This is a genomic window from Mycobacterium sp. NAZ190054, assembly GCF_001545925.1.
Lineage (GTDB): Bacteria > Actinomycetota > Actinomycetes > Mycobacteriales > Mycobacteriaceae > Mycobacterium.
The window spans coordinates 1-43,289 of record NZ_LMVQ01000079.1 but is presented as its reverse complement, the minus strand read 5'-3'; the positions used below and the strand labels follow the sequence as shown (position 1 = coordinate 43,289).

General features: G+C 66.3%; 42 protein-coding genes and 2 pseudogenes. 23 read left to right on the top strand and 21 right to left on the bottom strand.

The features are described from left to right. Nucleotides 1-127: 127 nt before the first annotated feature. The 11 genes and pseudogenes from ASJ79_RS07505 to ASJ79_RS07455 all read right to left on the bottom strand — a co-directional run. Nucleotides 128-1,135 (bottom strand): annotated as a pseudogene (locus tag ASJ79_RS07505) (wax ester/triacylglycerol synthase family O-acyltransferase); the annotation flags it as partial. Nucleotides 1,136-1,442: 307 nt separating this feature from the next. Beyond that, nucleotides 1,443-2,183, bottom strand: coding sequence for an SDR family oxidoreductase (locus tag ASJ79_RS07500; protein ID WP_231750765.1), 741 nt, complete (start codon nucleotides 2,181-2,183; stop codon nucleotides 1,443-1,445). 11 nt (nucleotides 2,184-2,194) lie between these two features. Next, a complete protein-coding gene (locus ASJ79_RS07495) occupies nucleotides 2,195-3,043 on the bottom strand; it encodes a fumarylacetoacetate hydrolase family protein (RefSeq protein WP_231750766.1) in 849 nt (282 codons plus the stop codon). 15 nt (nucleotides 3,044-3,058) lie between these two features. Next, nucleotides 3,059-4,558 carry an aldehyde dehydrogenase (NADP(+)) gene (locus ASJ79_RS07490; RefSeq protein WP_067954089.1) on the bottom strand — a complete coding sequence of 500 codons (1,500 nt, stop codon included), beginning with the start codon at nucleotides 4,556-4,558 and terminating at the stop codon, nucleotides 3,059-3,061. Then, nucleotides 4,555-5,562 carry an aldo/keto reductase gene (locus tag ASJ79_RS07485; protein ID WP_197420118.1) on the bottom strand — a complete coding sequence of 336 codons (1,008 nt, stop codon included), beginning with the start codon at nucleotides 5,560-5,562 and terminating at the stop codon, nucleotides 4,555-4,557. Before ASJ79_RS07485 ends, ASJ79_RS07490 begins: the two co-directional genes overlap by 4 nt. 9 nt (nucleotides 5,563-5,571) lie before the next feature. After that, nucleotides 5,572-6,387 carry a phytanoyl-CoA dioxygenase family protein gene (locus ASJ79_RS07480; RefSeq protein ID WP_067954088.1) on the bottom strand — a complete coding sequence of 272 codons (816 nt, stop codon included), beginning with the start codon at nucleotides 6,385-6,387 and terminating at the stop codon, nucleotides 5,572-5,574. Nucleotides 6,388-6,423: 36 nt separating this feature from the next. Continuing rightward, complete coding sequence (locus ASJ79_RS07475; protein ID WP_067954087.1) at nucleotides 6,424-7,110, bottom strand: FadR/GntR family transcriptional regulator; 687 nt, start codon at nucleotides 7,108-7,110, stop codon at nucleotides 6,424-6,426. A 22-nt stretch (nucleotides 7,111-7,132) separates the two neighbouring features. Then, on the bottom strand, nucleotides 7,133-8,071 hold the full coding sequence (locus ASJ79_RS07470) for an ABC transporter substrate-binding protein (RefSeq protein WP_197420117.1): 939 nt from the start codon (nucleotides 8,069-8,071) through the stop codon (nucleotides 7,133-7,135). Nucleotides 8,072-8,201: 130 nt separating this feature from the next. After that, nucleotides 8,202-9,224, bottom strand: coding sequence for an ABC transporter permease (locus tag ASJ79_RS07465; RefSeq protein ID WP_197420116.1), 1,023 nt, complete (start codon nucleotides 9,222-9,224; stop codon nucleotides 8,202-8,204). After that, a complete protein-coding gene (locus ASJ79_RS07460; protein WP_197420115.1) occupies nucleotides 9,221-10,729 on the bottom strand; it encodes a sugar ABC transporter ATP-binding protein in 1,509 nt (502 codons plus the stop codon). The genes ASJ79_RS07465 and ASJ79_RS07460 overlap by 4 nt, the downstream gene beginning before the upstream one ends. Before the next feature lie 29 nt (nucleotides 10,730-10,758). Further along, nucleotides 10,759-12,063 carry an L-fuconate dehydratase gene (locus ASJ79_RS07455; protein ID WP_197420114.1) on the bottom strand — a complete coding sequence of 435 codons (1,305 nt, stop codon included), beginning with the start codon at nucleotides 12,061-12,063 and terminating at the stop codon, nucleotides 10,759-10,761. A gap of 282 nt (nucleotides 12,064-12,345) precedes the next feature. Between ASJ79_RS07455 and ASJ79_RS07450 the strand changes: the two genes are divergently transcribed. From ASJ79_RS07450 to ASJ79_RS07440, 3 genes are read left to right on the top strand one after another with little or no spacing between them, the layout of a single operon-like run. Continuing rightward, nucleotides 12,346-13,254, top strand: coding sequence for a fumarylacetoacetate hydrolase family protein (locus tag ASJ79_RS07450; RefSeq protein WP_067954082.1), 909 nt, complete (start codon nucleotides 12,346-12,348; stop codon nucleotides 13,252-13,254). A 2-nt stretch (nucleotides 13,255-13,256) separates the two neighbouring features. Next, nucleotides 13,257-14,108 (top strand): amidohydrolase, encoded by an 852-nt coding sequence (locus ASJ79_RS07445; protein WP_067954081.1) that lies wholly within the window; start codon nucleotides 13,257-13,259, stop codon nucleotides 14,106-14,108. Then, the gene (locus ASJ79_RS07440; protein WP_067954080.1) at nucleotides 14,105-16,006 is read left to right on the top strand and encodes an aldehyde ferredoxin oxidoreductase family protein; all 1,902 of its coding nucleotides are present in this window, start codon (nucleotides 14,105-14,107) and stop codon (nucleotides 16,004-16,006) included. The genes ASJ79_RS07445 and ASJ79_RS07440 overlap by 4 nt, the downstream gene beginning before the upstream one ends. A 253-nt stretch (nucleotides 16,007-16,259) precedes the next feature. On the opposite strand, the gene ASJ79_RS07435 is transcribed toward ASJ79_RS07440, so the two are convergent. The 5 genes from ASJ79_RS07435 to ASJ79_RS07415 form a co-directional block, all read right to left on the bottom strand. Further along, nucleotides 16,260-16,976 (bottom strand): hypothetical protein, encoded by a 717-nt coding sequence (locus ASJ79_RS07435; RefSeq protein WP_231750764.1) that lies wholly within the window; start codon nucleotides 16,974-16,976, stop codon nucleotides 16,260-16,262. Nucleotides 16,977-17,085: 109 nt separating this feature from the next. Then, nucleotides 17,086-17,868, bottom strand: a complete 783-nt coding sequence (locus ASJ79_RS07430) for a hypothetical protein (protein ID WP_156448321.1) — start codon at nucleotides 17,866-17,868, stop codon at nucleotides 17,086-17,088. Nucleotides 17,869-17,916: 48 nt separating this feature from the next. After that, entirely contained in the window at nucleotides 17,917-18,624 is a 708-nt protein-coding gene (locus ASJ79_RS07425) for a hypothetical protein (RefSeq protein WP_231750763.1), read from the bottom strand. A gap of 53 nt (nucleotides 18,625-18,677) precedes the next feature. Further along, a complete protein-coding gene (locus tag ASJ79_RS07420; RefSeq protein ID WP_067954076.1) occupies nucleotides 18,678-20,138 on the bottom strand; it encodes an MFS transporter in 1,461 nt (486 codons plus the stop codon). Nucleotide 20,139: 1 nt separating this feature from the next. Next, nucleotides 20,140-21,048 (bottom strand): DMT family transporter, encoded by a 909-nt coding sequence (locus tag ASJ79_RS07415; RefSeq protein ID WP_067954075.1) that lies wholly within the window; start codon nucleotides 21,046-21,048, stop codon nucleotides 20,140-20,142. 104 nt (nucleotides 21,049-21,152) lie between these two features. Here ASJ79_RS07415 and ASJ79_RS07410 point away from each other — a divergent pair, with 104 nt between their 5' ends. From ASJ79_RS07410 to ASJ79_RS07330, 17 genes are all read left to right on the top strand, one after another. Continuing rightward, a complete protein-coding gene (locus ASJ79_RS07410; protein WP_067954074.1) occupies nucleotides 21,153-21,815 on the top strand; it encodes a GntR family transcriptional regulator in 663 nt (220 codons plus the stop codon). A gap of 262 nt (nucleotides 21,816-22,077) precedes the next feature. Next, the gene (locus tag ASJ79_RS07405) at nucleotides 22,078-23,082 is read left to right on the top strand and encodes a D-glycerate dehydrogenase (RefSeq protein WP_067954073.1); all 1,005 of its coding nucleotides are present in this window, start codon (nucleotides 22,078-22,080) and stop codon (nucleotides 23,080-23,082) included. Between the two features lie 28 nt (nucleotides 23,083-23,110). Next, complete coding sequence (locus tag ASJ79_RS07400; protein WP_197420113.1) at nucleotides 23,111-24,166, top strand: ABC transporter substrate-binding protein; 1,056 nt, start codon at nucleotides 23,111-23,113, stop codon at nucleotides 24,164-24,166. Continuing rightward, complete coding sequence (locus ASJ79_RS07395; RefSeq protein ID WP_067954071.1) at nucleotides 24,132-24,998, top strand: ABC transporter permease; 867 nt, start codon at nucleotides 24,132-24,134, stop codon at nucleotides 24,996-24,998. The genes ASJ79_RS07400 and ASJ79_RS07395 overlap by 35 nt, the downstream gene beginning before the upstream one ends. Beyond that, entirely contained in the window at nucleotides 24,995-25,795 is an 801-nt protein-coding gene (locus ASJ79_RS07390; protein WP_067954070.1) for an ABC transporter permease, read from the top strand. Before ASJ79_RS07395 ends, ASJ79_RS07390 begins: the two co-directional genes overlap by 4 nt. Nucleotides 25,796-25,825: 30 nt before the next feature. Then, nucleotides 25,826-26,560 (top strand): ABC transporter ATP-binding protein, encoded by a 735-nt coding sequence (locus tag ASJ79_RS07385; RefSeq protein ID WP_067954069.1) that lies wholly within the window; start codon nucleotides 25,826-25,828, stop codon nucleotides 26,558-26,560. Continuing rightward, nucleotides 26,557-27,558 carry an amidohydrolase family protein gene (locus tag ASJ79_RS07380; RefSeq protein ID WP_156448320.1) on the top strand — a complete coding sequence of 334 codons (1,002 nt, stop codon included), beginning with the start codon at nucleotides 26,557-26,559 and terminating at the stop codon, nucleotides 27,556-27,558. Before ASJ79_RS07385 ends, ASJ79_RS07380 begins: the two co-directional genes overlap by 4 nt. A gap of 24 nt (nucleotides 27,559-27,582) precedes the next feature. Further along, on the top strand, nucleotides 27,583-28,236 hold the full coding sequence (locus ASJ79_RS07375; RefSeq protein ID WP_156448319.1) for a hypothetical protein: 654 nt from the start codon (nucleotides 27,583-27,585) through the stop codon (nucleotides 28,234-28,236). Further along, nucleotides 28,233-29,234, top strand: a complete 1,002-nt coding sequence (locus tag ASJ79_RS07370; RefSeq protein WP_067954066.1) for a Gfo/Idh/MocA family protein — start codon at nucleotides 28,233-28,235, stop codon at nucleotides 29,232-29,234. Before ASJ79_RS07375 ends, ASJ79_RS07370 begins: the two co-directional genes overlap by 4 nt. Before the next feature lie 53 nt (nucleotides 29,235-29,287). Next, nucleotides 29,288-29,935, top strand: coding sequence for a cysteine hydrolase family protein (locus ASJ79_RS07365; protein WP_156448318.1), 648 nt, complete (start codon nucleotides 29,288-29,290; stop codon nucleotides 29,933-29,935). A gap of 254 nt (nucleotides 29,936-30,189) precedes the next feature. After that, entirely contained in the window at nucleotides 30,190-31,221 is a 1,032-nt protein-coding gene (locus tag ASJ79_RS07360) for an ABC transporter substrate-binding protein (protein WP_067954064.1), read from the top strand. A gap of 2 nt (nucleotides 31,222-31,223) precedes the next feature. Continuing rightward, nucleotides 31,224-32,057, top strand: coding sequence for an ABC transporter permease (locus ASJ79_RS07355; protein ID WP_067954063.1), 834 nt, complete (start codon nucleotides 31,224-31,226; stop codon nucleotides 32,055-32,057). Then, complete coding sequence (locus ASJ79_RS07350) at nucleotides 32,054-32,842, top strand: ABC transporter permease (RefSeq protein WP_067954062.1); 789 nt, start codon at nucleotides 32,054-32,056, stop codon at nucleotides 32,840-32,842. Before ASJ79_RS07355 ends, ASJ79_RS07350 begins: the two co-directional genes overlap by 4 nt. 25 nt (nucleotides 32,843-32,867) lie before the next feature. Further along, complete coding sequence (locus tag ASJ79_RS07345) at nucleotides 32,868-33,626, top strand: ABC transporter ATP-binding protein (protein WP_067954061.1); 759 nt, start codon at nucleotides 32,868-32,870, stop codon at nucleotides 33,624-33,626. Nucleotides 33,627-33,668: 42 nt separating this feature from the next. After that, nucleotides 33,669-34,361, top strand: a complete 693-nt coding sequence (locus ASJ79_RS07340) for a hypothetical protein (protein WP_067954060.1) — start codon at nucleotides 33,669-33,671, stop codon at nucleotides 34,359-34,361. After that, on the top strand, nucleotides 34,358-35,362 hold the full coding sequence (locus ASJ79_RS07335; protein ID WP_067954059.1) for an amidohydrolase family protein: 1,005 nt from the start codon (nucleotides 34,358-34,360) through the stop codon (nucleotides 35,360-35,362). The genes ASJ79_RS07340 and ASJ79_RS07335 overlap by 4 nt, the downstream gene beginning before the upstream one ends. Then, entirely contained in the window at nucleotides 35,350-36,342 is a 993-nt protein-coding gene (locus tag ASJ79_RS07330) for an amidohydrolase family protein (protein WP_082753699.1), read from the top strand. The genes ASJ79_RS07335 and ASJ79_RS07330 overlap by 13 nt, the downstream gene beginning before the upstream one ends. On the opposite strand, the gene ASJ79_RS07325 is transcribed toward ASJ79_RS07330, so the two are convergent. From ASJ79_RS07325 to ASJ79_RS07305, 5 genes are read right to left on the bottom strand one after another with little or no spacing between them, the layout of a single operon-like run. Next, entirely contained in the window at nucleotides 36,339-37,397 is a 1,059-nt protein-coding gene (locus tag ASJ79_RS07325; RefSeq protein WP_197420112.1) for a low specificity L-threonine aldolase, read from the bottom strand. The two genes, ASJ79_RS07330 and ASJ79_RS07325, sit on opposite strands and share 4 nt — an antisense overlap. 1 nt (nucleotide 37,398) lies before the next feature. After that, nucleotides 37,399-39,750: an AAA family ATPase gene (locus ASJ79_RS07320; RefSeq protein WP_067954095.1), complete on the bottom strand. Its 2,352-nt coding sequence runs from the start codon at nucleotides 39,748-39,750 to the stop codon at nucleotides 37,399-37,401. Continuing rightward, nucleotides 39,747-40,430, bottom strand: a complete 684-nt coding sequence (locus ASJ79_RS07315) for a TVP38/TMEM64 family protein (RefSeq protein ID WP_067954057.1) — start codon at nucleotides 40,428-40,430, stop codon at nucleotides 39,747-39,749. Before ASJ79_RS07315 ends, ASJ79_RS07320 begins: the two co-directional genes overlap by 4 nt. 28 nt (nucleotides 40,431-40,458) lie before the next feature. Continuing rightward, nucleotides 40,459-41,220: an SDR family NAD(P)-dependent oxidoreductase gene (locus tag ASJ79_RS07310; RefSeq protein WP_067954056.1), complete on the bottom strand. Its 762-nt coding sequence runs from the start codon at nucleotides 41,218-41,220 to the stop codon at nucleotides 40,459-40,461. A gap of 11 nt (nucleotides 41,221-41,231) precedes the next feature. Continuing rightward, nucleotides 41,232-42,248 carry an acetamidase/formamidase family protein gene (locus ASJ79_RS07305; protein ID WP_067954094.1) on the bottom strand — a complete coding sequence of 339 codons (1,017 nt, stop codon included), beginning with the start codon at nucleotides 42,246-42,248 and terminating at the stop codon, nucleotides 41,232-41,234. Between the two features lie 49 nt (nucleotides 42,249-42,297). Here ASJ79_RS07305 and ASJ79_RS07300 point away from each other — a divergent pair, with 49 nt between their 5' ends. The 3 genes and pseudogenes from ASJ79_RS07300 to ASJ79_RS34965 form a co-directional block, all read left to right on the top strand. Further along, nucleotides 42,298-42,729 (top strand): nitroreductase family deazaflavin-dependent oxidoreductase, encoded by a 432-nt coding sequence (locus ASJ79_RS07300; RefSeq protein ID WP_067954093.1) that lies wholly within the window; start codon nucleotides 42,298-42,300, stop codon nucleotides 42,727-42,729. A gap of 37 nt (nucleotides 42,730-42,766) precedes the next feature. Continuing rightward, nucleotides 42,767-43,183 (top strand): pyridoxamine 5'-phosphate oxidase family protein, encoded by a 417-nt coding sequence (locus tag ASJ79_RS07295; protein WP_197420111.1) that lies wholly within the window; start codon nucleotides 42,767-42,769, stop codon nucleotides 43,181-43,183. A 20-nt stretch (nucleotides 43,184-43,203) separates the two neighbouring features. Then, nucleotides 43,204-43,289 (top strand): annotated as a pseudogene (locus ASJ79_RS34965) (TetR family transcriptional regulator); the annotation flags it as partial.

Sequence of the window (43,289 nt, the reverse complement as noted above, 5' to 3'; positions counted from 1 at the left end):
CACCACCAACCTGGCCGTTTCTTCTCGAAACTCAGGTGAGAACTTCTGATATTTCTTCGCCAACCCAGTTCATCCTTTCCAGACCGACCCTATTTGGTCCGCAGTCCGGAGAACAGAGGGCACGCCACTTGGCGCGGGCGTTCGAGGTGGCGATCGCCTGCAGGCGGTCCACCGGGTCGTCGAGGTCGGTGTGCAGGTTGCAGAACATGCCGGACAGCTGGTTGCGGCCCGGGCGGCCGGACCTGCCGTGCACCGACGCCGGGACGAAGGCGATCAGCGGCTTGTCGGGGAGCTCCCCGCGGTCGGCCAGGAAGCCGCGCAGCGCGGCCGAGCACAACGCCATCACGACGTCGTTGACCTTGACCTCGAACCGGTTCTTCACCTTCTTGACGTCGTTGAGGTTCAGCTGGACGAGCGCGATGCTGCGCTCGGAGGTGAGCTGCGCGTTGAAGCGCGTGGTCGGTGCCGAGAACGGCGCTGCCATGGCGGTGCCGGTGACCGCGCGGTTCACCGTCTTGGCCACCATCGCCGCCGTCTCCGGTATCGCCCGGGTCAGCTGCCACGGACGGGTGGCGAACCGCACCAGCCCGTCGACGGTGATGCCCAGCGGCGACGCAGTTCCGGGGCCCTCGACGGGGTCGGGCGGAGGCGCGTCGGGTTCGGTGTCGAGCAGCTGGTCGAGCAGGTTGGCCGCCGAGACGCCGTCGACCGCGGCGTGGTGCACCTTGACCATCAGCGCGAGGCTGTCCTGCTTGGCGCCGCCCTCGATGACCCACATCTCCCACAGCGGTTTGCTGCGGTCCAGCGGGACCGAGGCGATGTGGCCGCAGACATCGGCGAGTTCCTCGCGTTTGCCGGGTGCGGGCAGGGCGATCCGGTGCAGGTGCCGTCTCAGGTCAAAGTCCTTGTCCTCCACCCACACCGGATGGTCCAGGTTGAGCTGGCTGTCGGCGAGCTTGGCGCGGAACTCCGGGACCGCGGGGATGCGCTCGGCCAGCTCGTCGCGGAAGCGCTCGAAGGTGTAGCCACCCGGGACCGTCGAGGTGTCCAGCTCGACGACCGAGCACACATGGAGCGGCACCGTGGACGATTCGCTGTACAAAAGGCCCGCGTCGAGCCCACTGAGCCGTTCCATCCCGACGAGGTACCCCGGGTGTGATCTGGATCAAACCGGGGTTTTCGAGTGTCCGCGACATGCCCGCGAGATTGCAGTGAGGGCCGTTGAGCGCAGACCGGCCGCGACCGCCAACTCAATCTCGCGTCAGTCCGAGAGTCGCGGTCTTCGGGATGCTGCCGGTAATGCCGCACCAGCCAGTACAGCCCTGCGCCGCCGGGCACGTAGTAGTCCCCCATGGCGACGACCTCTTCGCTGCCGTGCCGTAGCCGGAGACGACCGCTCGGGTCGCTCGCCGCGATTCCGCGTGAGCAGCCTGGCGTCATTCTCAGCGGGCCATCGGTAGCCGGATTCCGGCCATGCCTCCGTCGACGTCCAGCGCGCTTCCTGTGGTCGAGGCCGCTGAAGGGCCTGCGAGATATGCGACCGCGTTCGCGACCTCAGCGGCAGTGACCAACCGTCCCGTCGGTTGCCGCGCCTCAAGGTTGGCACGTTCGGATTCCGGGTTGTCAGCGGTGTCGAGAAGCCTTTGCACCCACGGTGTGTCGACCGTGCCGGGGTTGACACAGTTAACCCGGATCCCTTCGCGCACATGGTCGGCTGCCATTGCTCGGGTCAGTGCGAGCACCGCCCCCTTGGTGGCGCTGTAGAGTGCCCGTCGTGGCAGTCCTGCAGTGGCGGCGATCGACGAAACATTCACAATTGCGGGATGTTTCGACCGCCGCAAGTACGGCAGGGCAGCCCGGCTGACGCGGACGATTCCGAGCACATTGATGTCGTATACCCGGATCCATTCGTTGTCGTCGTTGTCTGCCACCGTGCCTTGGGCACCGATGCCGGCATTGTTGACCACGATATCTACGCCACCGAGTCGGTTCACCACCTCAGCAACTGCCGTGCGCACAGACCTGTCGTCGCTGACGTCACAGCGAATTGCGATCACGTTCGCGGCCACCGTCTCGGCGCGGTCCAGTACTGCGACGGTGGCGCCGAGATCGTGGAGCCGATCGGCGACAGCAGAGCCGATACCGGAGGCCCCACCGGTCACCACCGCCACCAGCCCGTCCAAGTCGCCCGTGCTCATCTGCCCACCGTCGCCAACTGCTGAGCCTGCTCGCCGAGACCCTCGATTCCTATCCTCATCACATCGCCGTCAACGAGATACGGGAATCGACCCGACAGCGCTACCCCTTGTGGCGTACCGGTGTTGACGACATCTCCGGGCTCGAGCACCAGGTACTGCGACAGATGACACACGATTTCGGCGATCGAAAAAATCATGTCCGAGGTGTTGGAATCTTGCCGCGACTGACCGTTGACCGACGACCACAGCCGCAGCGACTGAGGATCGGCCACTTCGTCGGCGGGCACCAGGTAGGGGCCGAGCGGGTTGAATGTCTCACAGCACTTTCCCTTGGACCACTGTCCGCCCGAGTCGACGATCTGGTAGTCACGCTCGGAGACGTCATTGGAGACGGTGTAGCCGGCTATGTACTCGGCCGCGTCAGCCGGGGACTTCAGATACCGAGCCCTCTTACCGATCACGACCGCGAGTTCGACCTCCCAGTCGACGCGGGTGGCGCCCGGCGGAATGAGCACCTTATCGTGCGGCCCCACAATGGTATTGGGGTGTTTGAAGAACACGATCGGTACCGATGGCGGTGTGTCGCCAGTTTCCGCGGCGTGCGCAGCGTAATTCTGTCCGATGCATACCACCGCCGTCGGCCGCGCGATCGGGGCACCCACGCGTAGCTTGTCTGGTGCGATGGCCGGTTGCAGTCCTCCACGTGCAAGCGCCTTCCTGACCTTGGCGATGCCGTGGGAGGCGAGGAAAGCGCCATCGATGTCCGCGGTGAGTGGCGACAGGTCATAGATGGTGCCGTCGTGCTCGACAGCGGGCCGTTCTGCGCCCCGTTCACCCAATCGCATCAATCGCACGCGGTCCTACCTGGCCGCTTGGACGACACCGTCGACACGACGCGGGATACCGTCGAAGTCATCGCGTAGCTCGTCGGGTAGTAGCCATTCCGGCGCCGATTGCCAGGTCACAGGGCGCAGGAATCGACGGATGGCGGTGGCGCCGACCGAGGTGTGTTGGGTGTTGGTCGATGGCCATGGTCCTCCGTGATTCTGTGCCCAACCGACGTGTACACCGGTGGGGAAACCGGCGTACAGGAGCCGACCAACCTTCGGTGCCAGCGTCTGGGTGAGCGCCGAGACCACCTCTCGCTCATCAGGCTCGGCGTGGATGGTGCCCGTCAGCGAGCCAGGCAGCGCCCCGAGTACGTCGAGTTCCTCGCCGGCCTGGTAGCGCACCACGATGGTCGTCGGCCCAAAGCATTCCTCGACCTCCGCAACCACGAGGTCGTCGGCGGCGACCTCCAACAGTCGCGGAGACACCGAGTATCCGACATTGCTCGGCATGCCGCCCTCACCGATCACCCGCATGCCCTGGCCGGGCTTGGTTTCACCGTAGGACTGATAGATATTGCGATTCAACAGAATTTGTGCGCCGGTTCCGGCCAGAGTCCGCACCGCATCGGCCACGAGACGGTCACCGGCAGCGTCAGCGGGGATCAGCACCAGCCCGGGCTTGGTGCACAACTGCCCACCAGATCCGGTGACCGAGGCGATCAGTTGCTGCGCCAGCTCACCGCCACGGGCAGCGGCCGCCGCGGCGGTGATGACCACCGGGTTGAGGCTGGCGAGCTCACCGTAGAACGGAATGGGTTGCGGCCGCGCGGAAATAGCGTCCATCAGGGCGCGCCCACCACCTAATGAGCCGGTGAACGTGACGGCTGTGATCGCTGGATCGGACACCAGATCCACGCCCGCCTTCCGTCCGAACACCAGTGCGGTCACCGCCTCGGGTGCCCCCACTGCCGCGACAGCCTCTTGAAGCGCCGCATGGGTGGCCAATGACAGCAGCGGATGTGATTCGTGCGCTTTGATGACCACCGGGCAGCCGGCAGCAAGCGCGGACACGGTATCTCCGCCGGGCACCGAGAATGCCAGTGGGAAGTTACCGGCACCGAATACGGCCACCGGACCGATAGGCACCAGCATGCGCCGCAGGTCCGGGGCGGGCCCCATCGGTGAGTCGCCGGCGTGGTCGATGGTGGCTTCCAGATATGAGCCTTCGGCAACAAGGTCGGCGAAGAACCGCGCCTGATAGACGGTTCGGTTCAACTCACCGGCCAGGCGTTGCTCGGTCAGCGCCGTTTCGCGGATTCCGATGTCGATGATCTCGGCCCGGCGGTCCTCCAGTGCGACGGCGACGGCTCTCAACAACGCTGTGCGCAGTGCCCTCCCGCCCTCGGTGAACTCCGATGCTGCCTGGGCAGCGGCGGCACAGGCGGCTGCGACCTGCTCCGTGGTGGCTTCGGCAGCCTCGGTGGTAGCGGTTTCATCCGTGGCCGGGTTGACGGTCTGCACGGCGGTCACGATCGGACTTCTTTCTGTCGGCGGATCAAGCCTTCGTCGGTCAGTGCGTCCCACAGCGCAGCGGGTATCGGGTGGCGATACAGGCGGATGTTGGTGCGGATCTCGTCGGCACTGCGCGCGCCTACGAGCACGCCAGCCGTCGACGGGTGGAGGTGGGGAAACTGCATCGCGGCAGAGGCCAACTCGACTCCGTGGCCTCGGCAGATCTCCTGAATCCTGCGCGCACGGGTCAGCACCTCGGGCGTCGCCGGAACGTAGTTATAGGTGGCGTTGTCGGTGGGTGCGGCCAGCACACCGGAGTTGAACACTCCGCCGCCGATCACCCCGATGCCGTGCTCGTCACAGAGCGGGAACAGTTCGTCGGCGGCCTGTTGGTCCAGCAGCGTGTACCGGCCGGCGACCAGGAAATAGTCGAAATCTGCTTCCCTGGCGAACGCCGACAGCATTGCAGTCTGGTTCATTCCGACACCGATTGCCCGTACCACCCCCTCGTCACGCAGCCGACGCAGAGCTGGAAAGGCGCCGTGTAGCGCAGCGTCGAAGTGGTCATCGGGATCATGGATATAGAGCAGGTCGATGCGGTCCATTCCAAGTCGCTGCAGGCTTTCCTCCAGCGAACGCAGCACTCCGTCGTGGCTATAGTCGAACACCGGGTTGACGTCGCCGTCCACCTTGTAGAAGTGCTCACCGCCGAACAGTTGTTCCGGCGACGGCGGGGCACCGTGCCTGATGAGGCGACCCACCTTCGTCGATACCACGAACTCGTCGCGGGGATATTGAGCCAGCGCCTCACCGAGCCGTCGCTCGGACTCGCCGTAGCCGTAGAGGGGGGCGGTGTCGAACGTCCGGATTCCGAGATCCCAGGCCGTGTTGATGGTTTCGGTGGCCTGTTGATCGCTGACGGTGGAGAAGAGGTTGCCCAGCGGTGCGGTGCCGAGACCGAGGGGAATACGGTCTGCGGCACCGGTGCCGGACAGCGGTTCGAGCGCGGGGCGGTAGGGCACGGACTTCTCCTAAGCGTGGACGTCGAACAGGTAGCGCTGGGCGGGCGAAAGCCGTTCGTAGAGAGCGGGAGTCAGGTAGTCCTGCTGGACGAACTGCTGGATCAGGTCGCGGCGGGTGTAGGTGAGATGCAGCATGCGACGACGGTCTCCGGAGATGTTGTCCGTGCCGCCATGCCACAGGCTGGCGTTGGTGACAGCCATTCCACCGGCCGGACAGGTCAGGTGGATCTCTCCCGGGTACGGCGCCAGCGGATCCTCGGGGAACTTGGTCTGATCGCCGTAGTCGCCGCGCTGCTTCTCCCCGGCGGCCTCGTCGAGGTTCAGCTTCGGCGTGTTGTTGTGCGGCCATTTGTGCGAGCCGGGCACGATGCGGGTGGGTCCGTTGTCGAGCCGCAGTTCGTCGAGGCAGATCAGTGCATTGACCAGGCGCCAGTCCTCGACGTCGGCCTTCGGGACGTCGCTGTGCAGCGGTTGGTTGCCGCCGCCGGAGTGCGGGTCGCGAATGTTCGCGCCGTGCAGCTTGAAGTCGTCGAACAGGTACAGCGCCGCGGCGAGCACGGGCTGTAGTACCAGCACAGGGTCGAAGACCTCAGACTTGTTGAAGAGGTTGGACAGCCGGGTGGCGCCGGGCTCGGGGTCCATCACCACGCCCGAGCCGGCTTCTTCTGCGGTGATGCGGTCGAACTCTTCGCACATGGCCGCGCACTGCTCCGGGGTGAGAGCGTTGGGGACGACGAAGAACCCGTTCGTGTCCAGCTGTTCCCGGAGGTCGTCGTCGAGCGTGGGATCGACTCCGAGTTCGATGAGCGCTTGTTTGGAATCCACTGTTGTCGGTCCTTTCGGTGTGGAGGTGTCGTGTCGCTAGGTGTTCTTGTCGGTGAATATCGCGCGCAATCCCCGTTGCACGCTGCAAATGTGGGCCAAGGCTGCTGCCTCTGCGAGGGGCCCGTCATGTTCCCGGAGCGCGATGTAGATGTCGCGGTGCTGCGCTCGGGTGAGGTCTTCGACCTCTTTGTAAACCGTCAGGCGTTCCCGCCTGGCGCGGATGGTGGGTTCTGCCAGACCTCGCAGGATGGCGGTGAGCCAGGCGTTGCCGGCGCCTTCGACGATTCGGTTGTGGAACTCGACGTCGAGCTTGATGAACGTCTGCGGATCATGGGTGTCGTCCATCACCTTCAAGAGGTCAGCGATGTCGTCGAGTTCTTCGTCTGTGATGCGGTCAGCTGCCAGCCGGGTCGCGCCCGGTTCGAGCAGCCGCCGCACCTCCACCACGTCGAGCACGGTCTCGTTGCGGGCCAGTTCGGCCGCCAAGGTGATGCCGTGCAGCAGCTCGTCAGGTTCGAGGCTGGTGACGTAGGTGCCGTCTCCGCGTTTGACCGACAGCATGCGGGCGTGGGTGAGTGCTTTGACAGCTTCGCGCGTTGAGCCTCGGGAGATGCCCAGCTGCGCCGCCAGTTGCTGCTCGGGTGGTAGCCGGGCTCCGGGCGGTAGTTCGCCGTTGACAATCAGCGCGCGTAGCCGCTCGATCGCGGTGTCGGTCAGGCCCATTGGTGCACTCCCCGCCATGTGACTAGTTGACGACCGGAGGGTTGACCAGCTGCTGAATCTCCGGGTCGTTGAGGTTCTCCTGGGTCACCAGTGTCGCGCCCGTGTCGATCATCTCGTCAACGGCCTCACCGTCAGCCATCTTGTTCAGCGCCATCACGCTCTCGTAACCGATCTTGAACGGATCTTGGACGACGAGCGCCGAGACGGTTCCGGCCTGGAGCGCGGACACCTCGTCGGGGGCGTTGTCGAAACCGACGACCACCACATCGGCGTTACGCGCTTCGATGGCCTGGACGGCACCCACCACACCCGGCTCGTTGAGGCCGAATACGGCGTCGAGGTCAGGATTGGCGGTGAGGATGTCGTTCATGATGCCGAGGGCCTTGTTGACGTCGCCGTCGGTGTACTGGGTGGCCACGATCTGGATTCCTGGGTACTTTGCGGCGATCTGGTCCTCGAAGCCTTTCAGCCTGGCCTGCGACGTGGCGGAGGTGGCAAGGAAGGGCAGCAGCGCAACCTTGCCCTGGCCGTTGAGTTGCTCGCCGATGTAGTCGGCTGCCAGTCCCGCGGCGGCTTCGTTGTCGGTGGCGATCAGAGGTATGGACTGCGGATCGATACCGGCATCGGCGCTGACAATAGGGATGTCGTTGGCCTCGGCCTGTTCGACGATGGTCTGCAGCGCTTGAGTGTCGTTGGCGGCGAATGCGATACCCGAAACCTTACGGTTCACGAAGTCCTGCAAGATGTTCATCTGGCCGGTGATGTCACTTTGGGTGGCCGTGCCGCGCCAGATCAGCTCAGCGCCAAGTTCGTCGGCGGCCTTCTGCGCGCCGGCGTGCAGTGTACCCCAGTAGAAGTAGCCGGTGGAGCCTGGCACCACGGCGAACTGCCGTTGCACCGACTCCCCACCTTCGCCGCGGTTACATGCGGTCATGCCGGCGGCCATCACCACGGCCGCCACGGAGGCGATGATATGCCTGCGGGTCAGGGCGCTGAAGCGAATTTTCATGTCGGTCTCTTTCTGTTGCGTCGTTGCAGGAGAGGAAGTTGAGCGGGTCTGGCGAGTGGGACTACAAAAGTTGGAGATACAGCTAGTGATGGGCACCGACTTTGCGGGCGCGGCTCTGGCGGAGCTGGTCGTAGAGCACAGCTAGGATGACGACTACGCCGACGATGACGCTTTGCCAAAAGGTCGATATATCAAGGAGATTGGAACCGTTGCTGATCAATTGCAGGATGGTCGCACCGATGATGGCACCGAGAATCTTGCCCTCACCGCCGAACAGGCTGGCGCCGCCGATGACGGCCGCCGCGATGGCCAGCAGGTTGTAGTTCGCACCCGCGGCGGGCTGACCGCTGACCACGCGAGACGCTTCGAGGACGCCTGCCAGACCGGCCAACAGGCCGGAGATGACGAACAGCGTGATGAGCACCATGCCGACGTTGATGCCGGATAGCCGTGCGGTCCGGGCGTTACCGCCGATGGCGTAGGCGGCACGCCCAAGGGTGGTGTGGGCGAGCACCGTGTGGCCGGCTATCGCGACGAAGACCATGACGATGACGGGCACCGGGATACCCAGTACCTCACCGGTGCCCAGCCACCCGAATCCGGCCGGAAGTCCATACACTGCTTGCCCGTTGGTGATCAACAATGCTGCGCCGGCGCAGACGCTGAGCGTGCCGAGGGTGGTGATGAAGGCGGGTAGCCCGAGCTTGCTGACCAGCAGACCGTTGATCAGACCGACTACACCGCCAACGGCGATACCGATGAGCAGCCCCAGGGGTATGCCGACACCGAATGCGACGATCGCCTTGGCCGAGACCACCCCGGACAGCGCGACGATCGAGCTGACCGACAGGTCTATACCCGCGGCCACGATCACCATAGTGGCGCCGACGGCGAGAATGGCCAGGCTCGACATCTGGACCAGGTTGCCCTTGATGTTGGAGGTGGTCAGGAAGTGTGGAGTCAGGATGAACAGACCGATACACATGACGATCACGATGGTGAACGGCGCGAGCTGGTTGGCCAGCGGCCCAAGGACTCTACGAAGGGGTGACCCGGATTTGTCGACGCCGGTATCAGCTTCGCGCTGCGCCTCTATGGTACTCACTGATGCTCCTTCATTACGAGGTCGGCGGTGGTCAGTGGGGGCAGTTGCTCGGAGCGTTTCTGCCCGGTGGCGTCGTACATCACGGCTTCGGAGGTGATGCCGTCGCGCGGGTGTTCCCCGGTGATCTGGCCACCGCGCATGACGATTACACGGTCGCTCATGCCGAGTACCTCGGGAAGGTAGGACGACACCAGGATCACCGCCTTGCCTGCGGCGGTCAGGGTGTTGATGAGTTGGTAGACCTCGGTTTTGGCGCCGACGTCGATACCGCGGGTGGGTTCGTCGAGGATGAGAACATCCACACCGGCGGCCATCCATCGGCCCAGAACTACCTTCTGCTGGTTGCCGCCGGAGAGTTCGGCGACGCTCTTCTCGATGCTGCTGCAGCGGATGCGCAGCTGCGCCACGGCGTCCTCGGCCAGACGGCGTTCCTGGATGGACTTCATGACACCGAACTGGCTGTTGAGCGACAGGCAGCCGAGCCCGATGTTTTCTCGGATGCCGAGCTTGCCGACGATCCCGCTCGCGCGGCGGTCATCGGAGAGATAGCCCAAACCACGGCGCACGGCGTCCTTGGGTTGGCGTGGCTGCAATGGTTTCCCGTTGACCAGCACCTGCCCGGACGTGCGGGGAAGGTCGCCAACCAGGCAGCGCATCAATGAGGACCGCCCGGCACCGAGAAGCCCGGCGAATCCCACCACTTCGCCGGCTCGCACCGTGAAGCTCACGGGTTCGCTCTTGCCCTCGACCACCAGGTCACGCACATCGAGCAGTACGTCTCCAACCTCGGAGCTCTGCTTGGGCATCATGTCGGTCAGTTCGCGACCCACCATCTCGGTGATGAGCATGTCGACGGTGGTGTCGGCGACCTTATGGGTGGCGACTGCGGTGCCGTCACGCATCACGGTTACCGAATCGCAGACTGCGGTGATCTCTTCGAGGTTGTGGGAGATATAGAGGACGGACACACCGCGATCGGAGAGCCGACGCATCAACGCGAACAGTTCCTCGGTCTCGGTCTCGGTCAATGCGCTGGTCGGTTCGTCGAGGATCAGCACCTTCAGATCACCGGTGACCGCTTTGGCGATCTCGACCATCTGCTGCTGGGCGATGGTGAGTTCGCCGGCCCTGACCCCCAGGGGGATGTCGACGTGCAGTTGTGCCAGCGCGGCGGCGGCCGTCTTACGGACTGAGCGCCACCTCACCTTGCCGAAGCGATTCGGCAGATTCCCAAGCGAGATGTTCTCGGCGACATTGAGGTTGTCGGCCAGGCTCATTTCCTGGAACACCATCGCCACTCCAGCGGCGTGTGCCTCTTTCGGAGTACGGGGGTCGATGACGTCACCGTCGAGCGTGACGCTGCCGGTATCCGGAGGCTCTACCCCGGCGAGCACTTTCATCAAGGTGGACTTTCCGGCGCCGTTCTCTCCGAGCAGTGCCCGGATCTCCCCTTTATCGACGGTGAGGTCGACGTCGGAAAGTGCCTGCGTTCCGGGGAATGCCACCGAGATTCCCCGCATTTGCAGGAACGCGCTCACGATCGGCTCACCCAGATCTGGCCTTCGGGATAGCGGTGTTTCTCGCGGCTTTCAGCCAGGATCTCCGCTGAATAGCCGGGCATGGTAGGCACGACGTAATGGCCATTTTCCACGATGCACGGGTCGACGAAATGCTCGTGCAGGTGGTCGACGAACTCCACCACCACGTCGTCGAGGTTCCCGGTCACAGCGATGTAATTGAAGATCGACAGGTGCTGGACGTATTCGCAGAGGCCGACTCCGCCGGCGTGTGGGCAGACCGGGATGTTGTGCTGGGCGGCCAGCAGCATGATCGCAATGTTCTCGTTGACCCCGCCGACGCGGCAGGCGTCGATCTGGCACACGCCCATTGCCTTGGCCTGGAGGAACTGTTTGAACATCACCCGGTTGTGGATGTGTTCGCCGGTCGCGACCCGGATGGGTGCGACCTGCCGGGCGATTTCTGCGTGACCGAGGATGTCATCGGGGCTGGTGGGTTCTTCGATCCACCAGGGGTTGTAGGGGGCCAGCGCGTGAATCCATTTGACTGCCTCGTCGACGTTCCATACCTGGTTGGCATCGACCATGAGGTAGCGGTCGGGGCCGATCTCGTCGCGTAGAAGTGCGGTGCGGCGAACGTCGTCATCGAGGTCGCGGCCCACCTTGATCTTCATGTGGGTGAAGCCGGCGTCGATAGCCTCGCGGGCCAATCGGCGCATCTTGTCGTCGTCGTAGCCCAGCCACCCGGCGGAGGTAGTGTACGCAGGTAGCCCGTGGGCTGTGATCGCCTCGACGCGTTGCTGTTTCGTGGGTTCGAGGCGGCGCAGCATCTCCAGTGCGGCCTCGGGGCTCAACTCGTCACCGATGTGCCGGAAGTCGACGAGCGAGACGATCTGTTCGGGGGTCATGTCGGCCAGCAACTTCCACAGCGGCTTGCCTTCCCTTTTCGCGTAGAGGTCCCACACGGCATTGACCACTGCGGCCAGCGCCAGGTGCACGACACCCTTCTCAGGGCCGAGCCACCGCAGCTGACTTTCGCCGGCCAGGCTGCGCCAGAACGCGCCCATGTCGGACAGCAGCTCGTCGAGGTCTCGACCGATGACGTAGGGGGCGTAGGCCTCGATCGCCGAGACACACAGCTGGTTGCCGCGACCGATGGTGAACGTGAAGCCGTGACCTTCGAGACCGTCGCCGGCGTCGGTGCGGACGATCGCGTAAGCGGCCGAGTAGTCGGGGTCCGGATTCATCGCATCAGACCCATCCAGCGACATCGACGTGGGAAAGCGGAGGTCCAAGGCCTCCAGCGCTGTTATCCGGGGCAAGTTCTCTCTCCTTCAGAGCCTGTCTGGGCGTCGGCCGTGTGAGCTGGTTGTGTCTGGGCCACCAGGTAGACATTGGATGTTTGGAGAGCTTGCGTGGTGAGCTGCCTCACTGTCAAGCTTTCCGGGTGATTTGTTTCATTCAGTCGCCTGCAATGGTAGTTTCTGCACTGCAGACGCGGTTTGGGCACGATCGGAATCGGCTGGCCGCGACCGAAACGGAGATTGGCCCGACGTCAAACCGCCCATCACACATCCAATGTCTAGCGCTTCAGGAGAACATTTATGGACATCGTTCGCTTCGTCGGTGAGACCGGAGCGCCGCGCATCGGCGTCCTAGACGGGGAGGTCGTCACCGCGTTCCCTGGTGACGTCATGTTGAGCGAACTGCTCGGGCTGCGTCTCGCGGACCTCCGAAGCCGATGTGCCGACGTCAACGGGCCGGCCCGCCCGATCTCCGAGGTGCGGCTACTGCCCCCGGTGGACGGTCGCACCGAGATCTGGGCTGCCGGCGTGACCTACGAGAACTCTCGCCTAGCCCGCATGGAGGAAAGCGAACACGACGCCGACATCTACGCCAGGGTTTACGACGCGCCCCGCCCCGAGTTGTTCTTCAAAGCGACAGCGTGGAAGGCCCGCGGGAATGCCGAGCCGATCGCGGTTCGCGGCGACTCCCCCATCAACGTCCCTGAACCCGAGGCGGCAGTGGTGGTCAACGCTTTCGGCGAGATCGTCGGCGTCACAATTTGCAACGATCTGAGTTCCCGCAGCATCGAAGCCGAGAACCCGCTCTACATCCCCCAGGCCAAGATTTACGCGGGATCTTGCGCGGTCGGCCCCTGGATCCGCCCGATCTGGGAGGTCGAGTCGCTCGACGACCTCGCCATCACCCTGACCATCACCCACGGCGAGGCGACCCGGTGGACAGGCGAGGCGTCGACGGGCCAGCTCAAGCGCACGCCTGCCGAACTGGCCGCATGCCTGTTCAGCTCCGACGACTTCCCCGAGGGCGCGATCGTGTCGACGGGTACCTGCCTGGTCCCGGAGTTGCCTTTCACGCTCGAATCCGGTGACGTCGTTTCGGTCAGTCTGGGAACCGTTGGTGTGCTATCCAATACCGTCGCCGTCGGATTGGAGGAGTACCGGCAGGCGCTGGCGGCCCTGCCGTCCGAATTTCACGCGGCAGCGTCGTGAGCGTGATTGACGCGCACCACCACCTGTGGCGTGATCCTGGGCTCGTCGGCTGGCTTGCTGAACCCGGCCACGACGTCTTGCGCAGGTCCTACACCATGGGGGATCTGCAGCCTCTGCTGCAACAGGAGCGCATCGACGGCACAGTCCTTGTCGAGGGCGGTACCGGTCGCCACGACGAACTTGCCGACATGCTGACCGTCGCCTCCGGCTACCGGCAGGTCCTCGGTGTCGTGGGCTGGGTGGATACCGCAGCCGGAGATGTCGACGCCCAGGTGAAAGAAGCCTTCGCCCACCCGCTGGCCGACCGGTGGCTCAAGGCGATGCGGATCCAGGCCCAGAACGAGCCAGCCGACCACCTCGAACAGACCGCAGCGCGGGAGGCCGCCTCCGCATTGTCCGACCGTGGCAGTGTGCTCGAGATCGTGTCCCGCCCTGAGCATCTCCCAGCGGCGGTAGCACTGGCCAGGGCTGTTCCGCAGTGCCGGATTGTGCTCGACCACGCCGGAAAGCCGGATATCGCCGGACATACCGAAGCGTCTTTCGGCGCATGGCGCGCGGCGATGGCTGAGCTGGCGTCGGCGCCCAACGTCTACGTCAAGGTGTCCGGCCTGGTGACCGAGGCGCGCTGGTTTACATGGACCGTCGACGACCTATTGCCCTATGTCACAGCGTTGCTTGATGTGTTCGGTGCTCATCGCCTCATGGTCGGCTCCGATTGGCCGGCCTGCCTGCTGGCAGCCGATTATCACGCCGTCATGGACGCCGCTCGGAGCTGCCTAGCGGGCGCCTCCGCAGCGGACCAGCAATGGCTCTTCGGCCTCACAGCCGTCTCGGTGTATGGGCTGCAGCCGTGACGGGCGGACACGCCGGCTGCGGCAGTGGTCACACCGGTCGCCGGCTGCGCATCGACCTCGGAAGCGGCGAAATACGCACCGAGACAATCACACCGGAGCACTGCCGTACCTATGTCGGCGGCGGCCTGGAAGCCACCCGCTTGCTCTTGGCCGAGACCGAAGCGGGCTACGACCCACTGTCGGCCCAGGCCCCGCTGTGTTTCATGTCCAGTGCTGTCACCGGCCATCAGGCCGTGGGTCTGGCGCGGGTCATCGTCGTCGCCAAATCGCCGTTGACCGGTGGCATCGGGGAGTGCCGGGTCGAAGGCCCCTATGGTCAGGCGCTGAAGGCCACTGGGTGGGACGCGATCATCGTCACCGGCCGCTCATCTCGCCCGTCCTACCTGGTGATCAACCCAGACGCTGTACAGGTGCTTCCAGCAGAAGATATCTGGGGTACCGACACCGGTGCTGCCACAGACATACTGGAGGCCCGTCACGGCTCACAGGCCCACTGCGCGGTGATTGGACCGGCCGGCGAAGCCGGGGTGCGCTACGCCACCATCGAGACAGACCGAACCTTCGCCGCGGCCCGCATGGGATTGGGTGCCGTCATGGGCGCCAAACACCTCAAAGGCGTTGTGCTGTTGGGCGGTACCGCTCCAGCACCGGCCGACCAGCCTGGCCTGGAAACCCTCACCACCAAGTACGCCGACCGGATCGCCGGTAATGACCTGACCCGCTCCCAGCAGCAGGCACCAGGTTTCGGGGCGTGGCCCACCGACGGAGCCGCCCTGGCCGGATACGGCCAGGGCCCCAATTACAGCACCAGCCGGATCGTGGAACTGGGTAACCTGACTGCAGACGCACTAATCGACCGGGTGGAGGTGTCCGAGGGCGGCTGCCCGGGCTGCCCGGGAGACTGCATCAAGATCTTCCGCAATAGGGTCGACAGTCGTGCCGGCGGGTTACACCAGGAGGCCGTCGCGGCATTCGCTTTGAACCTAGGGCTGACTGACCCTGACCTGGTGATGGACCTCAATGCCAAATGCCATCTGTGGGGTGTGGACCCCGTGTCGCTGTCCTTCACAGTCAGCATGCTGTGCGAGGCGAACGAGAACCGTCTGCTGGATGGTGTAGAACTGGGCGGGCACCGCGCGGTCTTCGGCGACACCGAGGCGCTGCCCGCACTGATGACCGACATCGCCACCGGAGCAGCGCCTGTTGCCTGGCTGGGTGAGGGCGTGCGACGCGCCGCATCGCGTCTTCCGGCAGAGGCACGCGAATTCGCTATGCACGTTAAGGGCTTGGAGATGGTGTCGTTCGAACCACGAGCCTCAGCAGGCCAGGCACTGGCATACGCCGTGAGCCCTGTGGGCCCACGCTACGAGATCGTGGAACACGACATCGATTTCGATCCGGTGGGCGGTTGGCGGCATGGCCTGGAGATGATGCGGACACTGGGCACGCTGGATTGGGAACCCATGGAACTTCTCGACGATGCCCGGGTTGCGCGCACCGTCAAACTGCTCGACATGTGGAGCGGGATGGACGCTCTCGGAATCTCCCTGTTCGCTGGACCACCCGTGCGGGAACTCGATCTGCCGGATCTGGCACGCTTGGTGCACCTGGTGACGGGCTGGCGCACCAGTGACCGCGAGCTGTTCACCTGGGGGCGCCGCCGATGGCACCTCATGCGGTTGTTCAACCTCCGTGAAGGCATCACCGCCGAACAAGACACGCTCCCCGACCGGTTCTTCACCGAGCCCATCGACGAGGGACGCCACCACGGGGTCGTCCTGAACCGCGAAGCGTTCAGCCGAGCGCTGTCGCTGTACTACGAGCTGGCGGGCTGGGACCGAGAGGGCAGGCCGACCCCGGCTGCTCTCATTGAGGTCGGGCTACCCATCAAGTTCTGAGAAGACATCCGAACAGACGGCGGCGCCACCAACACAGTCGATCCGGTCGCCTCGTACTGCGGTCAGATAGCCTCCGCGCGTCGAAGCCGCCGCGCCGAACCCAAAGTAGAGGAAGCGGCGCCCGCAAAGAGCAAGATCGCCACCACGGCGAATCTGCTAACGCGCCGCCCCTCGTCAGGGTTGGGCAGTTGTAGTACCCACATACGGCATCACCGGTGAACCGGACGAAACGGCGCGCTCAAATCAGCGGAGATCAGCCAAGGTCGAAGTTTCCCTTTTGCAGCCGTTGCGGCGCCCGGCCGTCGACCAGTTCGTCGCGGTCTTCGGGATGCTTCCAGTAGTGGCGCACCAGCCAGTACAGCCCCGCACCGCCGGGCACGTAGTAGTCCGCCATGGCGATGACCTCTTCGCTGCCGTCCCGCAATCGGAGTACGACTGCTCGGGTCGCTCGCCGCGATTCCGCATGAGCAGCAACATCGACGACGTCGTCCCATTCGAAGACTTTTTCCGAGATGGCGTCGGCGTTCTCGATCATCGCCGGAGTCAGCTTGAGGTGGCCCATTCCGCCTCGCCGCCAGGCGGTGATCAATCCGCCGACGACGGTGCAGAACGCAACTGCCGTAACAGCAACCCAGACGGTGCGCAGCGCTCGCGTGTCCGCGAACTCGATGACTCCGAACGGCGCGGCGACCACGAAGATGAGCATGCTCGGTAACGCGGCTATCGTCCCGGTCATAATCAACACGGTGGCCCTCCAGTCCGGCCACAGGGTGAATCCGGTTGCGTCACTGGCTGTTCGCGGTGTCGTTCGTCCCAGAATCACCAAGAGGATTGCACTTGCAAACGAGAACAGGAAGGCGGAGTATCCGATGGTCACCGCGAGCGTCAGATAGCCTCCGCGCGTCGAAGCCGTCGCGCCGAACCCAAAGTAGAAGATAGCTGCACCCGCACAGGCCAGGAGCGCCACCACCGCGAATCGGGTACCGCGTCGCCACTCGTCAGGCTCCGGAAGCTCTAGTACGGACATAGGACACCTCCGATCGATCGGACGAAACGGCGCGCTCGAAGCGACCCGGAGATCAGCCAAGATCGAACTTCCCCTCAGCTAGCCGTTGCGGTGCCCGGCCGTCGACCAGCTCGTCGCGGTCTTCGAGATGCTTCCAGTAATGCCGCACCAGCCAGTACAGCCCCGCACCGCCGGGCACGTAGAAGTGCAGACCGCCGACTACTTCTTCTGTGCTATCACGCAAGCACAGCACCACGGCTTTTCCGCCTCGGTTGGCTTTCTTCTCCGTGGCGATGTCTCGGACGTCGACGACGTCGTCCCACTCCAAGGCTCGCGTCTTGATGACATTCGCGATCTCGATCATCGCGGGAGTGAATTTGAGGTAGCCAACGCCTCGCCGACGGATGCCGGTGACGATTGCACTCGCGGCCAGTAAGGCGAGCCCCCAAAGGGCCGGTGGCATCAAGATCTGCATGCTCGGCGTTGTCGTGATGTCGAGCATGCCGCGCGACATCAAGTACGCGAAAACCGATGCGGCCGGTACTAATACGATCATTACCGCGAAGTAGATGATGCTGAGGCGTTTGTCCGGTCGGAACGCCAAACCAGACAGATCGCTCGTCATTCGTTGCTGCGCCCCACCCCGGACGGCAGTGAAGAATACGTACCCCATCAAGAACGGCGTTCCGAAAGTTGCGCACCAGACAGCCGCGGTCAGGTAGCTGCCTCGGAAAAAGGCTTGTAGACCTTCAACGACCAGGAACACGAGGATCACCGCCACTCCGAGCTTGACGGGTAACGAGAGCTTGCCGGAATGTGCCCAGTTAGCCGGTTCCGGCAGATCTAGTACGGACATACGACATCTACCGATGAACCCGGCGGGGCGCTCGAAGCAACTAGCAGGTCAGCCAAGATCGAACTCCCCCTTCCGCAGCCGCTCGACAGCCCGGCCGTCGACCAGTTCGTCGCGGTCTTCGGGGTGCTTCCAGTAATGGCGCACCAGCCAGTACAGCCCTGCACCGCCGGGCAGGTACACATCGGCACTGCTGATGACCGCCTCACCGCCATCACGTAGTCGCAGCACCACCGTTCGCGGTCCCCGCCTGGATTCCGCGTGGTCGACGACGTCGAGCACTTCAGTCCACTCGAACGATCGCAGCGCTGCAACGTCAGCGATCTCGATGAGAGCCGGGGTCAGTCTCACATGCCCTAGACCGCCGCGACGCCAGGCCGTGACGAGACCAGCCGCCGTCATGAGGACTGCAGATCCCATGATGCTCGGAAAGAGGATCGGTTTCCCGCGCGAGATCGGCAAGTCGATGTGGCCGAAGGGCGCGAACGCTGTGAACAACCCACCGCCGACGATGAATGCCAGGACTCCCGCCGTCAGCAGGCTGCTGAACCGCTCGTCGCGCAATACGGCCAAACCAACTGCATCCGTGTGGGTTCGGATCGACGTCCTGCCGAAGACCACCGACGCCAGCCCTGCAAATATGCACAGCAGGGAAATTGCCCAGCCGGCGGTGACGACCGTTGTCAGATAGCCGCCGTTCATCGCAGCCGTCACGCCCCAGACGAGGAAGAGGCCGACCACACCAAGGCCGATGAGCACGGCCAACGAGAATCTGACCCGTTCGCTCCGCCAGGCGGCGGGCTCCGGAAGGTTCAGTAGGGACACACCACATCTCCGACGAATTTGCCGATCTTCCCTGCGCCGAATGCACCTCCGGCCCCGAGAAGTATTACCAGTGGCGGAATCGCATACGGGCTCCCCGTGATCCCGCCGAGGTAGACACCCAGCTTCACGCCGCCCCAACCACCTCCGGCGCCGGTGGCTCCGGCGACCGCGGCGATGCACGCGTCGCGCCCTGACTCGGCCATGATCATGTCGAACACCGTGGTACCGATGCTCAGCGCGGGCCCACCGAACTTGGTAGCGCTGCCGAGCTTCTCCACCGATTCCTGAGTCAGCATCGGCAGGCTGCCACCCCGTTCGATGTGCTTCTCCAACCCGGACATCAGACTGTTCGACGTCAGAGAGATGTTGTCTATCAGTTCGACGGGCACGGAGTGGTGCCCACCGCTGGGTGTCGTGAAGCCCGCTCGCCGGTAACCCGTGGAATCCATCGTGATTGTGTAGTTCGACCCGTCAGGCCACGTCACGGATGTGTACTTGTAGTCGTTTCCCAACTCGTGCCAGGAACTCGTGCGCGACAACCACTCACCATCTTTGTCGAAATGTTCGATCTCGTAGAAATCCGTGCGGCTGGGGAACTCGAACGGGTCGACCCGAGTCATCACGTGTCGGCTTCCGTCCTGCATAACGACAGTGGTCACTTCCTCTCCGGCCGCGTTGGTGGACTCGACGACTTCACGCACGGTGATCATCTGGTCGCCGTTCCGGATTGCCTGTTGAGCCAGCATGCCCACCGGATCGTGCGGATTCGGCACCTGATCGGGCGGTCGCTTGTTCGCCGAGATCATCAACTCGCCGAAATCTGTCGGCTCCCTCGGCTCGACGAACCCATACTTCTTCCCTGCAGCGACGACCGCGTTGGCAGTTGACTCGTCAGCGTCACCCACCGCGACCAGCATTGTGTTGATCGACGTCTGCTCGGTAGCCGCGAGCGCCGCGACCGCGGACAAGGTGACGGCGAGCTGCCACACCTGGAGGTGTGCCGCGGCGGCGCCGACCACACTGGCCGCGAGCGTGCCCAGATAGGTGGCGGCCAGGATGCGGGCCAGTGCGGCACGCCGCTGTGCGACCGCCACGGTGTCACCGATCCACACGAGCGTGGCGGGCACCACCGCGGCGAACAAACCGCCGGCGGCGGCGCGGGTCGCGACCACGATCTCGAGCGAGCCGGACAGCGCGCACACCACCCCGGTGCACCCGGCACCCAGCAGCGCGAGCCGGATGACCGCGATGCGGCCCAGGCGATCCGACACGACCGCCCACACCGGCTGCAGTGCGGCATAGAGGACGAAGTACATGGTGGCCGCCCGGCTCATCACCGCCAGCGAGGTGTCGAGGTCGACCGCCATAGTGATCAGGATCGCCGGTGTCACGAAGCGGTCGAACGAGCTGACCCCGGCGCCGAACCGGAGTAGCCGGAAGGTGGTCACGTCACCCCAGCGGGTCGGCGGCGTTCGGCGACGCGCGCGTCGCGGCGATCCCGAGCCCCGCCCCGATCAGGATCATGGTCAGCCCCGCGAGCACGTAGAACGGCAGACCTTCGGACAGGAAGACCGCCGATGACAGCAGCCCGAGGACCGGCACCACCATCAGGCTCAGGTTGCTCGACACAGCACCCAGGCTGCGGCTGACCACCAGGACGCCCCACACTCCGATCGCCGAGGCGAACACGCCCTGGTAGAGGACGACCAGCACCGCCTGCCAGTTCATCGGGAACGTCGGCGCCCCAGTCGACCACCACGCGTAGGATGCCGCTGCGGCGCAACCGATTCCGAGCTGCCAGGGCAGCAGATCGAGCGGCGAGGCGGTCCACCGATGCGACCGGATGTGCACCGTCACCGCGGCGTTGAGGGCGGCCCCGGCCAGCAGCAGCCCGTAGCCCAGCGGTCTGCTGCTGTCGAAGAACCCGTCCTCCCACGGCGCCAGCAGCAGCACCACCCCGGCGATGCCGGCGATCAGCCCGGCCACCGTGGCCCGGGGGTAGCGCTCCCGCAGCACGAGCGCGGCGATCGGGACCGCCCACAGCGCCGACGTGTGCAGCAGCACCGACGACCGGCCGGCCGGTGCCAACGTCAACGCGATGAACATCAGCGCATACACCACCGCCAGCTGAAAGATCCCGACGGAGATGACCACCGGTAGATCCGCGCGCACCGGCCGGCGCAGCTTTCCGGCCGCCGCCATCACCACCGTCACGACGACCGCCCCGACACCGAGCCGGAACACGGTCAACCACACCGGCGGCATCAACGTCACCCCGTGGGCCATCACCGGCCAGTTCAGGCCGTGCACCAGCCCGACGGTCGCGATCGCGGCATAGAGGGCCGCGCCCCGCAGCAAGGGGGGCTCTGCCCGTGTCGGTCCGGCCGGGATTGGTCGCCGCTCGAACGGCCATATACGATGCAGAATCGAATATGTCATCTGTCGCCCGGGGAGGGGTCCACATGGAACTCAGCCGTTCCGGAACCGAGCGTCAGACGGCTCATGAATTCGTCCGGGAGGCGTTGCGCCGAGCGATCTTTCGCGGTGAACTGGCCGCAGGCGAACATCTCATCCAGTCCGAGATCGCCTCGTCGCTGAGCGTCAGCGTGACTCCAGTCCGCGAGGCGCTGCGCGACCTTGCCACCGAGGGGCTGATCACGCTGGACAGTCACCGGGGCGGCATCGTGCGCGGAACCAGCCGTGAGGACATGGAGGAGATCCTGCAGATCCGGGAGAAGCTCGAGCCGATGGCGGTCCAGCTGGGCGTCAGCAACGCCACCGCCGACGAACTCAACCGGGCCAACCAACTCGCCGAGATGATGATCGGGGAGACCGATCTCGGTGCGTGGGTCGAGCTGAACCGACGCTTCCACTGTCTGCTGCACGACGCGATGCGGTCCCGGCATCTCACCGCGATCTTCAATCGGCTCGAAGACGCGGCGGCGCTGTGCACCGCTCAGTCGCAACAGATCGAGCCGTCGATTCGCCGCCGTGCCAACAAAGATCACCTCGACCTGCTTCGGGCCTACCGCGAGCGCGATGCGGAATCTGCGCTGGCCATCCAGATACCCCATTCCGCCCTTTCGTTGAAGTCGCTGCCGCGCAAAACCGGTTCGGCCGGCTAGGCGTTCGCCTCCGTTTCCCCGGCGGGCCGGATCCCCGCCACGTCAGAGTCCGCAGCTGCCGAGAATCTATAACATATATATCGCAGGAACCTGGGCAGTCTAGCGCGCTCGTGCAGTCCCTGGCGGCGGTAACAACGTTGACATTCAGCGTAATCAGCCGTCTCACAAGGGTTAACGGTTCGGAAACCTACGTTGATCACATAACATATATGTTCGATGCCTGTTGCGACCTCGCATTCACCGATCAAAGGAGCACGGTCAGTTGAGCAGGCCAAGGATCTTCGTCGTCCAGCCCATCCCCGAGGAGGCGCTGTCGACACTGCGTGAAGTCGGCGACGTGGAGGTGTTCGAGAAAGACCGGATGATCAGCCGGGATGAACTCAAAGCCGCTCTCAGGCGCTCGGACTATCTGTTCACCCTCGGCGACACCACCATCGACGACGACATCCTCGACGCCAACCCCGACCTGCGCGGCATCGCGGCGATGTCGATGCTGCTCAACGTGATCGACATCCCCGCCGCCACCCGGCGGGGGATCCCGGTGACGAACATCCCGCACGTCATCGGCCGTACCACGTGCGACCTGACGATGGCGATTCTGCTGGGCCTGGCGTGGCGCATCGTCGAGGCCGACGCCTTCACCCGCGCCGGACGGTTCCGCCAGGAGCAGTCGATGTCGCTGATGTGCCATTCGGTCACCGGTAAGACCGTCGGGATGATCGGCATGGGGGAGATCGGTCAGCACATCGCGCTGCGGGCGCGCGCTTTCGAGATGGACGTCATCTACAACAAGCGCACCCGACTGTCGGCCGAGCGTGAGAACGAACTCGGGATCAGCTGGCGAGACGACATGGACGACGTGTTCCGCGAGGCGGACTTCCTGGTGGTGATGGCCAAGTACACCGAGGAGACGCACCTGATGATCGGCGAGCGTCAGTTCGGTCTGATGAAGCCGTCGGCGTACTTCATCAACACCGCCCGCGGACGCATCGTCGACGAGCCTGCGTTGGTGAAGGCGTTGCAGGACAAGACGATCGCCGGAGCGGGTCTGGACGTCTACTGGTGTGAGCCACCGGTCGGGGAGCCCGCGCCGTCTCCGGAACTGTTCACGATGCCCAATGTCATCCTGACGCCCCACATCGGGAGCGCGACCTGGGAGTCCCGTCGTGAGATGGCGCAGCTCTGCGCCCGCAACATCGTCGCCATGGCCGCAGGGCAGCGGCCGCCGGACCTCATGGACGAGTCGGTCTATGCGATGGCGCACTGACACCACGAACAGATTGGACACCCTGGCTATGAACCGAACCTGCGGCCCACTGCGCCGCGCTCTTGTGCTGGCGGCCACGGCCCTCACCGCGATCGGTCTGACGGCGTGCGGCAGCGCCGACGACGCCGCACCCGCCGCCTCCGTCGGCGAACCCGGCGTCATCCGCTTCACGTTCTCCCCGGACCCGGTGTGGGACTGGTTGTCCGACACCGGGATCCGCGAGGAGATGGAGAAGGAATCCGGAATCACGATCATCGACTCGTCGAGCTGGGACGAGTTCGCGCTGTTCGCCGGTGGTCACGCCGACATCGTGTCGCTGGGGACCTACGAGCTGCCCGAACTCGAAGCGGCCACCGGCGTGGACACCGTCACCTTCGGGAAGTACAACCGCGCCAAGGACATCTTCGTCGTCGGCAAGGACTCGCCGGCCCAGACCGTCGCCGACCTCCCCGACGGGGCGAAGATCGGCGTGTTCAGCACCGTCGGCTCGACGATCATGTGGTCGTCGATCGTCGAGAAACTGCACGGCAAGGACTTCCGCGGCGACGGCGGTGACTACGAACTCATCGTCGCCGACTCGCAGAACCTGCCGCAGCTGCTGGCCCGCGGAGATCTCGACGCCGCCGTCATCGACCCCCAGTACGGCATCGCCGAACTGAGCTCCGGCGCGGTCAAGCCCCTCTATGACGGCAAGTCCACCGCCGACATGTACGCCGAGGCGTTCGCACCCGGTCACGAAGGACTGATGAGCAACCTGTTCGTCGCCCACAAAGACTGGTACGACAGCCATCCCGAGGAGGTCGCGTTCTTCCTGGAGCTGTGGGAGCGGGGCCTGCAGGAGTGGCAGCAGAACCGCGACGAGATCGTCGCGGCCTACCCCGAACACTTCGCGGCCAACTCCGAAGCCGACCAGGAGTTCATCAAGAACTACCTCGACACCAACTTCGACTGGTTCGTCGACTCGGTGTACCTCGACCAGACCTGGATCGACGCGGAGAGCGGCGTGTTCCCGGCCATGGAATCGACCGGTCAGGCGGAAGAAGGCATCGGTGACGACATCGATTTCGCCGTCGTTCAACACTGACACCCGTCCGGCGGACAGCGCGGTCCGCCTGACCGGTGACCTCAAGGCCCTGGGGGTGGCCCTGGTCGGCACCCGGATCGGCAAGGTCATCCTGGTCGTCGCCGGATGGTTGCTCCTGATCGGCGTCTGGGGCTGGATCTCGACCTTCTTCGTCCCCTACGTCGTGCCCTCGCCGCTGCAGGTGCTGCAGGCCATGTGGACGCAGCTGAGCTCCGGTGCGGTCGCCGAGAACTTCATGTGGAGCCTGTCCAAGACACTGGCCGGTTTCGCGATAGCAGCCCTGATCGGCTTCCCGGTCGGAATCCTGATGGGGCGCAGCAGATTCTGGAAATCGTTCTTCCACGAGCCCATCGTGCTGGTGGCCAACATCCCGGCCATCACCTACGCGGTGCTGGCGCTGGTGATCTTCGGCATCGGCGTCGAGGGCGCGATGGTCGTCGTCGCGCTGTCGACGATGCCGAACATCGCGGTCAACGTCGCCGCCGGTGTGGAGAACATCGACAAGGACCTGCTGCGGATGAGCCGGGCCTTCGACCGCAGCGAACGGGACATCCTGCGCAACATCGTGGTCCCGGCGGTCACCCCGTTCGTGTTCACCGGGATCCGGACCTCGTTCGCCGTGGCGTGGAAGGTCGTCGCCCTGACCGAGGTGTTCGGCGGATCCAACGGCATCGGGTTCATGATCCGGCGGGCCTACCAACTGTTCTCCGTCGCCGACGTGCTCGCGTGGCTGCTGTTCTTCGTGATCCTCATGCTCGTCATCGAACGGGTCGTGCTCCTGCGCCTGGAGCGCCGACTGTTCCGCTGGCGCGCCCCCGGAGTGCTGTCATGACCGTGGCGCAGCGGTTCTTCACGCCCGAGCGCCGCGGCAGATTCGCCGCGTGGGCGCTGGGGCTGATCGGCTGGCAGGTGCTGGCGACCGCGTACCCCAGAGTCCCGTCGATGGCCGACGTCCTGCGCTTCCTGGCCGCCGAGACCCGCGACGGTGAACTCGTGGCCAACCTGCTGCCGACCATCGGCAGGCTCGCCGCCGGCCAGGGCGCGGCGATCCTGGTGGGCATCGCGCTGGGCATCCTGATCGGCTCCAGCATCGCGTTCCGGCTGCTCTTCGGCGACGTCGTCACCGTGGCGCTGGCGCTGCCGGCGTTCGTGTGGGCGCTGTTGGGTGCGCTGTGGTTCGGCTTCGGTTGGCGCGGACCGGTGCTCGCGGTGTTCCTGTCGGCGCTGCCGTTCGTCGCGGTCAACGTGTCGATCGGCGTCAACGGGGTTTCCGGCCAGCTGCGGCAGATGTCGGCCTCGTTCGGGGTGCCGCGGTCCCGGCAGCTCCGCGACCTCGTCATCCCGGCCGTGACCCCCAACATCGTGGCCGGAATCCGGCTGTCCACGGTGATCGCGTGGAACGCGGTGCTGATCTCCGAGTGGTTCGGGTCCCGCATCGGGGTCGGCCATCGCGCCCGGTACTGGTACGACGGGAACAACTTCGACGGTTTCGTCGCCTGGGCGGTGTTGTTCATCGCACTGATCCTGGTGCTGGACCGGGTGGTGCTCGAGCGCCTGTCCCGCCGCGCGTTCCGCTGGCGGCCGCCGGAGGCGGTCCAGGCCGAACAGCACAGGCCTGTGAATGTCTGATCACCTCAACGCAACCGCGGACGGAGTCCCATGGCAACCCTGATCGCCGATCGCATCACCAAGCAGTTCCCCGCCCGCAGCCGCGGCCAGGAACCGGTACGGGCGCTCAACGACATCAGCATCGAGATCGACGGCAGCCAGTTCGTGTCGATCGTCGGCCCGTCGGGCTGCGGGAAAAGCACTCTGCTGAACATCATCTCGGGGGTGGACACGCCGTCGGCCGGGCATCTGTCGATCACCGAGAACGGTAAACCGGCCCGGCTCGGCTACGTCTTCCAGGACCCGAGGCTGCTGCCGTGGCGCACCATCATGGACAACATGCTCTACGTGCACGACGACCGCGGCGCGCAGCGCCGGGAGTCGGTGCGGCGCCACCTGGAGATGGTCAAACTCGACGACGTCGAGAACCTCTACCCCAACCAGCTCTCGGGCGGCATGCAGCAACGGGCCGGCATCGCCAGGGCCTTCTCGGTGGATCCCGACCTGCTGTTGATGGACGAACCGTTCAGCCACCTCGACGCCATCACCGCCCGCGCGCTGCGCGACCAGTTGCAGGAGCTCCTGGCGCAGCGCCCCACCACGGTGCTGTTCGTCACCCACGACGTGATGGAGGCGGTGCAACTGTCCGACCGGATCATCGTGCTGGCACCCGGCGGCGTGATCCACGCCGACATCACGATCGACCTGCCCAGGCCGCGCCGGGCCACCGACCCCGCCGTAGCCACCATGCAGGCCGGCATCTTGGAACGATTCGAGGCGATGTGAACACCACCACCACTACCACAACAACATCCCCGCCACCCGTCGTCGACGTGCACGCCCACATGACGGTGCAGCGCTTCCGCGACGCGATCGGCCGCAACGAGTGCTGGCACGGGATGACCGCCGCCGACGGCGAACTCGACAACCCGCGCAACCACTACAGCGTCGCCCGCCGGCTCGAGGAGATGGACAGGATGGGTGTCGACATACAACTGGTCTCACCCACCGACGCCTTCTACCAGTACCGTCAGGACCCGGCGACCACCGCGGCCATCGCGCGGGAGGTCAACGACGAGCTCGCCGAGCTCAAACGCGCGCACCCGACCCGGTTCGGCGCGCTGGGGACCCTGCCCATGCAGGACCCCGACCTCGCCGTCGCCGAAATAGTCCGGGGCATGCGTGATCTCGACCTGAACGGCTTCATGATCGAAGACCACGTGAACGGGCTGACCTATGACAGCCCGGTTTTCGGACCGGTGTGGCAGGCGGCCGAGGAACTCGGCGCGTTTCTGCTCATCCACCAGAACATGCGGACCTCGGTCGCCTACCGGAGCCGGTCCTACTTCCTGCCGAACTCGATCGGTAACCTCGTTGACCGCGCGATCACGTTCGCCACGTTCGTCTACGGCGGGGTGATGGACGACTATCCCGACCTGAAGATCTGCCTCGGCCACGCCGGTGGTTACACGCCGTACGCGCTGGACCGGCTCGACCACGGCTGGCACGTCTGGCCCTGGTCGCGTGGCCGGATCACCGCGCCGCCCAGCACCTATGCGAGCCGCTTCTACTACGACAGCGTCACCTACCAGGCGCGCACGTTGCGGTTCCTCATCGACGTCGTCGGCGCCGACCGGGTCATGCTGGGCACCGACTGGCCGGCCCCGATGGCGATCGACGACCCCGTGGAATGGCTCACCGAGCAGACGGTCCTGAGCGCCGCGGAGAAGGATCTGATCCTGCGCGGTACCGCCGCCTCCCTGTTCGACCGCGTATCCGCCTGAACCCGAGAAGAAATGGAGACAACGATGCCGGGCACCGCGCCCTGCCCCGGGGTATATGTCGAGCTCGTGTCGGTCACCGACGACGACTACGGCCCCTGGGGTTCCTGGTACGACACCACCTACCGCACCGCACGCGCGAACGTTCCCGGTGTCGTCTCCGTGCGGCGCTGCCGTGGAGTCGTCGGCTCCGCGCCGGCGATGGTGGTCTACGACCTCGACGACTTCACCGTCCCCTACAGCGCCGAATGGCGGGCGGCCGACGCCGAGGCGGCCACGGCAGGCCCCGCGCCGGTGCCCGCGCCGTCCTTCGACGACGTCGACGGACGGGTGTACCGGCAGATCTTCACGTCCTCCGATGTCCCGTACACCGCCGAACCCACCGCCATCCTGCACGGGGCGTTCTTCGAGGTACCGTCCCGAGACCAGGACGAATTCAACGACTGGTACAACACTGAGCACGTGGAGTTCGTCAAGATCGTCGACGGTTACCTGAACTGCCGGAGGTTCCAGGGCCTCGACAACCTCACCAAGTTCCTCGCGCTCTACGACGTGGTCAGCGTCGACCATTCCGACGCCAAGAACGTCCACCCGCAGAACTTCACGCCGTGGGCCAACCGGGTGCGGGCCAAGCTGCCCACCTATCGTGAACGGCGCCTGTTCCGGGTGGACGCCCGATGAGCATCGGGTGGGGGCTCATCGGCATCGGCGTACTCGCCGACCTGTCGATCGCACCCGCGGTCGACGGGGACAGCGCAGCGCACCTGGCCGCGGTCTGCAGCCGCAGCGGCGAACGGGCCAAGGCCTTCGCCGCCAAGCACGGCGCGGCCGCCGCCTACGACGACTACCCGCAGATGCTCGCCGACCCGGGGGTGGACGTCGTGTACATCGCCTCGCCGAACGCGCTGCACGCCCCGCACACGCTGGCGGCCGTGGAGGCGGGCAAGCACGTGCTCGTCGAGAAGCCGATGGCACTCGAGCGGGCGGACGCCCACGCGATGGTGGATGCCGCCGCGGCCAACGGAGTCCTGCTGGGCATCGGATTCCATCTGCGGCACAAGGAGACTGCCCGCAGGGCGCGGGAGACGATCGCCGCGGGCGGAATCGGGGACGTCTTCTATGCCGAGATGGCAGTCGGTGCGGGCAAGGGTCTGTACCCCTACGACACCTGGCGTGCCGAACCCGCACTCGCCGGCGGAGGCTCGCTGCTGCACCAGGGCACCCACGCGGTCGACCTGGCCGCGTTCCTGTGCGGCCACCCGATCGTCGAGGTCACCTGCATGACCGACCTCGACGCCGACGAGGACGTCTTCGTGGGCACCTGCCGGCTGGCCGACGGCACGTTGGTGAACATGGCCTCCCACAGCAAGCGGCCCGGAACCCGCCCGGACTGGACGGTGTTCGGCACCGCGGGCTGGCTCGACGCGCGCGGCGGAACCAGTCCGGCCCCCGGAGACACGCTCGATCTGCACGACGACAACGGCACCACCCGGCTCGCGACCTCGGCGGTGTCCGCATATGCCGGCGAGGTCACCGCGTTCACCGCCGCGGTGCGCGGCGGTGAACTGAACGGGGACGGCGCCGACGGGCTGCGCGCCGTCTACGTCGCCGAGGCGTTGTACCGATCGGCCGCCGACAGACGAACCGTGCCCGTCGACCCGGCGGCACCCGGCCGGTGAGCCTCGACCACATCGATCTCCAACTGCGGCAGTGCTTCCGGTTACCCGGGGGCATGCCCGAATTCAGGCTGGATCCGGGCCGGGCGGCCCTGGTGGTGATCGACATGCAACGCCTCGACGCCCACCGGGACGGCGAGTTCGGACGGCGGGCGGACGTGCACGGGGTCCGCGGCCACGTCGAATGGTTCTTCGATCGGCTCGAACACCTGACGGTGCCCGCCATCGCGGCGCTGCTCGCCGCCGCCCGGGAGGCGGGCATGCCGGTGGTCCACACCAGGATCGCGTCACTGACCGGGGACGGGCGCGACCTCGGATGGCGCTACCGATACTGGGACATGACCGCCGGCGTGGACGAACCGGATTCGGAGTTCCTTCCCGAGGTGGCGCCGGTGCCCGGGGACATCGTCATCAACAAGACGACCACCAGTGCGTTCATCGGCAGCCACATCGACCGCATCCTGCGCAACCTCGGCGTCGAGCAGTTGGTCGTCTGCGGTGTGATGACCAGTGGATGCGTCGAATCCACCGTGCGGGACGCCGCCGACTCCGGGTACCACGTGCTGGTCGCCGAAGAGGCGTGCGCGGCGCTGACCGAGACCGCGCACGTCAACTCGATCAACGCGATGCACCCGGTGTTCGCCACCGTCGAACCACTCGCCGCGGCCCTGGCGCGGTTCACCAGACCGCCGGCCGACCCGTGATCGGAAGCAAAGGTGCAGGCGCGACCCATGTTTCGGCACGACGCGAGATCTTTACATCTGTGAAACCAAACCGAACCCGCAGGCGCCTAACGTGATTTTCCTGTCACTCAGCTAGGTATTACGGCCTCCGACGGGTTTTAGATGCGCATCGCCGCAGCGGTACCGAGTGGCTCAGCTGCCGCTGCGCGTGTTCGCGTGGCGACCCGTCACCGGCGACGGTTGTCAGCATGGCACCGGACGTAGGAGGTCCAACAATGATGAAAGCGTTGTTCTGTGCGGTCAGCGCCGGCGTGCTGGTCGCCACCGGTTGTTCGGGGCCCGCCGAGTCGGCCTCCAGCGCCGCCGACAGCGACGAAAACGTCATCCGCTTCACGTTCTCGCCCGACCCGGCCTGGGACTGGATCCAGGACCAGGGGATCCTCGAAGAGATGGAGGCGGAGTCGGGGTACCGCATCCTGCAGACCATCACCTGGGACGAATTCGGCCAGTTCGTCGGCGGGCACGCCGACGTCATCTCCATCGGTACCTACGAGCTGCAGAACCTCGAACAGGAGACCGGGATCAAGACGGTCACCTTCGGCAAGTTCAACTATGCCAAGGACGTCATGATCACCGCGAACCCGGAGTGGGAGACCGCCGCCGACCTGCCCGAAGGATGCAAGATCGCCGCCGAATCGGTGGTCGGCAACGCGTTGATCTGGCAGGCGCTGCTCGACCAGATCGACAAGCGCGAACTCGCCGAGAACGGCGAGGACCTCAACCTCGTCACCGCCGACTACCAGATCATCCCGAGCCTCGTGCAGGAGGGCGAGGTCTGCGCCGCGTTCGCCGACCCGACCCAGTCCATTCCCGAATTCGCCTCGGGCGCACTGAACATCATGTACGACGGCAAGTCGGCCTCCGAACTGTACGGCGAGTCGATCGCGCCCGGGCACCGTGGCGTGATGAGCAACCTGTTCGTCGCCCGGAAAGACTGGTATGACACGCATCAGGACGAGGCGGCGTTCTTCCTCGCGGTGTGGCAGCGGGCGCTCGACGAGTGGGCGGCCCACCGCGAGGAGATCATCGACGCGTACCCGGAGCACTTCGCGGTGGAGTCGCCCGACGAGGCGGCATGGATCAAGGCCTACTTCGGTAACACCTTCGACTGGTTCGTCGACTCGCCGTACCTCGACCAGCAGTGGGTCGACGAGGAAGAGGGCATCTACGAACTCATGAAGACCGCGGGCGTCGTCAACGCCGACACCGCGGACCCGGAGATGGTCGTCGTCTCCCCGCAGTCGTGACCATGCGTTCTGCCACGACGAGACGTTCGCTTGCCGCTCAGGGCTATTCGCTTGCCGGCATCGCGGTGTTCATCGGGATCTGGGCGTACGCGGCCTCACGGATGGAGCCCTACGTGCTGCCCTCGCCGTGGTCCGTGGCGTCACGGATGGCGGAGTTGGTGGTCACCGGGGACGTCCTGCACAACTTCCTGATGAGCTTCTGGCGGGCCGTCCTGGGCTGGGTCATCGCCGTGGTCGCCGGCACGGTGATCGGCTTCCTGATGGGCCGCTTCCGCTACGCGCGGTCCTTCTTCCACGACCTGATCTACCTCGCGGCGAACGTCCCGCTGATCGTCTACGCCATCGTGGCGATCATCGTGTTCGGGATCAGCGGTATGGGCCCGACATCGGTGGTGGTGCTGTTCGTCCTTCCGTCGATCGCGCTCAACGTCGCCGCCGGAATGATGTCGGTGGATCAGGACCTGGTCGGGATGAGCAACGCGTTCAACCGGACTCGCCTGCAACTGATCAGGCACGTGCTGATCCCCACGGTCACCCCGTTCGCCTTCGCAGGCGGCCGGGTGTCGTTCGCCGACTCGTGGAAGCTCGCCGCGCTGGTCGAGACATTCGGCGGAGACAGCGGCGTCGGCTATCAGATCTCGCGGTCCTACCACCTCTTCTCGGTGCGGGACCTGTTGGCCTGGATGGGTTTCTTCGTCATCTTCGTCGTGCTCATCGAACGGCTGGTACTGGTCAACGTCGAACACCGGTTGTTCCGCTGGCGGACGGAGACACCGCCACGGCGGCGCCGGCTCGTTCGCCGGAACCCGCCGCAGCCGGCCCGGGTCGGCGCGTGACCACCACCGTCCAGCGGGACAGCCGCGCCTGGCTGCGGTCGGACCGGGCGGCGCGCTACACCGCACGGCTGCTGGTCCTGGTCGGCTGGCAGCTCATCGGCCTTCTGTCCGACCGCATCCCGACACCGCTGGGCACGGTGCAGTTTCTCATCGACGAGACGCTGCGCGGGGAACTGTGGATCCATCTGACCTGGACGCTGCGCCGGGCGGCGATCGCGCTGACGGCGGTGCTCGTCCTCGGGGTGCTGATCGGGTGGGCGATGGGACGCTGGTGGCGGGTCGGCGCGTTCTGCCGGGACATCAACACCGTGCTGCTGGCGCTGCCCGCGTTCATCTGGGCGCTGCTGGCCGCGATCTGGTGGGGATTCTCGGAAGTGGGGCCGTTCGTGGTGCCGGTGCTGGCAGCCACCCCGATGCTCGTCGCATCGACTTTCGAAGGGGCCAAGGCGCTTCCGCGGCCGCTGCTGGAGATGTCGGCGGCCTACCACGTACCCCAGCGGCGGGTGTTCTCCACGCTGGTGCTGCCGGCGATGGCGCCCTACATCATCGCCGGGTTCCGCTACGCGGTCCTGGCGGGCTGGGGAGCGCTGTCGCTCGTCGAGTTCTTCGCCAGTAACTGGGGCGCCGGCTACCGTGCCGCGTTCTGGTATGACGCGGGCAATTTCGACGGACTGATGGGGTGGGGGCTGATCGAGATCGCCGTGATCCTGGCCGTCGACCGGCTGATCCTGGAACGGCTGTCCCGATGGTCACGGCGTTGGCAGGAAGGAACGGAGCGATGGTGAGAAGTACGAGCAGACCGGAGGATCCATGGCGACCCTGATAGCCGACCGCATCACCAAGGTCTACCCCGCCCGCGCCGATGGCCAGAGCAGTGTGCACGCGATCGCCGACCTCACCTTCGAGATCTCCGGGCACACCTTCGTGTGTCTGGTCGGACCGTCCGGATGCGGCAAGAGCACGTTCCTCAACCTGGTCTCCGGTGTCGAGAACCCGACGTCGGGATCCCTGTCGGTGTCCGGTGAGGCGTCTCGGGCCACCATCGGATACGTCTTCCAGGACCCGCGACTGCTGCCGTGGCGCACGGTCCTGGACAACATGACCTACGTGCACGACGGCGGTGACCGCAAGAGCAGGCAGCGAAAGTGCCTGCACTACCTGGAGATGGTGGGCCTGGCGCACACCGCGTCGATGTATCCGGCGCAGCTGTCCGGCGGGATGCGGCAGCGCATCGGCATCGCCAGAGCCCTGTCCATCGAACCGGACCTGCTGCTGATGGACGAGCCGTTCAGCCACCTCGACGCCATCACCGCGCGCAGCCTGCGCACCGACCTGCAGCAGCTGTGGCAGGACTCCGGTGCGACCGTGCTGTTCGTCACCCACGACGTCAGCGAGGCGGTGCAGCTGTCCGACCGGATCCTGATGATGAACACCGGCGGCACCCTGTACGCCGACATTCCCATCAGCCTGCCGCGGCCCCGACTGCAGACCGACCGGGCCGTGGTCACCCAGCAAGCCGACGTGCTCGCGCTGTTCGAGCAGATGCGCCTCGAGCCCGTCACCACCTGACCCACCCACTGTCTCACCACTTCTCGAAGGGAAACCGTTCTGATGTTGCGCCACAGTGCGTTCTTCATGCTCCGTGAGGACTCCACCCCTGAGCAGCAGATGCTCATGCTCAAGGGTCTGGCCTACATGCGATTCGCCTGCCCCAGCGTGCGGGCCCTGGATTTCGGCACCGACCTGTTCGGCGGGTCGAGCCTGCTGCGTGAGGTCAAGCCGTGGAAGCGCACGCCGCTGTGGCGCAGCCGCAGACTGGGGCCTGCGGTGAACTACGATGTCGCGCTGCACCTGGACTTCGACGACCAGGCCGGACTCGACGACTACAACGACGACGACGTCCACCATGAGGTCGCGGTCTACAACGCCTCGATCTGCCGTGGCGAGATCACCGCTCGTGTCGACTGGTGGTACGAGGGCGAGCCGGCCATCGTCAAGAACCAGGTCAAGCACTCCGCGATGTTCCTCTGGGCCGACGAGACCGACGAGGCCGGTAAGGAATCGGCGCTGGAGGCACTGCGCGGGCTTCAGGAGGTCCCGCAGGTCGAGCAGGTGGTGATCGGCAAGAACGTCGGCACGCTGAGCACGGACTTCGACTTCGTCGTCGACATCCGCTGCCGCACTCAGGAATCTGCCGCGGAACTGCTCGCCGGTGAGGAGTATGCGCGCGTGATGAAGCAGGTCGGGGAGGCCACCCAGTACGAGTGGACCGCACGCCTGTCCCACACCATGCACGGCCTGTGACGGCGCCCCACGCCATCGTCGACGTCCACGCCCACGTCACCCCCCGGTGTTTCAGCGACGAGGTGCTGGCGGGCCGGGACTGGCACGGCATGACCGCGGCGGACGGTGAGCTGCACAACCCGATGAACCGATGGACGCTCGAGCGTCGCGTCGAGGCGATGGACGCCGACGGCATCGACGTGCAACTGACCTCGCCGACCGACGTGTTCTACCAGTATCACCGTGCCCCGGACGACGCCGCCGCGATCGCCCGCAAGGTCAACGACGAGATCGCCGAGATGGTCCGCGCGCTTCCGGACCGCATCGCCGGGCTGGCCACCGTGCCGATGCAGGACACCGGTCTGGCCGTCGCCGAACTCGAAAGGGCGGTCGGTGAACTCGGACTGCGCGGAGTGATGATCGACGACCACGTGAACGGGCACACCTACGACGAGGCGCGCTTCGACGGGTTCTGGGAAGCCGCCGAAGAGCTCGGCGCGCTGGTCTTCGTGCACCAGTACGCGCCCACGTCCGTGGCGGCCCGCATCGACAGGTTCTTCTTCTTCAACTCGATCGGGAACCTCGTCGACCGCACCATCACGTTCGGCGCGCTCGTCTACGGCGGCGTGATGGACCGCTACCCCGGCCTGAAGGTCTGCCTCGGCCACGCCGGGGGCTACACCGTCTTCGCGCTGGACCGGATGGACCAGGGCTGGCGGGCGTTCCCGGCGCTGCGCGGCGCCGCCACCGCACCGCCGAGCACCTACGCGCGCCGGTTCATCTACGACGCGGTGACCTACGAGCCGAGAACCCTGCGCTACCTCGTCGACGTCGTCGGTGCAGACCGGGTGGTGCTCGGTACAGACTGGCCGGCGCCGATGCGGGTGCTCGACCCCGTCCGGCGTCTGGTGCACATCGGGGTGCTGTCCGAAGACGAGATCGAGTCGATCCTGCGGGGGACCGCCGCGTCGCTGCTCGGCGACGTGACGCGAAGAGAGGTGCACAAGCCGTGTCCGTCATAGACGTTCATTCCCATGTCACGCCGCCCAGTTTCCGGGAGGCGGTGCTGGGCGGGGGCTCCTGGCACACGCTGACCGGTGAGATCGGGGAGCTGGAGATCCCGGAGTTCTCGATCGCGCCGGGCGACCGCATCGCGAAGATGGACGCGGCGGGCGTGGACATGCACGTGCTCACGGTCAACAACGACTTCTACCGCTATGAACTGGATCCCGCGGTGACGCAGGACATCGCCAGGGCGTGCAACGAGGAGATCGGCGCGATGATGCGCGACCATCCCGACCGGTTCACCGGGTTGGCGACGGTGCCGATGCAGGACATCGACATGGCGATCGCGGAGATGGAGTTCGCGATGACCAAACTCGACTACCGCGGCATCACGGTCAACGACCACGTCAACGGCCTGACCTACGACGACCCCCACTTCTACCCGTTCTGGGAGGCCGTGGAAGCGCTCGGCGCGGTGGTGTTCTTCCACCAGTGCGGACCCACCCTGGTCAAGGCGAGAACGTCGCGCTACGCCCTGCCCAACAGCATCGGCAATCTCGTGGACCGCGCCGTGACGTTCGGCACGCTGGTGTTCGGGGGGATCATGGATCGCTATCCCGACCTGAAGATCTGTCTCGGCCACGCCGGTGGCTACGCCGCGTTCGGCGTCGCCCGGATGGACAAGACGTGGCGCGCGGCGGACCTGAACGTCCCCGAATTCGCCGACGCCAAAACGAATCTGAGCGCTCCCCCCAGCGAGTACCTGTCCCGCTTCTACTACGACTCGTGTACCTACACCGAAGCCACGCTGCGGTTCCTCATCGACGCCGTCGGGATCGACCGGGTGGTGCTGGGCACCGACTACCCGGCGCCGATGGTGCAGGAGGACCCGGTCACCTGGCTCGAGAGCATGCCGGGAATCACCGACGCCGAGCGGACAGCGATCCTGTCGACCAACCCGGCCGCGATGCTGGGCCTGGATCCGGCCGCCGGCTAGGACGGGGGAGCGAGCACCGCGAGCGCGTCGTCGACCTCGGCTTCGGTGGTCGCCCACGAGCAGACGAACCGGACCACCGGCTCGCCGAGGTCGGGCTGATGCACCGAGTACGCGTCGGACAGCCGCCGGTGCGCCTCGGGACCGAGCCGGACGAACACCTCGTTGGCCTCGGCCGGGGAGGCCAACGGCAGGCCGTGCGCTTCGAGGCCGGTGCTGAGCCGGCGGGCCATCGCGTTGGCGTGCGCGGCGTTGCGCAGCCAGAGCCCGTCGTCGAACAGCGCCGCGAACTGCGCGGCGATGAACCGGTGCTTGCTGGCCAGATGGCCGATCTGCTTCTGCGCGTAGTGGATCCCGTCGAAGTGCTCGGGGCGGCGCACCAGGATCGCGTCTCCGAACAGCAGGCCGTTCTTCGTTCCGCCCACGCTGACGATGTCCGCGTCGCCGATCGCTTCCAGCGGTGACACCCCAAGTGTGGCAACCGCATTGGCGATGCGGGCGCCGTCGACGTGCACCAGCAGGCCCAGTGTGTGGGCGCGGGCGATGAACTCGGCCAGCGCCGGGGCCGGCCACACTCGTCCGTTCTCGGTGGACTGGGTGACCGAGACGATGCGGGGCTGCGAATGATGGACGGCGGACGAGCGCTCGCGCGAGGACCTTGTCTCGGTGCGGCCCAGCACCCGGCGTTCGAGCTCGTCGGGCGCGATCAGACCGTCCACGCTGGGCAGCCGCGTCAACTGCGCACCGGACATCCGGACCAGCCCACCGGCCTCGTCGACCAGAACGTGCGCGACGTCGCTGCAGAAGATCTCGTGCCAGGGCCGCACCGCCGATGCCAGCGCGATGATGTTGGCCGCGGTGCCGGTGAACGTGAACAACACGTCGGCGCCGGGCGAGTCGAACGCCGTCCTGATGGCGTCGGCGGCCGCGGCGGTCACCGGGTCGCTGCCGTAGGACGGTGCAGGCCCGTCGTTCACCCCGAGCAGGGCCTCGAGCACCTTCGGATGCGCCGGCGCGGCGTTGTCCGAGGCGAAGGCAGAAGACGGCACGCGGTCCACCCTATTCCGCCGGGACTTCCGCGGCGGCGCGCAGCCAGGCGAAGAACTCGTCGGCGCTGAACACCGGCTTGCCGTACTCCCTGGCCTTGCGTGCCTTGCCCGACTGGGTGCCTGCCTCGGCCGTGACGAGCACATCGCAGCGGGTTTTGGTCACCGATTGCACCGGCGTCAACCCCGCGGCCGCCGCCATCCGCTCGATCTCGTCGCGCTCCACGATGCGCCCGGACGGATCCTGGGCGGTGCCGGTGAAACAGATACGCATCCCGGGTGTGAGGGTGGCGTTGATGTCGTGGCGCGCCAGAAGTTCGGTGCCCGAGAGTATCTCGACACCCAGGAGTGCCTCGACACGCCGTAACCGGTCGATGACCTCGTCGGTGAGCGGCACCCGCGCCACCGCCGCGCGCAGCTGGTCGGCCACCGACTGCCGCGCCGCGGGTTCCCAGCCGGTGTCGTCGCGGACGGCCGGTGCGTCCCCGCCCAACAGCACCGCACCGACGTCCCGGCTGATCCGCAACACCGCCGACAACCCGGGCAGGTGATCGGCCTCCGGGGTCGGTGTCGACACGTCCCGGCTCACCAGAAGCCCCGCGGTCTCCACGGATTCGGGGTCGTCGAACGCCGACGCGCCGGACTCGGAATCGACGCTACGATGCACCCGCAACGCCGACCTGGCCCGCTCCAGCGCGGTGCTCCCCGTGACCCGGGTGCCGCGCAACTCGACGCCCAGCGGCATCGCCGTCACATAGCCCAGCCGCTTGAGCTCGAAGTCGAGCAGACCCAGTTGGTCGTCGATGCCGGCGCCCACCGGGGTGGACCCGGCGAGCATCGGCGCGATCACCGCCCAGGCCTCGCGCAGAGTCGGCGCCAGCAGCACGTCTGAGACGGTGATCCCGAACCGTGACCGGGCGTCGGCAAGGTCACGCTGCGGGTTGACCAGCGTGGTGATCGCGGTGCCGTCGTCGAACGCGACGGCCAGCTCCACCGGCCGTGGACGCGACATCCGGCCCTCGTCGCCGACGGTCAGCATCCCGATCGCGCAGTACCGGCGCGCCGCCGATTCGCCGGCAGAGGTGCGCAGGAACCGGGCGATGCGCCGATCGGTCTTCAGATCCTTCGGCAGCACAGGCCTTTTCAGCACCAGGCCGGCCAGCGACGTGCACCGGCTCAGCGCCACGTAGAGCTGGCCGGTCGAGAACATGCCGCCGGTCAGGTCGACGACCACCCGGTCCAGCGTCTGGCCCTGGCTCTTGTGGATGGTGATCGCCCACGCCAGCTTGAACGGCAGCTGGGTGTACGCGCCGACGACCTCGCGGCCCAGCGCTGAGCCTGTCATCACCGGCCGCGTCACCTCCCAGGTGAACGGGGTGACGTCGGCGGTGGTGCCGTCCGGGAACTCGACCTCGACCACGGCGCCGTACCGGTCGTAGCCGACGCCGGCCACCCGGCCGACCGTGCCGTTGACCCAGCGGTTGCCCTGGTCGTTGTTGAGCATCATCACCTGCGCGCCGACCTTGAAGCGCAGCGTCTCCTCGACCGGCGGCTCGAACAACGCCAGATCGCCGGATGCCCTGGCGTGGTGCGTCATCTCGTCGCCGGGCAGCCGCTCGAGCTGTTGGCGGTTGCGTGCGGTGACGAGGCGGTTGGTCGGCGCCAGCGTCAACCAGAACTCGTCGTCAGGCGGGACGAAATCCCGGTCAGCGCGTGCGTTGAGCTGTTCCTGCGCGTGGCCCAGCAGTACACCCTCACGAATCTCGTTGAGAATGGCCGTCATCCGGTCGTCGCCGAGCTGGCGGAACACCGTCGTCAACGACACCGTGGGGAAATCGGCGCGGTCGAAGGAGCGCGCCGAGAAGAAGTACGGCGTCTCGTAGGTCGACGAGAAGAACGGGGCCTCATCCTCGCGGACCACCGGCGGCAACTGGTAGAGGTCACCGACGAGCACGATCTGCACCCCGCCGAACGGTGTGCCCGGTGCGGGCCCGAACCGCTCCAGCGCGGCGGCGATCATGTCGAAGATGTCGGCGCGCACCATCGACGCCTCGTCGATGATCAGGGTCTGCAATGAGGCCAGCGTCTTGGTGAACCGGCCCGGCCGGTAACCGCCGCTGCGGATCTCCTCCAGCGTGGTCGTCGACCGGAAACCGAACAGCCGGTGGATGGTGTAGCCGTCGACGTTGAGCGCCGCGATGCCCGTCGGCGCGACGACCACCACGTTGCGGTCGGTCTCGGCCAGGAAGCGGCGGATCAGCGTCGACTTGCCGGTGCCGGCCTTGCCGGTCAGGAACAGGTGCTCACCGCCGGCCAGCAGGTCCAGCGCGTGGCGGAACTCCTCGGTGACGACGAGGCCCGTCATCCCCGCGACCGCCACCGCTGCCAGCCGCGCCGGGCCGCGAACGCACCGACCACCGCCGTCACGCACCACACCACGACCGCGGCGACCAACAGCGGCGCGGAGAACTCCCCGAGGCTCGATCCCACCGCGGTGTAGGCGAACGCCTTGGGCGCCGACCCGATGAACGCCCCGGCGGCCATCTGCCACAGCGGGACGCCGAACGCGCCGAACGTGTAGGAGGCCAGCGCGTCGTTGACGCCCGGAATCCAGCGCTGGCCGACGACGGCCCACAGCCCGCCCCGCCGGATCAGCCCGTCGATCCGGGCCGCGCGGTCCGGGCCCAGCAGCGAGCGGGCACTGTCGCGTCCGGCGCGCCGCCCCGCGAACGCGGTGATCACCGCCGACCCGATCGTCGCGCCCAACGTCACGAACGTGCCCAGCAGCGGGCCGAACAGGAAACCACTGCCGGCGGCCAGCAGCGGGCCGGGCACCAGCAGCGCCCCGAGCACCGACGACACCGCGACATAGGTCAGCGGCGCCAGCGGGCCGGTCGACTCGATCAGCCCACGGACGTCCGCGACGTCGATGACCCGCTCGATCGCGGTCAGGTAGAACAGCGCCGACAGCACCGCCACGAACAGCGCGAGCCGGGTGATGTGCCTGCGCCGGGAGGTCTCGGGGGTGCCGTCGGTGTCAACCATGCCCCCGCAATCCTGCCCTACGCCGGGGTCACAGCTGGACGCCGCGGGTGAGGGCGCCGTCGACGAGCAGGTTGGTCCCGGTGATGAAGCCCGCCGCAGGACTGGACAGGAACACCACCGCGTTGGCGACCTCCTGCGGTGTCGCCATCCGGCCGGTGGGGTTGAGCGCGAGCGCGGACGCGAACAACTCCGGGTCGTTCCGCTCGATCGTCGGCCACACCCCGCCGGGGAAGTACGTGTTGCCGGGGCTGACGGTGTTCGCGCGCACCCCCTGCCCGGCCAGCTTGAACGCCAGACCCTGGGTGTAGTGGATGATCGCGGCCTTCATCGTGCCGTACGGGCCTGCGGCGAAGTCGATCTCGCGACCCGACACACTCGAGATCGTCACGATCGACCCGGCGTCCGAGGCCAGCAGATGCGGCAGTGCCGCGTCGACCAGGCCGACCGTGCCCATCATGTCCACCTCGAACGAGGTGCGCCAGTTCTCCGGGGTTTCCGGGATCGCGAGCGCGCTGACGTTGGCGACCACGCCGTCCAGGCCGCCGAACGCGTCGGCGGTGGCGTTCACCCACGCCGCGACCGCGGCGCCGTCACCGACGTCGACCGCGGTGCCCACGGCGGTTGCGCCGTCGGCGGTCAGCTCGGACTGCGCCTCGGCCACCGCGTCCGGGGTGCGCGCACAGTAGGCGACCGCGGCGCCCTCGGCCAGCAGACCCTCGACCACCGCGCGGCCGATGCCGCGCGTACCGCCTGTGACGGCGAAACGCTTACCCGAAAGTCCGAGATCCATTGTTGTTCTCCTCAGTAGTTGATGGCGCCCAGAGAGCTTGCTGCCGAACGTAGGTCGGCGTGAATGCCGCCGTATGCGGATGCCGTGGGCAGCAGCCGCTTGTCGATCTTGGTCACTGCGCTGTAGTTGGTGTCGACGACGTTGGCGATCGGCGCGAGGGAGATCTGGGTGAGCAACTGGTAGGCGTCGAGGCGGTCGAGTCCGTAGAGCTCACCCAGCCAGGTGATCATCTCGACCTGCCCCGCGCGCCACGCCTCTTCCAGCGGCCGGCCGGAACCGACGCACATCAGATGGGTGTCGGTCTCCAGGCGCGGCCACGCCGGACCACCGCCGCCTTTGATCAGGTCGACGATCGCGGTGACGTGCATGGCGCCCTCGACGGCAGTGCCGCACGACTCGCCCTCACCCTGGCGGTAGTGCCCGTCACCCAGGGAGAACAGCGCCCCCGGCACGTTGACCCGCAGGAAGCACGTCGCGCCCGCCGTCATCTCGGGGGTGTCCATGTTGCCGCCGAACACGTCGGGCACCAGTGACGTCCGCACCTCGCGGCGCGCGGGCGCCACCCCGACGGTGCCCAGCATCGGGTTCGACGGCAGCGCGACGCTGAAGTCGCTGCCCTGCGCATTGAACGCCAAAGTCTTTGCCGCCGAATCGTATTCGTAGATCCAGGTGCGCTCGGGCAGCGCGGCCTGCAACGTCGGGCTGACCGGCACACTGGTCAGCCCACCGAAGAACGGGATCAGCGTCGACGCGCCCCAGGTGCGCGCCGGGGTCAGATCGACCAGGTGCACGGCCAGCGTGTCACCGGGCTCGGCGCCCTCGATCCAGAACGGCCCGGTCTGCGGGTTGAGGTCCTCGGTGTCCAGCGCGGTGGTGGCGACGTCGTCGGCGCTGGTGATGCGGCCGCCGAAGGCGTCCTCGGTCCACAGCGTCAGCACGGTGCCCGGACGGATCCGTCGCACCGGCTCCGCGCCACCGAAGGTGAAGCTGAACTGATCGGGCGTCGGGACGAAGGTGACGTGGTCCATGTCGATCATCCTCACCCGGTGACGGCTGGGCCGCCATACGATGGGCCCCATGGCTGACCAGATGGCCGGAGAGCGCGACTTCAATCAGCGCAACATCGACGAGTTCCGCGCCAACGGCGGCAAGGTCGGCGGCCAGTTCGAGGGTTTCCCGCTGCTGTTGCTCACCTCCACGGGCGCCAAGAGCGGGCAGCAGCGGGTGAACCCGGTGGCCTACTTCGACATCGACGACACGATCTACGTCGTCGGCTCGTCGGCGGGGCGGGACCGGGATCCCGCCTGGGCGTACAACCTTCGGGCCCACCCGGAGGTGAGCGTCGAGATCGGAGCCGACCCGCCGCGGGCGGTGACGGCCCGGGAACTTCCGCGGGAGGAACGCGACCGGGTCTATGCGGCCATCGTCGAACGGGCGCCCGGCTTCGCCGACTACGAGACCCGTACCGACCGCGTCATCCCCGTCTTCGAACTGGTCGGCCGGAACTGACGGGAATGTGACCGGGCTCGCACAGGTTGGGTCAGGCATGGCGAAGATGACCAAGGACGAACGTGAGCAGTACCTGGCCGGCCTGCACGTCGGCGTGATCGCGGTCGAGCGCCCGGACCGGGCCCCGCTGTCGGTGCCCATCTGGTACGGCTACCAGCCCGGAGGCGAGGTGCTGCTGTGGACCGATGCCGGCACGGTCAAGCACCGCTTGATCCGGGACGCGGGCCGATTCTCGATCACCGTGCAGGACGAGCAGCCGCCCTACAAGTACGTCACCGCTGAAGGCGACGTGACGTCCATCGACGCGGCTCAGGACGCCGAGGCGCGCGCGATCGCGGTGCGCTATCTCGGTGAGCAGGACGGCGCAGCGTTCACCGACCAGAACCTGACGCCGAACTCGATCATCATCCGGATGAAACCGCAGCGCTGGCTGAGCGTGGACTACTCCGAGTAGCTTTCAGGCCGGTGCCGGTGCCGGTGCCGGTGCGGGTGCTCGACGGGATCAACAGCTGCCTGCCCGATCTCCCCGTCGACGTCCGGGTGGAGCGGAACATCATGGG

What these genes read in the sequence shown, in the direction of transcription:
- ASJ79_RS07495 (WP_231750766.1), bottom strand. Translation starts at nt 3,043, where the DNA reads ATGCGATTGGGTGAACGGGGCGCAGAACGGCCCGCTGTCGAGCACGAC.
- ASJ79_RS07475 (WP_067954087.1), bottom strand. Translation starts at nt 7,110, where the DNA reads ATGGGCCTGACCGACACCGCGATCGAGCGGCTACGCGCGCTGATTGTC.
- ASJ79_RS07450 (WP_067954082.1), top strand. Translation starts at nt 12,346, where the DNA reads ATGGACATCGTTCGCTTCGTCGGTGAGACCGGAGCGCCGCGCATCGGC.
- ASJ79_RS07430 (WP_156448321.1), bottom strand. Translation starts at nt 17,868, where the DNA reads ATGTCCGTACTAGATCTGCCGGAACCGGCTAACTGGGCACATTCCGGC.
- ASJ79_RS07410 (WP_067954074.1), top strand. Translation starts at nt 21,153, where the DNA reads ATGGAACTCAGCCGTTCCGGAACCGAGCGTCAGACGGCTCATGAATTC.
- ASJ79_RS07400 (WP_197420113.1), top strand. Translation starts at nt 23,111, where the DNA reads ATGAACCGAACCTGCGGCCCACTGCGCCGCGCTCTTGTGCTGGCGGCC.
- ASJ79_RS07390 (WP_067954070.1), top strand. Translation starts at nt 24,995, where the DNA reads ATGACCGTGGCGCAGCGGTTCTTCACGCCCGAGCGCCGCGGCAGATTC.
- ASJ79_RS07385 (WP_067954069.1), top strand. Translation starts at nt 25,826, where the DNA reads ATGGCAACCCTGATCGCCGATCGCATCACCAAGCAGTTCCCCGCCCGC.
- ASJ79_RS07375 (WP_156448319.1), top strand. Translation starts at nt 27,583, where the DNA reads ATGCCGGGCACCGCGCCCTGCCCCGGGGTATATGTCGAGCTCGTGTCG.
- ASJ79_RS07370 (WP_067954066.1), top strand. Translation starts at nt 28,233, where the DNA reads ATGAGCATCGGGTGGGGGCTCATCGGCATCGGCGTACTCGCCGACCTG.
- ASJ79_RS07365 (WP_156448318.1), top strand. Translation starts at nt 29,288, where the DNA reads ATGCCCGAATTCAGGCTGGATCCGGGCCGGGCGGCCCTGGTGGTGATC.
- ASJ79_RS07360 (WP_067954064.1), top strand. Translation starts at nt 30,190, where the DNA reads ATGATGAAAGCGTTGTTCTGTGCGGTCAGCGCCGGCGTGCTGGTCGCC.
- ASJ79_RS07355 (WP_067954063.1), top strand. Translation starts at nt 31,224, where the DNA reads ATGCGTTCTGCCACGACGAGACGTTCGCTTGCCGCTCAGGGCTATTCG.
- ASJ79_RS07345 (WP_067954061.1), top strand. Translation starts at nt 32,868, where the DNA reads ATGGCGACCCTGATAGCCGACCGCATCACCAAGGTCTACCCCGCCCGC.
- ASJ79_RS07340 (WP_067954060.1), top strand. Translation starts at nt 33,669, where the DNA reads ATGTTGCGCCACAGTGCGTTCTTCATGCTCCGTGAGGACTCCACCCCT.
- ASJ79_RS07320 (WP_067954095.1), bottom strand. Translation starts at nt 39,750, where the DNA reads ATGACGGGCCTCGTCGTCACCGAGGAGTTCCGCCACGCGCTGGACCTG.
- ASJ79_RS07315 (WP_067954057.1), bottom strand. Translation starts at nt 40,430, where the DNA reads ATGGTTGACACCGACGGCACCCCCGAGACCTCCCGGCGCAGGCACATC.
- ASJ79_RS07310 (WP_067954056.1), bottom strand. Translation starts at nt 41,220, where the DNA reads ATGGATCTCGGACTTTCGGGTAAGCGTTTCGCCGTCACAGGCGGTACG.
- ASJ79_RS07305 (WP_067954094.1), bottom strand. Translation starts at nt 42,248, where the DNA reads ATGGACCACGTCACCTTCGTCCCGACGCCCGATCAGTTCAGCTTCACC.
- ASJ79_RS07300 (WP_067954093.1), top strand. Translation starts at nt 42,298, where the DNA reads ATGGCTGACCAGATGGCCGGAGAGCGCGACTTCAATCAGCGCAACATC.
- ASJ79_RS07295 (WP_197420111.1), top strand. Translation starts at nt 42,767, where the DNA reads ATGGCGAAGATGACCAAGGACGAACGTGAGCAGTACCTGGCCGGCCTG.